Raw genomic sequence first — 49626 nt, forward strand, 5'->3', positions numbered from 1 at the left:
CTTCGAGCCCGCCCCGGCCGGCGTCGGCACCGGCCGCGCCTGAGCGCGGCACCCCCGGCACCCCGGACCCGGACGGGCGGGCCGGCGTCGTCACGACGTCGGCCCGCCCGTCCGCGCGAGGGGGGCTCAGTCGTCCTCGCGCCAGCGCGCGGCCAGCTCGCTGCGCGAGCGCACCCCGAGCTTCCGGTAGATGCGCGTGAGGTGGTACTGCACGGTCTTCTCCGCGAGGAACAGGGACCGGGCCACCTCCTTGTTCGTCGCGCCGCCGGCCACGAGCCCGGCCACGGCCTGCTCCTGGGCGGTCAGCTCCTCGTCCCGGGACCCGGTCCCGGCGGGGGCCACGTCCACCACGACGTCGCCCATCGGCTCCATGCCGGTGGCCTTCAGCTCCCGGTCGCACCGGTCCACGTAGGTGACGGCGCCGAGGGACACGTACAGCTCCCGGGCGGCCTGCAGCACGGTGAAGGCGAGCCGGCGCTTGCCCGCGCGGCGCATGGACTGCCCGAACGCGAAGTTGATCCGGGCGCGCAGGTAGGGCCGGTGCAGGCCCTGCAGCCGCTCCAGGGCGGTCTCGAAGCGCTCGCGGGCCCCGTCCACGTCCCCCCTGCGCGGCAAGCAGGCGGCCCCACGCCCAGTCCAGGCGGGCCTCGTCCGTGGCCACGGCGCGCTCCCGGGGCACGCCGGCCATCCCCTCGAGGAACTCCTGCGCCTGGTCGAGCCGGTTCGTCATGACCAGGGCGTTGACGTACGTGTCCTGCCACGGCCAGAAGGAGACGTGCTCGGCCGTCCAGGGGTCGATCTCGGTGAGCGGCTCGAGCGCCTCGAGGGCGCTCGCGTAGTCCCCCCGGGACTCGTGGAAGCGGGCGCGGGCGAGCTGCGCGGGCACCTGCATCACGCGGTAGGAGCTGCGGTGGGCGCCCGCGAGCGCGAGGTAGTGCCGGGCCCGGTCCAGGTCCCCGCGCAGGGACCACAACTCGGCGGCGGTCCAATACAGCAGCGGCCCGATCAGCGGCATCCCGGCCGAGTGCATGCGGGACTCGGCGCGGATCACGGTGGTCGCGGCGGCGTCCCACTCCCCCAGCACCAGCTGGGTGCGGGCGAGCCACGCCTCGGCCCATAGGGCGATGCGCAGGGACCCGCCGCGCGAGCCCAGGGGCGCCGCGGCCTCGAAGTTGACCAGGGCGTGCTCGACGTCGTCGAGGCGCAGGGCCAGCCAAGCCGATCCCATCAGCACGCGCTGCTTCTGCGGGCCCTCCTCGGCGCGCAGGAGGGCGCGGGCGTAGGACTCCTCGGCCTCCCGCCAGCGGCCCTGCGCGTAGAGCCCGAGGCCGCGGATGGCCGCCGCCTCGATCCGCGCGGGGGCGTCCCGCTCGGCCAGGTGCACCGCCGTGTCCGCCCACTGCACGAGGGCGGGGCCGTCCCATTCGGCGAGGCCGTGCAGCACGAGCCGCTGGGCCACGGTGGCGGTGCCGGCGGGGTCCTCGTCCGGGTCGCTGGCCTCCCACGCCGCGTCCAGCTGCATGGCGGCGCTCTGCTGCAGGCCGGCCGCCGTCGAGAGGTAGCCGAGCACGGAGGAGCGCAGCGCTGAGGGCGGCATGGCGTCCACGGCCGCCCGCCACGCCTGGGCGTGGGCGATGCTGCCGGCGCCCACGAGGGCGTCGACGGCGCGCAGCAGCCGGTCCGCCCGCTGCGCCGGGTGACGGGAGAGGCGGGAGGCCGAGAACAGCGCGGTGGCCACCTCGTTCCACGCCCCGAGGCCGGCCTGGCGGTCGGCGAAGGCCTCCATCTCGGCGGCGAGGTCCTCGTCCACCCCGATGGTGGCGGCCACCCGGTGCGCCAGCTGCGTGGCCTCGTCCGTGACGGCCTCGGCGGCCCGGCGGTGCAGCGCCTGCCGGCGGCTGGGCGGGATGAGGTCGTACACGGCGGTGCTCGCGCCCGGGTCCACGAAGCCCACGGTGGCCGGGGCGTCGGCGGCGCTGAGCCGCACGAGGCGCAGCCGGTGCCCCTCGTCCAGGGCGCCGAGGATGTGCGCGTCGGAGACGCCCTCGGCCTCGTCCCCGCCGAGCACCCGGCGGATGGTGTCCAGGCCGGCGGTCGGGCCCAGCACGGCCACGGCGTGCACGACGTCGGCCATCGCCTCCGAGCCCTCCCGCAGGCGCGCCTCCACGAGGGCGCGCATCCGCGCCGACGCCGGCAGCGAGGGGAACCAGTCCTCCCAGGTCTGCTCGGGCAGCTCGTCGAGCAGCTCGACGATGGGCAGCGGCAGGCCGCGGGTGTGCTCGACGACGCGCTGGGCCGCCGTCGCGGTGAGCTCGAGGTGCCGGCGCTGGCGCGCGAGCTCCTGCACCTGCCCGCCGTCGAGGGGGTCCAGGGTGAACCGCAGGACGCGGTGCCCGGCCAGCAGGCCGGTGGGCAGCGCGTGGGCGCGGGCCGGGTCCAGGGCGAGCACGAAGAGCACGCGCCGGTCCCGCAGTCGGCGCATCACGAACACGAGGATGCGCAGGGTGGCCTCGTCCAGGTCGTGCACGTCGTCCACCGCCACCACCACGGGGCCGGCGGTCTGGTGCGAGTCCAGGTGGACCATGAACGTGGCGGCGTGGTGCGCCGCCTGCGTGGGGGTCAGCGCCTCGAAGCCGGGGACGGCGGGCTCGGCCGCGGGGTCGTAGGCCTTCTGCGAGCGGATCGGGGCCGTCTGCATGAGCTGGGAGTAGCCGGCCAGCGGCAGCTGGCTCTCCCACGCGTCCCCCACCGCGCTGAAGAAGCGGGTCTCGGGGCGGGCGGCCGCGCAGCGGCGCAGGAACGTCTCGAGCACGGCCGTCTTGCCCGCGCCGGCGGGCCCCGAGAGGACCACGGTGCGCACGTGCCCCTCCGCCACGTGCTCGAAGGTCCGCTGCAGCTGCCGCAGCACCTCCTCGCGGCCGACGAGGTGGCGGTCCGGCGTCGGGGCGGTGTCCGGGCGGGCGGGGAGCATGGGCGGATCCTCTCATGCGGCGGATCCCCGCCGCCGTGCGGCGGCGGGGATCCGGTCGGCTCTGCCGGGGGCGGGGCGCTCAGCCCAGGTCGCCGCCGGCCACGGGCGTGATGCTGCCCGTCAGGTACGAGGCCTCCGGGGAGGCCAGGAACACGATGGGCGCGGCCTGCTCGTCGAGCGTGCCGTAGCGCTTGAGGAACGAGGAGTCCACGGTCTGGTCCACGATCGTCTGGTACCAGGCCTTCTCCTGCTCCGTCTCCGCGCCGGGCCCGCGCTGCACGCGCCGCGGCGGCGCCTCGGTGCCGCCCGGGGCGGTGGCCACCACGCGCACGCCGCGCCCGGCCACCTCCATGGCCAGCGACTGGGTCAGGGCGTTCACCCCGCCCTTGGCCGCCGCATACGGCACCCGGTGCATGCCGCGGGTGGCCACCGAGGAGACGTTGACGATCACCCCGGAGCCCGCCTCGAGCATGGCCGGCAGCACGGCCCGGCACATCCACAGCGTGGGGAACAGGGAGCGGCGGATCTCCTTCTCGATCCGCTCCTCGTCGTACTCCTCGTACGGCCGGGCCCAGATGGTCCCACCCACGTTGTTCACGAGCACGTCCACGCGGCCGTGGCGCTCGCGGGCGGCGGCCACCACGGACTCGGCCCCGGAGAAGGACTCCAGGTCCGCCGTCGTCGCCGACGCCGACCCGCCGGCGGCGCGCGCCGCGGCGTCGACCTCGGCGGCCACCTCGTGGACGAGGTCCGCGCGGTCCGCGAGGACCACCTGCCCGCCCTCGGCGGCGATCCGTTCGGCCACGCGCCGCCCGATCCCCTGGGCGGCGCCCGTCACCACGGCCACCTGCCCGTCGAACCGGCCCGGGGCGATCAGGCCGCCGGCGTACGCGGCCGGCATCAGACGCGCGCCTCGACGACCGCGATCGCCCCCGTCATGGTGGTCTTCGCGTCGGTGGCGTGGGCCATGATCACGTCGCGGGCGCGCTCGCGGTCCTTGTCCCGGAAGGCGGCGACGACGTCGAGGTGGTCCTGCGCCACGCGCGAGAAGATCTCGGTGCCCTTCTCGAAGGTGGCCTCCATCTGAGCGTGGATGTCCAGCCGGCGGTAGGACTCCAGCAGGGTGGGGTTGCCCGAGATGGTGAACAGGTACTCGTGGAACTCCTCGTTGGTGCGCACACACTCCTCCGCGTCCACCACGGCGGAGCCGTCCACGAGCGTCGCGGTGGCCTCGGCGAGGCGGCCGAACTGCGCCAGCTGCTCCTCGGAGAGCCGGCCCATCATCAGCTCGGTGATGGCCAGCTCCAGGCCCATGCGGGCGTCGAGGTGGGCGTGCGAGTCCTCGCGGCTGAAGTCCAGGCGGCCGGTCTCCAGGCTCGAGACGGACTCGGCGGCGGTGATCGTGTCGCCCTGCTCGGCGATGGTCTGCGCCGACGGCGGGGCGCCGGTCTCGGCGTCGCCGCCGGTCTTCTCCTTGGGCGCGAAGCGCTCGAAGTAGAAGTTGGCGGGCTCGACGCCCTCGGCGTCCAGCCACGACGCCACGGCGTTGACCATGGGCGGCGGGCCGCACAGGTAGACGTCCACGTCGCCGTCGTTGAGGTGCTTCGGCTCGATGATCTGGGTGACGTAGCCGGTGTGCGGCGCGGAGGTGCCCGGCTCCGAGGCGATCAGGTCCCACGTGAAGTCCGCCAGGCGCTCCTCGTAGGCGCGCAGCCAGTCCAGGCCCACGATGTCCGCCTCGCGGCTGACGCCGTAGATCAGGTGCACGGGCTGCGCGAAGCCGTCCGTGGCGAGCTTCTCGAGGATGGACATCAGCGGGGCCAGGCCGGTGCCGCCGGCCAGCAGCAGCAGCGGGCGCTTGGGCTCGCGCAGGAAGAAGGAGCCGAAGGGGCCGGAGAACTCGATGGCGTCCCCCACCTCGGCGCGGTCGCGCAGGTACTCGGACATCGCGCCCTGCGGGGTGATGCGCACCATGAACGAGTTCTCGGCGACCTCGGGGCCGGTGCTGAAGGAGTAGGAGCGCTCCACGTCCGTGCCGGGCACCTTCAGGTTCACGTACTGGCCGGGCAGGAACGTGAGGTCCTCGCGGCGGTCCGTGTCCAGGGTGAAGGAGATCGTGGACTCGGAGTGGCGGTCGATCTTCGAGATCGTGGACGTGAAGGTGGACGCGCCGGTCTTGGCGGACTCGGCCGTGGCCGGGACCTGGATGCTCATGTCCGACTCGGGCACGGCCTGGCACGTGAGCAGGTAGCCCTTCTCGAGCTCCTCCTCCGTCATCGCGTCGTCGATGAAGTCGCCCGGATCGAACGAGCCGGAGTCACAGAACGACTTGCACGTGCCGCACGCGCCGTCGCGGCAGTCCGAGGGCAGGTTGATGCGGGCCTTGTAGGCCGCGTCCATGATGGTCTCGAAGTCGCCGACCTTGACGACCTTCGTCACGCCGTCCTCGAAGTTCAGGGCTACCTGGTGTCCCATGGTTCCTCCTGGGGGTTCTGGGCGGGCCGCTGCGGGCCCGGGGGTGTGCTGCTGGGGGGACCCGTGCGGGTCAGATCATGTAGACGTCCACCACGTGGCGGATGTAGTCGTTCTTGAGCACGACCTTCTTGCGGCGGATCTGGGGGGTGCCGCCGGCGAGGTCGATCGTGTAGTGGCTGGTGCCGAAGTATGTGTCCGTCGTGTGGTAGCGGAAGTACAGGGTGAACCAGTTGAAGCGCACCTGGACGGTGTCCCCGTCGCGCTCGAGGATCTCCACGTCGGTGACGTTGTGGCCCGTGCGGGGGTCCGGCAGGGACGTGGCCGAGGAGCGGTCCGTCTTGATGCGGAACACGCGGTCCTCGAGGCCGCCGCGGTTGTCGTAGTAGATCAGGGAGATCTCGGACTGCGGGTCCTCGGTCAGCTCGTCGTTGTCGTCCCAGGCCGGCATCCAGAACTCGGCGTCCGGGTGGTAGCACTCGATCCACTCGTCGAAGCGGCGGTCGTCCAGCAGGCGGGCCTCGCGGTAGAGGAACGCGCGGACCTGTTCGAGCAGGAGGGCGTCCTCGGCGGTGGACACGGTGAAGGTCTCGGTCTCGGTCATGGTCATGGTCATCTCGGGGTCTCCTCGGAAGCGTCTCGGGCGGCGCGGCTCAGGAGCCGGCCAGGGCGGCCTGGCGGTCGGTCATGGCCTGCTCGACTTCGACGGCCTTCTCCATGACGTCGTGCCAGTAGCCGTGCTGGATTGGGTAGAGGCCCTCGTCCTCGGTGCGGACGCCGGAGGCGATCACGCCGTCCATGCCGAGCGCGGCGGCCTGCTCGTCCGGGCCCGCCACCTGGTGGGCGGCGCCGCGGGCCATGTCGTTCCACTTGGCGGTCTTGGCCCAGTAGGTCTTGTTGCAGGAGCGGAACTCCTCCAGGTCGTCCGGGGTGGCCATGCCGGTGGCGTTGAAGAAGTCCTCGTACTGGCGGATGCGCCTGGCGCGGTTCTCCGCGGACTCGCCCTTGGGGGCGATGCAGTAGATGGTGACCTCGGTCTTGTCCGCCGAGATCGGCCGGAAGTGGCGGATCTGGGAGGAGAACTGGTCCATGATGTAGACGTTCGGGTACAGGCACAGGTTGCGCGAGATGTTGATCATGAAGTTCGCCATCTCATCGCCGTACTTCTGGACGAGCTCCTCGCGGCGGTCCCACAGCGGGCGGTCCTCCGGGTTGGTCCACTCCTGCCACAGCAGCAGATGGCCGTGGGGGTAGGAGTAGAACCCGCCCTTGACCTTGCCCCACTTGCCGGCGTCCATGGCCTTGGTCTTGTTCGCCGAGTCGCCGGCGGTGCGGCGGGCGGTGGTGGCGGCGTAGTTCCAGTGCACCGAGGTGACGTGGTAGCCGTCGGCGCCGTTCTCAGCCTGCACCTTCCAGTTGCCGTCGTAGGTGTAGGTGGAGGCACCGCGCAGGACCTCGAGGCCCTCCGGGGACTGGTCCACGATCGAGTCGATGACCTTGGCGGCGTCGCCCAGGTGCTCCTCGAGGGGCAGCACGTCCGGGTTGAGGGAGCCGAAGAGGAAGCCGCGGTAGGACTCGAAGCGGGCCACCTTGGTGAGGTCGTGCGAGCCCTCGGTGTTGAAGCCCTCGGGGTAGCCGCCGTTGCGGCCGTCCTTGACCTTGAGCAGCTCGCCGGAGTTCTTGAACGTCCAGCCGTGGAACGGGCAGGTGAAGGTGGTGCGGTTGTCCGTCTTGCGGCGGCACAGCATGGCGCCGCGGTGCGAGCAGGCGTTGACGAGGCAGTGCAGCTGCTCCTCCTTGCCCCGGGTGAGGACCACGGGGGTGCGGCCGATGTAGGTGGTGAAGTAGTCGCCCACCTCGGGCAGCTGGGACTCGTGCGCCAGGTACACCCAGTTGCCCTCGAAAATGTGGCGCATCTCCAGCTCGAAGAGCTCCTCGTCGGTGAAGATCTCGCGCTTGGCGCGGATGACGCCCTGCTCGCGGTCGTCGATGATCGCGTCGTCCAGCACGTCGCGGACGTGGTCGAGGTTCAGGGTCATGGGGGCACTCCTTCTGGCGGTGACCCGGGTCCGGCGGCGGTGGCGGCCGGCCCGGTGAGTCGATACGCCTGCCAGTCTGCTGGCCGGTGACGGGGGTCACATCAGGGGATGCCCTAGGGCTGGCCCAGGGGGTGGGCAGGGGGTCAGGGGGTGGCCCCGCGCGGGGTGGTCAGACGGGCCACGGCCCAGCCGATCACGATCCCCCAGAAGGCCGCGTGGAGGTTCAGCAGGTCCAGCCCGGAGACCGTGACGATGAACGCCGTCAGCGCCCCCAGGGCGTGCGGGCCGGAGAACGCCGTGAGGAACGCCTGCAGCAGCGAGCGCAGCATGGCCAGCCCGCCCAGGGTGAGGATGAACGCCTCCGGGGTGGCGAGCATCGCGCGCACGATCGCCGGGGCCACGAGGGCGCACGCCAGGAAGAGCACCGCGTAGACCAGCGCCGCCGTGTACTGCCGGTGCCGCTCCCCCGAGGCGGTGAGCAGCGCGTTCGTGGGTCCGGTGACGCACGCCGAGACGGCGCCCACCGCGGCGTTGACCAGGGAGAACGCGCCGGATGCCACGGTGTAGGCGTTGATCGGCGGGCGGTGGCCGGCCGCCGTGAGCACCGCCTGGCCCTGGCCGTTCTGCACGAACAGCACGGTGATGGCCAGCGGAACCACGAGCTCGAGCTGGGCGGCCCACGTGAACTCGGGCGCCGTGAACACCGGTGCGGCCAGGGTGGGCCCGTCCGCGAGCGCGAAGCGGCCGGAGAGCGCGACGGCGGCGATCCCCACGAGCATCGCCCCGAGCACGGGTGGCATCCGCCGCCCGAGCGCCGGGACGGCGGTGAGCAGCAGGAACACGGCGATCATGGGGCCGGCCACGGGCAGGTCGGTGCGGGCGGAGTGCACGATGTCCGTGCCGAAGCGCAGGAACACGGCGGCGACCATGGCCATGACGATGGGCATGGGCAGCGCGGCCGTCACGCGCCGCATCACGCCCGTGAGCCCGAGGGCGAGCACGAGCACGCCGCAGCCGAAGAACGCGCCGACCACCTCGGCGAAGGAGAGGTGCTGCAGGGACGGCCCCACCAGGACCGTGCCGGGGATGGACCAGGCGAAGCCCAGGGGTTGCCGGTAGAGCACGGACATCACCAGGGTGGCCAGCCCGGCCGAGAGCAGCATGCCGAAGACCCAGGACGCCGTATGCGCCTGGCTGAGGCCGCCGGCGGCGCCCACGGCGAGGGTGACGGCGGCGGGGCCGGACACGGAGAAGACGACGCCGAGCAGCCCGTTCACCGCGTACTGCGGCCCCAGGTCCCGCAGGATCCGGCGCGGGCCGTACGGGCGCCGCGGGCGCTCCACGGGCGGCTCCGCGACCGGCGCCTCCCGGCGCTCCGCCGGATCCTCGACGACGGCCTGACCGGGCTGCTGCTGCGTGGTGAACATGGGTGCGCCTCGTCTCGGGGTCGTGCGGCGGGCGCGTCGGGGGTGCGCCCGACGCACGGTCGTGCGACCGCACTGCCAGTCCAGTAGAGCCCCGGCGCGGGCGGACCGGGGGTGACCCTGGGTTCGCGCCAGGGCCACCCCGGTGTCCCGCGTCACACCCGGCGGCCGTCGTCGAGCGCGGCGCCCGATCGCCCCGCCTCGCCCAGAGCCCCTACCCGAGCCCCCGTCCCGAGTCCCCGCCGCCTCGTCCTCAGAGCAGGGTGCCCTGCGCGGGCTCCTCGGCCTGGATCAGCTCGGGGCCGTCGTTGCGGACGTTCCCCACGGCTGTGCCCACGGGCCGCAGCACCCAGCCCGCCGCGACGTCGTAGGCTCCGGCGCACACCTGCCCCACGAGCGCGTCGGCCTCCTCGGCCGAGCCGAGCCGCCCCGGGGTCAGCCAGGCGTCCATGGTCTCCGCGTCCAGGGGCACCGGGAGGCGGTCGTGCAGGTCGCCGAGCGACCCCAGGACCTCGTCCTCGTCGTCCGCGTCCGGGGCGGCCATGGTGAGGATCGTCGTCGAGAGCACCCACGGGTCCCGCCCGGCCGCCTCGGCCTCAGGGTCCTGCCACCACTCGTAGAGCCCCGCGAACCAGATGACCGGCCCCTCGCCGTCGCCGGCGCCGACCGGGTGCACGTAATACGGCTGCTTCTTCGCGGCCTTCCCGTCCGGCCCCTTCGCGCCGGGCTCCGGAGCCTTCCACTCGTAGTACCCCTCGACGGGCACGGCGCAGCGACGCGCCTTGACGGCGGCACGGAAGGTCGGCTTGGACGCGACGGTCTCGGACCGGGCGTTGAACGCGCGCGAACCCACGGCCAGCTCCTTGGCCCACGGCGGGACGAGCCCCCAGCGGGCCACGTGAAGCTCCCGGCGCACGGCCCCGTCCGCCTCCCGCTCGAGCAGGATCGGTACGTCCGAGGTGGGCGCCACGTTCCAGCTGCGCCTCAGCTCCAGCCGCTCGTCCGGCAGCTCCCCGCCGCCGAGCGCCACCAGGTCCCCGGCCGCCCGGGCCATCACATACCGTCCGCACATGCACCCCAGTGTGCCCCCGGCGTCGCGCTCAGGACACGCCGTCGGCACCCGGGTCCGCACGGCGCGTCGTGAGCGCAGCGCCGTCGGCGTTGCGGCGGCGGCACGGCGGCCAGGGTGCGGCCCGGCGCCGCCCTGTGGTGGGATGGAGGCAAGTCACCCCATCGACCAGGAGGTCCCCCGTGCCCCAGAAGGTCCGCGGCATCGTCGCCATGGCGAAGGACGCCCCCGTCACCCTCGAGACCATCGTCATCCCCGACCCCGGGCCCGGTGAGGCCGTCGTGGACGTGAAGACGTGCGGCGTCTGCCACACGGATCTGCACTACGTCCAGGGCGGGATCGGCGACGAGTACCCCTACCTGCTCGGCCACGAGGCCACGGGTGTGGTCTCAGCGATCGGCGAGGGCGTCGACCACGTCAAGGTCGGCGACACCGTGATCCTCAACTGGCGCGCCGTGTGCGGCGAGTGCCGCGCATGCCGCAAGGGCGAGCCGAAGTACTGCTTCAACACCCACAACGCGACCCAGAAGATGACCCTCGAGGACGGCACGGAGCTGTCCCCGGCCCTGGGCATCGGGGCGTTCGCGGACAAGACGCTCGTCCACGCCAAGCAGTGCACCAAGGTCGATGGCGTCGACACTCCCGAGGAGCAGGCCGCGGTCGGCCTGCTCGGCTGCGGGATCATGGCCGGCATCGGCGCGGCCATCAACACCGGCGAGGTCAAGCGCGGCGAGTCCGTGGCCGTGATCGGCTGCGGCGGCGTCGGCGTGGCCACGATCGCCGGGGCGAAGCTCGCCGGCGCCACCACGATCATCGCGGTGGACATCGACGCCAAGAAGCTCGCCAAGGCTCAGGAGCTCGGCGCCACCCACACCGTGAACTCGAAGGACGAGGACCCCGTGGAGGCCATCCGCGCGGCGACCGGCGGCTTCGGCGCCGACGTGGTCATCGAGGCGGTCGGCCGCCCGGAGACCTACGAGCAGGCGTTCTACGCCCGGGACCTGGCCGGCCGCGTCGTCCTGGTGGGCGTGCCCATCCCCGGCATGGAGCTGAAGCTGCCCCTGCTGGAGGTCTTCGGCCGAGGCGGCGCGCTGAAGTCCTCGTGGTACGGCGACTGCCTGCCGGAGCGCGACTTCCCGATGCTCGTGGACCAGTACCGCCTGGGCCGCCTGCCGCTCGACGAGTTCGTCACGGAGACCATCGCCCTGGACGAGGTGAACGAGGCCTTCGAGACGATGAAGTCCGGCAACGTCCTGCGCTCGGTGGTGGTGCTCTGATGGCGCGCATCGACCACCTGGTCACCTCCGGCACGTTCTCCCTGGACGGGGAGACGTTCGACGTGGACAACAACGTGTGGATCGTGGGCGGCGCGGAGCAGTGCATCGTCATCGACCCGGCCCACGACGCCTCGGCAGTCTGGAAGAAGGTGAACGGCCGCCAGGTGCTGGCCATCGTCCTCACCCACGGCCACGACGACCACATCCGTCAGGTCCAGGAGTTCCGCCAGATGGTGGACGCCCCCGTGCTGCTCCATCCTGCGGACCGCATGCTCTGGGACGACGTGTTCCCGGACGAGGAGCCGGACGGCGCCCTCGCCGACGGCGACGTGCTGAAGGTGGCCGGCGTCGAGCTGCGGGTGCTGCACACCCCCGGTCACTCCCCCGGCTCGGTCTGCCTGTACGCCCCCGCCCTGGGCGAGGCCGGCGACGACGGCGACGACGGCGCCCCGACGGGCGTCGTGTTCTCCGGCGACACCCTGTTCCAGGGCGGGCCCGGCGCCACCGGCCGCTCGTACTCGGACTTCGACACGATCATCGAATCCATCCGCGAGCGCCTGTTCCCGCTGCCGGAGGCCACCGTGGTCCACACCGGCCACGGCGACTCCACCACGATCGGCACGGAGAAGCCGCACCTGCAGGAGTGGGTCGACCGCGGCCACTGAGGACGCGCCGAGGTGGGGAAGAATGGTCCCCCGTGACCATCCTCCCCGCCTCGCCCCCTCACTCCGTGATCCTGCTCGGCGGCGCGTCGGGCTCCGGCAAGTCCTACCTGGCCCGGCGGCACGGCCGGCCCCACCTCTCGCTCGATGCGTTCTACCGTCCGCAGTCCGACGACGGCGCCGCGGGTGGGCCCGGCCCCGTGTTCCCGCGCACCCCGTACGGCGAGATCGACTGGGACCACCCCGGAACGTGGGATGAGCAGGCGGCCGTGGACGCCGTCGTCGAATTGCTCGAAGAGGGCGCCACGCGCGTGCCCGACTACGACATCTCCACGTCCTCCGTCCGGGGGCACAGCACCGTCGCGCTCGAGCCGGGCGGGGTGATCGTGGCGGAGGGCATCTTCGCCGAGCGCATGCCCGCCGCCCTGGACCGGGCCGGGGTCGGCTACGCGGCCTGGTACATCGACCAGGCACGGACCACGACGGCGGCCCGCCGGTTCGTGCGCGACGTCGCCGAGCGTCGCAAGCCGGTGCCGTTCCTCGTGCAGCGGGGCTGGTCCCTGTATCGGACGGACGCGGCGCGCCGGGCGGCGGCCGTGGCGGCCGGCTTCACCCCGCGACGCAAGCGGGAGATCATCGCCGACCTCACGGCCTGACGGCCCGCCCGCAGCCGGGCCGCCCGTGCCCTCAGCCGGAGGTGCCCGCGCCGAGGACGGCGAGCTGCTCGTCCACGACCTCGAGACCGGCGGCGGCCGCCCACGCCGTGTACTCCTCCCGCAGGGCCGCGGCGAACGCGGGAACGCTCACCCCGGGGCGCACGTCCTCGGCCGCGCCCGCCGTGCGGGGGTCCATGTCCAGGCCGAGCTCCCGGTAGACGTCGACGAGCACGGCCCGCAGCGGGGCGGGGTCCGACACCACCACGTGGGTGGAGAACAGGAACGCCCCCTTCACCACGCGCTGCGCTGAGCCGGCCAGCTTCACCGGGTATGTCGGCGCAGGCCCCTGCACGGAGAACTCGCCCGGGCAGTACTCCCCCGGGATCTCGCCCACGGAGGCGGGCACGTCCATGCGCGCGAACGCCCGCACGAACAGGTCGGCGAACTCGGCGAACCGGGCCTGCTGCGTGAGTGCGGCGTCCTCCTGCTGGCTCAGGTGGTCCACCACCAGGCAGCCGTGGTGGTAGGCCGCCGCCCGTCCGCCGGCCCGGCGCACCGCCGGCTCGAAGCCGTGGGTCCGGGCCGCCGCGGCCGCGGCCTCGAAGCCAGGCAGCCGCGCGTCGCGCTGGCCGAACGCGACCGTCGGTTCGGGCACGTAGACGCGGATCAGATCGTCGAGGGCCCTCCCCTCGGCCGCCGCGGCGCGGAAGACGGCCAGCTCACCCATGGCCCAGTCGAGGTCGTGGGCGGCCCCGAGGGTCCGCTCCTGCACGGCCCAGCGCAGCCGGGGAGCTGCGCTCACAGGCCGCCCTCGACCGGCCAGGAGCGCAGGGTGAGGGTCTGCTCGACGTGGGCGAAGGGGCCGTCGTCGTCGTGGAGGACGGTGCTGGTCAGGCCCACGCCGTCCGGGCCCACCGTGACCTGCCCCGCGAGGCCGAGCCAGTGGCCGGTGGGCTCGCGGTACAGGTGGATCTGCAGGTCCACGTTGGGGAAGAACCATCCGCCCGGCTTCGCCGGCAGGGCCGGGGCGATCCCGTTGGCCGCATCGGTGAGGCTGATCAGGCGCACCAGGTCGCTCGTGCTCTCCCCCGCCACCATCTCGCGGTCCGTGGTGAGCCAGACCCGGCCGTGGCCCGGCCCGTGGCCGGGCAGGACGACGCCGTCGAGGGAGGCGATGTACCCGCCTGCCCATCCCTGGAGTGCGTTGTGCGCCTGCGCCTGCGAGCGCGGCGGGAGGGGCTCGTCCGGCAGCTGGGCGACGGCGGAGGTGTCCGAGGTGGACAGCAGCCAGGCGCGCAGGGTCAGCACGGTGCGGCCCCGGGCGTGGAGCACGGACTCGACGAGCTCGATGGTGCGGCCCGGACGCAGGGTGCGCGTGACCACCTCGAGCTCGCCCGACCAGAGCGTGCCCAGGATGTCGTAGGAGAGCCGTCCCACCCGCAGCCCGGGGGTGGTCTCGTGCGCGGTCACCTCGTGCAGCAGCAGGCCCGAGACGGCGGCCATGTGCATCTCCTCCTGCCGCCATGCGCCCTGGGCGTGCACGGTGGAGCGCACGCGGGAGGTGCGGACGCCGTCGGCGTCCACGGTGGGCTCGCCGAGGCGGACGTAGAAGGCCAGGGGATCGTCAGCGACGGAGGTCGCGGCGGTGGAGGTGATGTCGGTCATGGGCCGAAGTCTGCCAGAACGACGACGGCCGGTGACGTCCCCGCGGGGATGTCACCGGCCGCCACGGCGTGGGCCGAGCCGGGGTTCAGCGGCGCATGACCTTGCGGGCGATGCCGTTGCCGATCAGCTGCAGCGCCTGGACGAACACGATCACCACGATCACGGCCAGCCAGGTGACCTCCGGACGGAACCGGTTGTAGCCCTCCACGATGGCGAAGTTGCCGACGCCGCCGCCACCGATGATGCCCGCCATCGCGGACATGTCCACGAGCGCGATGATCACGAACGTGAAGCCGAGGATCAGCGGGCCGAGGGCCTCGGGCAGCACCACGGTGCGCACGATCCGCATGCGGGAGGCGCCCATCGCGCGGGCGGCCTCGATCACGCCGGGGTCCAGCGAGACGAGGTTCTGCTCCACGATGCGGGCGATGCCGAACGTGGATGCCCAGATCATGCAGAACACCACGGCGGTGTTGCCGATGCCGGTGCCGAGCGTCGCGATGGTCAGCGGCTGCAGGGCGGCGATGAGGATGACGAACGGGATGGGCCGGATGAGGTTCACGATGAAGTTCGTGACCAGGTAGACGGCGCGGTTGGCGAAGATGCCGCCCGGGCGCGTGGTGTAGAGGATGAGCCCGACCAGCAGGCCGAGGACGCCGCCGAGGACGAACGCCCAGCCGACCATGTAGAGGGTGTCCCCCACGGCGGTCAGGAGCTCGGGGCCGTAGTACCCCCAGTCGAGGTTCTGGAAACGGTCGATCACTGCTGCACCTCCTGCACGTCCCCGGCGCCGGCCAGGTCCGCGACGAACGCGTCCACCGCGGCGGCCTCGCCCGTGAGCGCCACGGTGAGCAGGCCGTACGCGGAGTCCTTGGTGGCGGACATGCCGCCGTGGGCGATCTCGAAGCCGACGCCGCGCGTCGACGCGGTGCCGAGCACGGCCGAGACCGCGGCGGAGTCCTTGAGCGAGACCATGATCAGCCGACCCTCGGTGCGCGCCCGGATGCGTGCCACCTCCTCGGCATTCGGCCGGTCCTTGAGCGCCGTGGCCACGAAGGACGCGGCGTCGGCGGAGTGGGCGGGCCGGGAGAAGAGGTCGTAGACCTTGCCGGACTCCACCACGCGGCCGGTGTCCATCACGGCGACGCGGTCGGCGATCGAGCGGATGACCTCCATCTCGTGGGTGATGGCCACGATCGTGACCCCGAGCTCCTCGTTGACGCGGCGCAGCACGGAGAGCACCTCGTGCGTCGTCGAGGGATCCAGGGCGCTGGTGGCCTCGTCCGCGAGCAGGATCTCCGGCTCGGCGGCCAGGGCGCGGGCGATGCCGACGCGCTGCTTCTGGCCGCCCGAGAGCTGCTCCGGGTAGTGCTTGGCCTTGTCCGCCAGGCCGACGAACTCGAGCAGCTCCGCCACGCGAGCGCGGCGCTTGGACCGCGGCCAGCCGGCTGTGTCCAGGGCGAACTCGATGTTCCCCGCCACGGTGCGGGAGGTCAGCAGGTTGAACTGCTGGAACACCATGCCGATGCGGGTGCGCAGCGGGCGCAGCTTCGCCTCGGACAGGTGCGAGACCTGCTGGCCCAGCACCGTGACGGTGCCCGACGTCGGCTTCTCGAGCCCGTTGATCATGCGGATGAGGGTGGACTTGCCGGCGCCGGAGAAGCCGATCACGCCGAAGACCTCACCGCGTCGCACGGTGAGCGAGACGTCGTCCACGGCCGTGACGCCGCGGCCCTTCTTGGCGGTGAAGACGCGGCTCACGTGGTCGAAGACGATCACCGGCTCCCCCGGGACGCCCTCAGAGTGGCGCCCCGGGGTGACCGCATCACGGTCGGACGTATGGGAACCTGCCATGGATCAGGCGTCCTGCTTCGCGATCGCGTCCTGGTACTGCTTCAGGGTCTCGTCGATCTGGGCGGCGTCGAGCTGCACCGGCACGCTCGTGTCGGAGGAGAGCTTCGCGGACTCGTCCAGCACAGCCTGCTCGTGGTACAGGGCCGCGACCTTCTTGTAGGTCTCGTTGTCGCGGTCCGCACGACGCACGGCGAAGCCGTTGACGAACGGCTTGGCGGAGTCGGCCTGGGGGTCGTCCTTGAACAGGGCGGTGTTCGTGTCGATGCCGGCGTCGGCCGAGAACGTGTTGTTGATGACCGAGCCCTGGACGGACTCGAGCGCGTTCACGGTCTGCTGCGCGGCCACGGGCTGCACCTTCACGGTGGAGGCGGCCTCGTCGATGTCGCGGACCTCGGGACGGATGGTGTCGTTGGACAGCGTCAACAGGCCGGCGGCGACGAGCACGTTGATGGCGCGGGCCTGGTTCACGGTGTCGTTCGGGATGGCGACGGTGTCGCCCTTCTGGAACTCGGAGACGTCCTTGTACTTCTTGGAGTACAGGGGCAGCGGGATGATCTCGGTGGTCCCGATCAGCGTCAGGTCCTTGCCGGAGGCCTGGTTGTAGTCGGCCAGGTAGGCGATGTGCTGGAACCAGTTCATGTCGATGTCGCCGTTGTCCAGCGCCGGGTTCGGCTGCGTGTACTCGGTGAAGTTGCGGATCTCGACGTCGATGCCGTGCTTCTCCTTGGCGAGCTTCACCAGGGCGCGGTGCGTCTCGTTCTCGGACACGACGCCGATGCGCACGGTCTGGGCGCCGTCGTCACTATTATCCTCGGCCTGCGAGTTGCAGGCGGTCAGGGCGAGCGCGCCGACCGCGGCCAGGGACAGGCCTGCGAAGGAGCGGCGGGAGATGTTCGAGGCGGTCATGGGGTTCTCCTTGGAGGACAGGGCGAGGCCGCCGGCGCGGGTGGGCACGGCGGGCGCGGAACGGTGCGGGGTGGGCCGTGCGGTGGGTGGTTCCCCGCGGGGCATAGCACGGCGGGCGGGGGCGAGAGACGCCCCGAGCCGGAGGCCGGGATCCTTTCGAACGCTGCTCTTGCCCGTCCCCCAGTCACCGCGGGCTCCCCTCGAGGGGTCTGCACGCAGCGGAGGCGGGCCGCTTCTCGGTCCGTTGCCACCCGTGAACATGGGGTTGGCGAGCGGCTCGTCATGGGACCACGTGGACCCGCCGAGGCGGGGTCCACAGCCGCTTCTCCTGAAGCTGGGCCCAAGCCTATCGCAGCGTGTGCGCTCCATCCGGCGTGATGGTGACGCGCAGCGTCATACTGCGGGGCCCGGGGCCGAGGTGTGATGCATCTCGCGAGACGACGACGGCCGGTCGCCTCCACGGGGAGGCGACCGGCCGTCGTCGGGACGGGGATCAGGCGGGCGAGGTCAGAAGTCCCAGTCCTCGTCCTCGGTGTTCTCGGCCTTGCCGATCACGTAGGAGGAGCCGGATCCGGAGAAGAAGTCGTGGTTCTCGTCCGAGTTCGGGGAGAGCGCGGAGAGGATGGCCGGGTTCACGTTGGTGGTCTCGGCCGGGAACATCGGCTCGTAGCCGAGGTTCATGAGCGCCTTGTTCGCGTTGTAGTGCAGGAACTTCTTGACGTCCTCGGACAGGCCGACGGCGTCGTAGAGGTCGTGGGTGTACTCGACCTCGTTCTCGTACAGCTCGAACAACAGCTCGAAGGTGAAGGCCTTGAGCTCCTCGCGCTTCTCCTCGGGCAGAGTCTCGATGTTCCGCTGGTACTTGTAGCCGATGTAGTAGCCGTGCACGGCCTCGTCGCGGATGATCAGGCGGATCAGGTCGGCGGTGTTGGTCAGGCGCGCGTGGGCGGAGAGGTACATGGGCCAGTAGAAGCCCGAGTAGAACAGGAACGACTCGAGCAGGGTCGAGGCGATCTTGCGCTTGTACGGGTCCTCGCCGTCGTAGCGCTCCACGATCAGGGAGGCCTTGCGCTGCAGGTTCTCGTTCTCCCGGGACCAGCGGAACGCCTCGTCGATCTCCTTGGTGGAGGCCAGCGTGGAGAAGATCGAGGAGTACGACTTCGCGTGCACCGACTCCATGAACGCGATGTTCGTGAGGACGGCCTCCTCATGCGGGGTGATGGCGTCCGGGATGAGGGAGACGGCGCCCACGGTGCCCTGGATCGTGTCCAGCAGCGTCAGGCCCGTGAACACGCGCATGGAGAGCAGCCGCTCCTCATCCGTGAGGTGGGACCAGGACTGGACGTCGTTGGACAGCGGCACCTTCTCCGGCAGCCAGAAGTTGTTGACGAGGCGGTTCCACACCTCCACGTCCTTCTCGTCCTGAATGCGGTTCCAGTTGATCGCCTCGACGAGGTGGTTCGTCTTCACGGTGTCGGTCACTTCGGTCATCGTTCCTTCGGGGATCGGGCGGGCGGGGGCGACGGCGGTGCTGGGGTCCGGCGGGGGGCGCCGGTCACAGCATGCAGGACACGCAGCCCTCCACCTCGGTGCCCTCGAGCGCGAGCTGGCGCAGGCGGATGTAGTAGATCGTCTTGATGCCCTTGCGCCACGCGTAGATCTGGGCGCGGTTCAGGTCGCGGGTGGTGGCCGTGTCCTTGAAGAACAGGGTCAGGGACAGGCCCTGGTCCACGTGCTGGGTGGCGGCGGCGTACGTGTCGATGATCTTCTCGTAGCCGATCTCGTACGCGTCCTCGTAGTACTCGAGGTTCTCGTTGGTGAGGTACGGCGCCGGGTAGTACACGCGGCCGAGCTTGCCCTCCTTGCGGATCTCGATCTTCGAGGCCACGGGGTGGATCGAGGAGGTCGAGTTGTTGATGTAGGAGATCGAGCCGGTCGGCGGTACGGCCTGGAGGTTGCGGTTGAAGATGCCGTGCTCCATGACGGACGCCTTGAGCTCGCGCCAGTCCTCCTGCGTGGGCAGGGTGATGCCGGCGTCGGAGAAGAGGCCCGCCACGCGCTCGGTGGCGGGCTTCCACTCCTGCTCGGTGTACTTGTCGAAGAACTCGCCGGAGGCGTACTTCGAGTCTTCGAAGCCGCCGAAGCGCTCGCCGGTCTCGATCGCGATCTTGTTCGAGGCGCGCAGCGCGTGGAACAGGACGGCGTAGAAGTACATGTTGGTGAAGTCCACGCCCTCCTCGGAGCCGTAGTGGACCCGCTCGCGGGCGAGGTAGCCGTGCAGGTTCATCTGCCCCAGGCCGATGGCGTGGGAGGCCGAGTTGCCCTTGGCGATGGACGGCACCGACTGGATGTCCGACATCACGGACACGGCGGTCAGGGCGCGGATCGCGGTCTCCACGGACTGCCCGAAGTCCGGGGAGTCCATGGTCTTGGCGATGTTCATGGAGCCGAGGTTGCAGGAGATGTCCTGGCCGATGTGGGAGTAGGTCAGGTCCTCGTTGTACTCGGACGCCTCGGAGACCTGGAGGATCTCGGAGCAGAGGTTGGACATGGTGATCCGGCCCTTGATCGGGTTGGCGCGGTTCACGGTGTCCTCGAACACGATGTACGGGTAGCCGGACTCGAACTGGATCTCGGCGAGGGTCTGGAAGAACTCGCGCGCGTTGATCTTGGTCTTCTTGATCCGCGCGTCGTCGACCATCTCGTAGTACTTCTCGGTCACGGAGATCTCGGAGAAGGGCACCCCGTAGACGCGCTGGACGTCGTAGGGCGAGAACAGGTACATGTCCTCGTTCTTCTTGGCCAGCTGGAAGGTGATGTCCGGGATCACGACGCCCAGGGAGAGGGTCTTGATGCGGATCTTCTCGTCCGCGTTCTCGCGCTTGGTGTCGAGGAAGCGATGGATGTCCGGGTGGTGCGCGTTGAGGTAGACGGCGCCGGCGCCCTGGCGCGCGCCGAGCTGGTTGGCGTAGGAGAAGGAGTCCTCGAGGAGCTTCATCACGGGGATGACGCCGGAGGACTGGTTCTCGATCTGCTTGATGGGGGCGCCGTGCTCGCGGATGTTGGTGAGCGAGAGGGCGACGCCGCCGCCGCGCTTGGACAGCTGCAGGGCGGAGTTGATGCCGCGGGCGATCGACTCCATGTTGTCCTCGATGCGCAGCAGGAAGCAGGAGACGAGCTCGCCGCGCTGCTTCTTGCCGGAGTTGAGGAACGTGGGGGTGGCCGGCTGGAAGCGGCCGGCGATCATCTCGTCCACGAGGTGGGTGGCGAGCTCCTGGTCGCCGCGGGCGAGGTGCAGGGCGACGACGGCGACCCGGTCCTCGTAGCGCTCGAGGTAGCGCTTGCCGTCGAAGGTCTTGAGCGCGTAGGAGGTGTAGAACTTGAACGCCCCGAGGAAGGTGGGGAACCGGAACTTGGCCTTGTAGGCGCGGTCGAAGAGCCCGCGGATGAACTCGAACGGGTACTGCTCGAACGTCTCGGTCTCGTAGTAGTCGTTCTTCTGCAGGTAGTCGAGCTTCTCCTCCAGGTCGTGGAAGAACACCGTGTTGGTGTTGACGTGCTGCAGGAAGTACTGGCGCGCGGCGGCGTGGTCGGCCTCGAACTGGATGCGGCCGTCCGCCCCGTAGAGGTTCAGCATGGCGTTGAGCTCGTGATAGCCGAGGTTCTGCCACTCGGCCGGCATGTTCTTGGCCTGGCGGATGAGGTCCGCCTCGGTGGGTGCGGTGAGGGTCATGTCCACAGTCCTTCCAGGCCGCCCCGGACGCTGTCCACGTCCTCGGGGGTGCCCATGAGTTCGAATTTGTACATGAGGGGCACCTGGCACTTGCGGGCGATGATGTAGCCGGCCAGGCAGTAGGCCTCATGGAAGTTGGTGTTCCCGGATGCGATCACGCCCCGGATCCAGGTGCGGTTACCGGGGACGTTGAGGAACTTGATCACCTGCTTGGGCACCGCCCCCGGTCCGTCACCGCCCCCGTAGGTGGGGGTGAGGAGGACGTAGGGGGCGGTGGCACCGAGCGTGGGCTCCCGGGTGATCAACGGCAGGCGAGCGACCCGGTCCTCGGGGAGCTCGAGCTTCTGCACGAAGCGGTGCGTGTAGTTGGAGGCGGAGGAGAAGTAGATCAGTCCCGCGTCCGTGGGGACCAGTCCCTGCGCCTCGGCCGAGCGGATGTGGCCCGGGTCCGCGGCGACGGTCACCGTCGCTCCGGTCAGGCCACCGACGCGGCGGCGGCCTCGGCGAGCTCGGCGATCTTGTCCGGGCGGAAGCCGGACCAGGAGTCGGTCTCGGTGACGACGACGGGCGCCTGCATGAAGCCGAGGCCGCGGACGCGCTCGAGGGCGGCCGGGTCCTGGGACATGTCGACGATCTCGTAGGCGATGCCCTTCTTGTCCAGTGCACGGTAGGTGGCGTTGCACTGCACGCAGGCCGGCTTGGTGTACACGGTGACGGTCATGGCGATCCCTGTTCCTTCGTGGTCTCTGGTGGTCTAAGGGTGTCGGCGCGGCGTCCGCGAGGTGAATCACGGGGCGTGCCGAACATCTGCGTCGATACTACATCTAGTGACGACCGACGTTGGCTGTCCCTACATGTAGTAGTGACACCCGTGTAGTTACGGATCCCCAGTCCCTCCCCACACTGTCCACATCCGGGCTCCGCGCGCGATCCGCACGGCCATGCGGGACACGCCGAGGCCGCCCCCGGATGTCCACAGTCGGTGGAGAACCCTCGTCCCCCGTTTCCGGTGCCGGAAGTCACGTGCGCCACCTCTTCTCGTCGGCGTGTCCCCCTCGCCCCGGACACTAGATGTGGATCCGGACGGGATAAGGGCCCGCCCCGCACACGCGACGACGGCGGCCACCGGACTCCGGTGACCGCCGTCGGGAGACGTGGACGCGGCCTCCCACCGCTCCCCCGCCGGGTTGTGCTCACGACTCGCCGTCCGCGCGATCTGCAGGCGGCGAGTCGTGCGCGCAACGAGGTGCGAGCAGCCGGGATCAGACCAGGCCGAGTCCCTTGCGGAAGCGGACCAGCACGCCCGCCGCGGCCGCGCCGAGGGCGGCGAGCCACCACGCGGCGCCGTCGCCGGTCTCCACGGTCTCGGGGACCTCGTGGGCGTCGTCGTCCGCGGCGTCGTCGTCACCGGGCGCCGGCGCGCCCGGGTCCTGGATGCCGGGCGAGACGGGCGGGGGCCCTGGCGGACGCCGTCCTCGTCGTCGCCGCCCAGGCCGTGGGCGCGCAGCAGGGCCCAGTCCGTGGGGCGCAGGGCGTCGCCGTCGAGCCCCGGCGCGGCGGAGCGGGCCCCGGAGGTGGCCTCGTACTGCTCCGGGCCCATGAAATCGAGCAGCGCGATGCGGGTGCGGACGGTCCCCTCCTTGTCCGGGCCCGTGTACGCGTGCCACATCCACGGCTCCGTGATGCCCGAAGACCAGATGTACTCCGTGTACCCACGGGCGCCGTCCATCAGAGCGAGCGTCGCCGGGAGCTCCTCCATGGACAGGAGCGGGCCCGTCTCCATGAGGGAGTTCGTCTCCCGCGTGGTCGTGGCGACGTCAAGCCAGTGCAGGGCCGACGGGTCCGCGGGGTCGGACACCGGGATGCAGTCCGCATCAGGCGAGGTCACCAGCACGCCCGTGCCGTCGGCATTGCCCGAGTCGTTGACGCGCAGCACGGCCGCGCCCCACGTGACCACGGGGGCCATCTCCTCGCCGTCCACCACGTCCGAGGCGCACGCGGTGCCGCCGACGGGCATCCAGGCCCGCGCCACGTCCAGGGCGCCGGCCACCTCCGCCACGCCATGGGCGCGGACGGAGATCTCCACGCGCTCCGGCGTGCCGATCGCCTCCTGGATGTCCCGACTGCTGACGGCGCCGACCGGGTCGGCCCCGCCACGGTGCGCCACGGTCGTCCAGGCGTCGCCGCCCTCCGGCCGCACCCGGACCTCGACGTCCTCGGCGGCGTGGGCGTCCGGCGTGGAGACGGCGTCCCGGAGCACGAACATCACGTCGAACCGGGTCCCGTCCGCGTCGCGGGCCTCCGACATGGAGCCGATGAGGCAGCCGTAGACCCCGTCCGAGCCGACGCCGGGCTGGGCCTGGGCGGGGCGGCGAACGAGGCGGCGAGCAGGCCGGCGCCGGCCACGGCGGCGGCGAGACGGACTCGGCGGGACGGGGCGGTGGGCGCGGCGGTCGAGGCCGTGATGGTCACGGTGATCTCCGCGGATGCTGAGTGACGGCGACGGGACGATCCGTCCCGTCCGCGGCCCGGCCGCAGCGGTCTCCCGCTGCGGCTCGGCCCGACGGCTACGAATGTAGGGCCGAGTCGTGGCACAGCGGAAGCACAGACCGATGACGAGTGCGACACCGCCCGGTCACGGCCGGCACGCAGCCCGCGCGGCGCGCCGTCGTCGCAGCGGGCCGCGCGCGGCTCCGCCCTCCCGTCCCGCCCCGCCAGGAACTACGGTGGACCCACGTTCCGCCGGATCGAAAGGAAGCGCCATGCCCTCCGTCCTGTTCGTCCTCTCCGCGTCCGACCACTGGACCCTGAAGGACGGCACCCGCCACGAGACCGGCTTCTGGGCCGAGGAGTTCGTGGTCCCGCACGACGTGTTCGCCGACGCCGGCTGGGACGTCGCCGTCGCCACCCCCGGCGGCGTGGCGCCCACCGTGGACCAGACCAGCCTGGGCCTGATGGGCGGCGCCCCCTGGAAGACCGACCGGCTGAAGAGGGACCTCGAGCGCCTCGCCCCGGTGCTGGACCGCCCCGTGGACCTCGCCGCCGTGGACGAGGCGGGGCACGACGTCGTCTTCTACCCCGGCGGCCACGGGCCGCTGGAGGACCTCTCCCGGGATCCCGTGTCCGGGGAGCTGCTGCGCTCGCGCATGGCCGGCGGCCGCCTCACCGCGCTCCTGTGCCACTCCCCCGCCGCGATGCTCGCCGTGCCCGGCGAGGGCGCGGACTGGCCCTTCGCGGGCTTCGCGATGACCGCGTTCTCCGACACCGAGGAGAAGCTCACCGGGCTGGCGGGCAAGGCGCCCTGGCTGCTCGAGGACGAGCTGAGGCGCCGCGGCGCGGACTACTCCTCCGCCACCCTCCCCTACCGGCCCCACGTGGTGGTGGACCGCCACCTCTACACCGGCCAGAACCCCCAGTCCTCCCGGCCGCTGGCCGAACGGATCCTCGCGGACGCGGAGGCCCGGCGATGACGGCGCGCGACGCCGCGGGCGGCCCCGCCGTCACGCGCAACGACGCCGAGTCCCGGTACGAGCTGCACGACGGCGGCACGCTGCTGGCGGTCCTGGACTATCGGGACAACTGCACCGCCGTGGCCCTCACCCGGGCCTTCACGATCCCCGTCCACCGCGGGCACGGGCACGCGGCCACGCTCACCGCGGGCGCGGTCGAGGACATCGAGGCGCGCGGTGGAGCCGCCGGAGGCCGGCAGATCGTCCCGCTGTGCTGGTACGTGGCGCAGTGGCTCGAGGAGCACCCGGAGAAGGTGCACCTGGTCGCGCCGCGCTGAGCGCCGTTCCGCTGACGTGGCGCCGCGCGCGCCCGTCAGCGGCCCGGTCCGCGCGTCAGCGGTTCGTGCCGCTCGGTGAGCCGGTGGTCGCGCTCGGCGAGGGGCTCGCCGCGGAGGACGGGCTCGGCGAGGGCCGGGCCGTGTCCGCCGGGGTCGGGGACGGACTGGCCGTGGCGGAGTCGCGGCCGCGGCGGTCCTCCGCGTCGCCCGGCGAGCTCGACGTCGGCAGCACCGGGCGCTGCGTCGCCCGGAAGGACTGCACCCGCTGCACGGGCTCGGGCACGAAGTCGGACGGGACGGGGCCGCCGTCGGCGCCCGTGCCCTCGATCTTGATGGGGCCGGTGTAGCCCGAGGGGCGGGCGGTGTGCGAGGCGTCCGCGCCGATCGCCCCCATGTCCGCGAGCACCTCCACCATGCGCTGCATGTCCTCCTGGTGGTCCGCCACCACGGAGGCGGCCAACGCCTTGGCCTCCTCGTCGGTGCCCGACTCCGCCTCGGTGGCGGAGATCGTGAGCGCCCCCTGGTACACGCGGTGCATCTGCAGCAGGTAGATGCGGCCGGCGTCCTCCGCGTCCGCGGCGGCCAGCACGTTCTTCTCGCGCTCCGAGAGCAGCCCGGCGCGCAGTTCGTCCCCGGTGACCGGCACGGGGTCCCCGCCCTCCGAGGGCTGGGCCTCGGGGGTGGGAGTGGCCTCGGCGCCGACGCCGCGCAGGTCCTCCGTGGACACGCCCCAGCCCTCGAGCATGGCCTCCAGGCGTCCGGCGCGCTCCTCGTGCTGCGACTGGGCGCGCTCGGCCATCGAGCGGATCTCGCGGTCCACGCCGTCCGTGGCGAGCAGCTCCTCGGACTGGCCGATCACGTCGCGGTGGTTGCGCAGCAGCAGCCCCGCGAACTGGATGTCGCCGGCGAGCGGGTCCGCGGAGGTCTGGCTGGGCGTGGCCAGCACGCCGTCCAGGTAGGTGTTCCCCGCCTCGGTGCCGCTCGACTGCGCGGGCTCGTCGGCCACGCTGCAGCCGCTGACGGCGAGCGTCAGGGTCAGGAGCGCACCGCCGACGGCCACGCTCCAGCGGCGGGAGCGCGCGCAGGCGGGGGCGATGTCGGCTCGGATCATGGGCACAGGTCCTCTCGGCGGTCGTCTCCCGGTCAACGGGGTCGGGGTCCACCGACGCGGTCGGCGCGTCCCCGGCCTCCCCAGGGTACCCCTCCGGCCCGGGACGACCGGGGGTCCGGGCGGGCCCGTCAGGCCACGCGCGTGGTCTGGACGACCCAGTTGTTGAACGCGTTCCCCGCCATGCCGGTGCCGGGCACGAGGTCGCACGTGATGAGGGTGAGCCTGGCGTCGTCGCCGCCCGGCTCCCACGCCCACCGGTTCGCCGGGTCCTGCGTGAGCGCCTCCTTCTCCACGGACACGGCGTCCGCGTCCGCCTCGAAGACGGCCTGGCTGCCGTCGTCGTAGGTGAGGACGACGACGTCGCCCGCCCGCACCGCGTCGAGGTTCCAGAACACGTCCTTCACCCCGTAGTAGACGACGTGCCCGGCCAGGATGCCGGCGTACGGGGAGCGCTCCCCCGGGTCCGTGCCCCACTGCGGCGCGCCGTACCAGCCCACGGTCTGCGGGTCGGGGTCGAGCTCGCCGGCCTCGTTCATCTGCGTGTGCTCCACCGAGGCGCCCACGATCCGCTCCCCGTCCTGGTGCACCTCCACGTGCACGGGGGCGGCGTCGATCGACTCCCACGGGGCGGCCGGGCCGGTCATCAGGCCCTGCCACGCCGGCGCGTCGGCCTCCGCCGGCTCCGTGCTCGGCGCCTCGGCCTCGGCGGGCTCCGTGCTCGGCGCCTCGGCCTCGGCGGGCTCCTGCGACGGCGCCGCCTCGTCGGAGGGCTCGGCGGCAGGCTCGGACTCCTCGGCCGGCGCCTGGCCCGAGGCGGCGGCCGACGCCGTCGCGGAGGTCGAGGGGGCCACCGTCGGCGCGGCGCTCTCGGGGGCGGGCGTGCCGCTCGCGGATGCGGCCGGGGACGGGGCGGCGCTGATGGGCGCCCGCCCGATCGCCAGGGTGCCGCTCAGCGCGAGCCAGACCAGGCCGGCGCAGGCCAGCAGCAGGACGGCCCAGAGGGCGCGCTTGGCGGTGGTGCTCATCGGACATCTCCCCCGGTCGGGCACCGGCGCGCGGGGCGGCGGCGTGGTGGACGGCTGGATCGTGTCACTGCGAGGACGCGGCGGACAAGGGGGACGCGCGGGTCGTCATCGGAATGTCATCTGCGGGTCCCGGCTGCGGGTAGCGGGTGCGCACGAAGTCCTGCAGCGAGGCGGCGATCCGCGCGAGCGTCGCGGCGGCGAAGTGGTCCGCGCGCCAGGCGGCGTGCAGCCCCACGGACAGGGCGCGCCCGTCGAGCAGCACGCGCAACGGGACGAGGCCGAAGGCCGGGTCCTCGGTCACCACGGCCACGCCCGCGCCGGTGGCCACGAGGGCCTGGGCCACGCGGCCGGAGTTGGCCTCGCTCAGCTCGGGGGCGATCAGGCCCGCCACGGCCACGGCGCCGTCCAGCACGCGGCGGGCCATGAAGGACCGCGACGGCGCCACCACGCGCACTCCCACCAGCTCTTCGAGCGCCACGTCCGCGCGGCCGGCCCAGGGGTGGCCCGGGGCGACGTACGCCCACACGGGCAGGTCGATCAGGTGCAGGGCCTGCACGGTGGGCCCCGGGGCCATGGGCATCACCACGAGGTCGTGCCGGGCCACGGCGTCCTGCAGGGAGTCGTCCAGCTGGGTCTCGGCGACGCGCGGGCGGGGGTCGCCCTCGTCCAGCGTGGCGATGAAGGGCAGGACCACGTCGATCAGCGTGGTGCCCGGCGCGGCGATCGCGACCTCGGCGAGGCTGCCGGAGGCCAGGGTGCGGGCCGCCTGCTCGGCCTGGCGGTGCGCGGCGAGCACCCGGCGGGCCACCGGCAGGAACGCCTCCCCCGCGGTGGTGAGCTCGAGGCGGCTGCCCACCCGGGCGAACAGCGGCAGGCGCAGCTCGCGCTGCAGCCGCTGCAGCTGCCGGCTCAGGGCCGACTGGACCAGGTCCAGGCGCTGGGCGGCCGCCGAGACCGTCCCGGCCTCGGCCACGGTCACGAACGCCCGCAGCAGTCTCTCCTCCATGACGGCCGAGCATAGCCCCCATGCCGGATCATCACTGGACGGCATGGCCCATTGGCCCCACCATGGGAGCAGATCCATCCGCCGCTCCCCCGCGAGCCGACCCCAGGAGGCCCCTCCGTGTCCTCGACCCCCGACCTCGAGCAGAGCCGTCACCTCGCCACCGCGCTGCCCGGCCCCCGCTCCCAGGCCCTCGCCGAGCGCCAGAAGGCGGCCGTGCCCGCCGGCGTCGCCACCACCATGCCCGTCTACGCCGCGCGCGCCGCCGGGGGCATCCTCGAGGACGTGGACGGCAACCGCCTGATCGACCTGGCCTCCGGCATCGCCGTCACCTCCGTGGGCGCCTCCCACCCGCGCGTCGTGGCCGCCGTCCAGGAGCAGGTCGCGCAGTTCACCCACACCTCCTTCATGATCACCCCCTACGAGGGCTACGTGGCCGTGGCCGAGCAGCTGGACCGCACCGCGCCGATCTCCGGGCAGACCCGCACCGCCCTGTTCAACTCCGGGGCCGAGGCCGTGGAGAACGCCGTCAAGGTGGCCCGCTCCTACACCGGCAAGCAGGCCGTGGCCGCCTTCGACCACGCCTACCACGGCCGCACCACCCTCACGATGGCGCTGACCGCCAAGAACATGCCGTACAAGCACCACTTCGGCCCGTTCGCCCCCGAGATCTACCGTGTGCCCGGCTCCTACCCGCTGCGCGACGGCCTGTCCGGGGCCGAGGCGGCCCGCCGCGCAATCGGCGCCCTCGAGAAGCAGATCGGCGCGGAGAACCTGGCCGCCGTCATCATGGAGCCCATCCAGGGCGAGGGCGGGTTCATCGTCCCCGCCGAGGGCTTCCTGCCCGCCGTCGTCGAGTGGTGCCGGGCCAACGACGTCCTGTTCATCGCGGACGAGGTCCAGTCCGGCGTCGCCCGCACCGGCTCCTGGTTCGCGTGCGAGGCCGAGGGCGTGGAGCCGGACCTGATGACCACCGCCAAGGGCATCGCCGGCGGCATGCCGCTCTCCGGTGTCACCGGCCGCGCCGAGATCATGGACTCCGTCCATCCCGGCGGACTCGGCGGCACCTACGGCGGCAACCCCGTGGCCGCCGCGGCCGCCCTCGCCGTGTTCGAGGCGATCGAGGACGAGGACCTGCTGGCCAAGGCCACCCGCATCGAGGAGGTCATCCGGGAGCACTTCGCCGCGCACGCGGACGAGCGCATCGGCGAGGTCCGCGGCCGCGGCGCCATGATGGCGATCGAGCTCGTGGAGCCCGGCACCGGCGAGCCGGACGCGGCGCTGACCGCCGCCGTCGCCGCAGCCGTGCGCGCCACCGGCGTCATCCTGCTCACCTGCGGCACCTACGGCAACGTGATCCGCTTCCTACCGCCGCTGACCATCGGTGAGGACCTCCTCAAGGAGGGCCTGAGCGAGGTCACGAAGGCGCTGCAGGCCGCCTGAGCCCCCGCCACCGGCGAACCGACGACGACGGCCCCGCATCCCTGCCCGGGATGCGGGGCCGTCCGCCTGTCGGCAGAAGACTCAGATGTCGTCCTCGTACGCGGGGCCGCCTTCGTTCTCCAGGGCCTCGAGGCGCCGGGACTTCTCGGAGGTGAAGATCCGGCGGACCCCCGTGCCGCCGAACTCGTCCTCCGGGACCAGCCCGACGCCGTACTTCCGCAGGGCCTTCTCCAGACGCAGACGCTCGTCCACCCGCAGGTCGGCCAACCCCTTCTCGAAGCGGCGCAGCTGCTCCTTCTCGAGGCCGGCCGCGGTGGCCAGGGTGCGGACACTGACCTGGGCGAGAGCGCGGCCGGCGCGCGCCACGTCGAAGGTCATCGGGGTGGGGTACATCAGACATTCTCGATTCTGCAGTTCTCGACGGGGATCCGGTCCATGATGGTCACGCCCCGGAGGAAGGGACAAGGGCGCGCCAGCCTAGAACCCGCTATGTGACAGGCTCGTCGCTGACGGAGACGAACCTGGCCGACGATCGGGGAGAATAGGGCGGTCATCACTTCCCCACCCCCGAGAAAGGGGGCTCCATGAGCCACGTGACCTCCTCCCCGCCCGCGACAGGGCCGGGTCTCAAGAAGACCCTCTCATCGCTCGACGCCTACGCCATGGGCTTCGGCGCCATGATCGGCTTCGGCTGGGTCGTCCTCGTGGGCGGCTGGCTCAAGGACGCCGGCACCTTGGGCTCGATCATCGCGATCGTCTCCGGCGGCCTGATCATGACCGTCGTCGCACTGGTGTACGCCGAGCTCGTCGCAGCGATCCCGAAGGCCGGAGGCGAGCATCACTACCTGCTGCGTGGCATGGGCGCGCGATGGAGCTTCCTCGGCTCGTGGGGCATCACGGGCGGATACATCTCGATCGTCGCGTTCGAGGCCGTCGCCCTCCCCCGCACCGCCGCATACATCTGGCCCGAGATCGAGTCGATCCCGCTGTGGAACGCCTTCGGCTCGGACGTCTACCTCGTCTGGGCGCTGGTCGGCGCCGGGGCCGCCGTGGTCATCACCTGGATCAACTACATCGGCGTCAAACTGGCCGGCATCGTGCAGACGATCGTCGTCGCCACGCTGCTCGTCATCGGCGCTCTCCTGGTGTTCGGGGCCGGAACGGGTGGCTCCGTCGCGAACTTCGAGCCGCTCTTCACGGACGCCCGGGGCCTCTTCACGGTGATGGTCGTCGTGCCGTTCCTCTTCGTGGGCTTCGATGTCATCCCTCAGTCGGCCGAGGAGCTCAACATGCCCCCTCGCCGCATGGGCGTGATGATCATCGTCTCGGTGGCCGCCGCGACCCTCTGGTACATCATGGTGATCCTGACGAACGCGTCCTCAATGCCCCGTGAGCAGCTCGTGAACGCCGACCTCGTGACGGCTGACGCCATGGCGGCCCTGTTCCACAGCCCGGCCATGGCCAACGTGCTGCTCGTGGGCGGCATGGCCGGCATCCTCACCTCCTGGATCGCCCTGCTCATGGGCGCGGCTCGCCTGCTCTACGCGATGGGCGTCTCTGGCATGCTGCCCCGCTGGTTCGGACACATCCACCCGAAGTACCGGACCCCGTCGAACGCGGTGCTGTTCATCGGCGTGCTCTCCATCGCGGCGCCGTTCTTCGGTGCGGGCGCCCTGGGCTGGTTCGTGGACTCCGGCTCCCCGTCCATCGTGTTCACCTACATGATGGTCTGCATCGTGTTCCTGCTCCTGCGCCGCCGCGAGCCGGGAATGGACCGCCCCTTCCGCGCGGGCGGCGCGACCACCGGGCGAGTGCTGGGCGTGACCGGTGTGATCCTCACAGCGGGGCTGCTCAGCCTCTACATCCCGGGGATGCCCGCCTCCATCGCCCCGATGGCCTATGCCTTCTTCGGCCTGTGGTGGCTGCTCGGCCTCGTCTTCCTCTTCCGCATCCCGCGCGGGATCACCCCGGGCGAGGACGCAGAGGAGCGTCTGCTGGAACGTCTGGCGCGTCGCTGACCCATCGCTCCCGCCACGCCGGCGGGACGCGGACGGGCCCGCCTCCGGTCACCGGAGGCGGGCCCGTCGTCGTCGTGGGGCGTCAGTCCTGGACGAAGTACATCTGCTTGTTGACGAACTCGTCCATGCCGAGCGGGCCGAGCTCGCGGCCGAAGCCGGAGCGCTTGACGCCGCCGAACGCCAGGCCCGGGCGCTGACCGAGTCAGTGCACTACCGGACAGCTATACAGCTTGCCCTCAGCATCGACATCCCAGCCGCCGCCGTCAATGTCATTGAAGTGCACTCGCACTATGACGGGATCGCCCATGTCTTCATCCCACAACACCGCGACGGGTTCCTCCCCACCTGGCGGTATGGGCGCAACATCCACAATCTTCTTGCCTAAGCGGTCGAAGACATACACGTTCGAGATCGCTGCTCCAGTTTGGTTTCTCGCTAGAGCCTTGTACGAGAAGGGGTCACTGGCTGGCTTTCCCTCGCTGTTCTGGAGGTGGTACTTCGTTAGGGTTTGGTCACCCGATACTCCGGCCACGCGGCGACGCTGCTGCTCCACCTCGCGCTGTTCCTCGAGCTTACGTTGGTTGACACCCTGGACGAGCGCGTACCGCACTGCGGCGACAGTGCCAAACCCGGCGACCCAGTCTGGGACTGAACCCCAGTCCTGATTCCAAAGCGATTCAGACTCCCCCGCCTGCGCCGCCAGCCATACGCTCATAGGGCGCAGCATAGACGCCCCTGACCGGGTCAGGGGCCTCCTCCTCCCTCTCCGTCTCTCTCCCGCGAGCGCGGGCCCCAGGTGCGCCCGCGTCCCCTTCGATGCGGAACGTCCCCGAGAAGCGGGGAGAGGGACGGAGAGGGAGTGTTAGGCAGCTGTGACCATCTGCTCGGCCTGGGCCAGCACGCGGTCGATGGTGGAGGAGCGCCACACGCCCCCGCCTCGGGCCGTCGGCATGCCCTCCTCGGTTAGGGTGCGGGCGATGTGGGAGACGCGGACGCCCTCAGCACGCATGCGGAGGATACGCTCGCGGACCTCGTCCGGGATCTCGTTGGGGCGGCCGAACCGGACGCCCTCGGCCTTCCGCTGGGCCATGCCCTCCCGGATGCTCTGACTGATCAGCTCCCGCTCATACTGCGCGGCGGACGCAAGCACGTGCGCCGTGAAGCGGCCCGCCGGGTCAGCGGTGTCGATGTTTGGTGAGAGGAGGACCAGCGCCCCCAGCCTCGGCGCTGGCAGCGGTCGAGTAGCCCGGCGAAGTCGGCGACCGAGCGGCTGACCCGGTCGAGCCTGACGGCAAGCAGGACGTCCGTCTCCCCTCGGTCGAGGCGGGTCAGGGCGGATTGGGGGCCGGGACGTTTCAGGGACTTGCCGGACTGGCCCTCATCCGCCACCACCTCGACGTCCCAGCCTCGGCGGTCGGCCTCGGCCGCGAGCGCGGCGCGCTGGGCGTTGAGGAAGGCTCCATGCTCGGCCTGGTCCTCGGTCGAGACGCGGACGTATGCGAGGGCCAGGGGGCGGGTGCGGGGGGCAGCTTGGCGGTGGTGAGGTCGCGGCGGCGCTCAGCGAGAACGGCCGGGGAAGCCTTGGCGCGGGCGGCGCGCGCCACGTCGAAGGTCATCGGGGTGGGGTACATGGGTCCTCGATTCGCGATGAGTGCGAGGGTGTCCGGTTCATGGTGGGCGCGGGACGCCCCCGACGCAACCGTGGGGCGGCCCGCCCCGGGGCCGTCGACGTCGAGTCCGGCGACTGCCCTCAGGCGCGGCCCGCGACGGCCTCCTTCATGGCCTCGTAGGCGTCCAGGGCCTCCCGCCGAGACACCGTCAGGTCCACCACCGGCGCAGGTGGGTACTCGCTGAGCGGCTGCACGGCCTCGGGCAGCCACTGAGCCACGTAGCGGCCCTCCGGATCGAATTTCGCGGCCTGAGTGTCCGGATTGAAAATCCGGAAGAACGGGGACGCGTCCGCCCCCGAGCCGGCCACCCACTGCCACGACACCGGGTTGTTCGCCTCGTCCGCGTCCACCAGCGTGTCCCAGAACCACGCCTCGCCTTCCCACCAGGGCTGCAAGAGGTTCTTGCAGAACAGGGAGGCCGCGACCATCCGCACCCGGTTGTGCATCCAGCCGCTCTCCCAGAGCTGGCGCATGCCGGCGTCCACGAGCCGGATGCCGGTGCGGCCGCGCCGCCACGCCTCGGCGAGCTCCTCATCCTGTCGGTAGGGGAACATGGCGAACTGCGGCCGCAGCGGCCGCTCATGCAGGTCGGTGTGGTGGAAGGTGAGGTGCCAGGAGAACTCCCGCCAGTGCAGCTGGCGGATCCAGGCCCGAGCGTCCTCGGCCGACACCTGCCCATCCACGGCCGCGCGGCGGACGGCATGCCAGGCGGTGCGCACGGACAGCTCCCCGCTGCGCAGCCGCGGGGAGAGACCGGTCGTGGAGTCCGCGTCCGCGGGGACGTCCCGGGTCGCGCCATAGTGGGCCACGCCCTGCGCCATCCGGGCCAGCCCGTCCAGGGCCGCGCGCTCCCCCGGATCCCAGTGCCGTGCCACGGTCTCTTTCCACCAGCGGGGGCGTTCGTCCAGCAGGCCCAGAGCCGGCAATCGGAGCAGCAGACCCTCCTCGTGCAGCCGGTCCAGCGCATCTCGGACGGCAGGCCCGGGCGGGTCCACGGGCTCGGGCACCTCCAACTCCGGTGCGATCTCCACCTCGGAGAGGGTGCGGTGGAAGGGGGTGAACACCCCGTACGGGCCGCCGACCTTCGTGGTGACCTCCCAGGGCTCCGCCAGCAGCGCCCCGGGGTGGCTGTGCGCCGCCACGCCGGCGTCCACCAGCATGGACTTGATGCGGGCGTCCAGGGCGCGGGACCGTGGCGCATAGCGGCGACTCCACCGCACCACGTCGGCCCCGAGCCCCGCGGCCACCGCCGGCACCACCGCCGCGGCGTCCCCCCGGGCGAACACCAGCGGCACCCCGAGGGCCTCGAGCCGGGGGCCCAGGGCCTCCAGGCTGCGGTGGTTCCACCAGCGGGCGGCCGCACCGAGGGGGCGGGCACCCAGGCGGCCGCCGTCCGCGTCCACTTCCGCCTCCTCCCGAATCCACAGCCCCACCACGGCGCCGCCGGAGTCACGGCCCTCCTCGCACGCGGCGGTGAGGGCCTCATGGTCGAGGGTGCGCAGGTCATCGCGCAGCCACAAGAGCGTCGTCATCGCTCCGGCACCTCCGCCCGCTGCCCCTCTTCCCGCCGGATGGCCTCACCGATCACGGCCGCCCCATGGCGTTGACGTGGACGGCTCCTGTCGGCGTCCCCCCACCGCACCGCCCCGTCGCCGCCGGCGCAGCGGTCCGGGAGGCGGCGGGGTCTGCCGCGAGGCGTGGGTGGGGCGGGCATGCGTGTACCCCACCATGCCCGCGGCCGCTTTTCCAGCCTTCAACGTCCGACGCCAGGGACACGGTCCGGCGACGGGTGCGGGCATGCGCTCACTGCAACGAGCTCATGGCCCCACGTCAGTCCTGGACGAAGTACATCTGCTTGTTGACGAACTCGTCCATGCCGAGCGGGCCGAGCTCGCGGCCGAAGCCGGAGCGCTTGACGCCGCCGAACGGGATCTCCGCCCCCTCGCCCGCCGGCGTGTTCACGTTCGCCATGCCGACCTCGAGCTGCCGGGCGACCCGCTCGGCCTGGGCCTCGTCCTGGGAGAACACGGCGCCGCCCAGGCCGTACTGGGAGTCGTTGGCGAGGGCGAGCGCCTCGTCCGCGGACTCCACCTTGTAGACGACGGCGACGGGGCCGAAGAGCTCCTCGCGGTAGGCGTCCATCTCGGAGGTGACGCCCGTGATCACGGCGGGGGCGAAGCGGGCGCCCGCCTCGTCCGTGACGGTCCCGCCGACGTGGACGGTCGCCCCCTGCTGCCGGGCCCGCTCCACCTGCTCGGCCAGGCCCTCGGCGGCACCGCGCGAGGACAGCGGGGTGAAGACCGTCGGGTCCTCGTCGACGGCCTCCCCGGGCTTCATGGCCTCCGCCAGGGACACCAGCTCGGCCACGAAGGCGTCATGGATGTCCGCCGAGACGATCATGCGCTTGTTGGAGTTGCAGGCCTGGCCCATGTTGTACATGCGGGTCGCCCACGCGGTGCGGGCGGCCTCCGCCGGATCCTCGGCGTCGAGCACGATGTAGGGGTCCGAGCCGCCGAGCTCGAGGACGGCCTTCTTGAGGTGCTGGCCCGCGAGCGCGCCGATCACGGCGCCGGCCCGCTCGGAGCCGGTCAGGGAGACGCCGGCCACGCGCGGGTCGGCGATGAACTCGGCGATCTGGTCGTGCGTGGCGAACACGTTGGTGTACACGCCGGCCGGCACGCCGGCGTCGTCCATGATCTGCTGCACGGCCAGGGCCGAGCGCGGGCAGATCTCGGCGTGCTTGAGCACGATCGCGTTGCCGAGCATGAGGTTCGGCGCGGCGAAACGGGCGATCTGGTAGTACGGGAAGTTCCAGGGCATGACGCCCAGCAGCACACCCAGGGGCAGGTGGCGGATCATGGCGCGGCCGCCCTGGAAGGTCTCGATGGGGCGGTCCGCGGCGAGGGTGGGGCCCTTGTCCGCGAAGTAGCCGAAGATGGCCGAGCTGAACTCCGCCTCCTCGACGCCCTCGGTCACGCGCTTGCCCATCTCGGTGGCGATGATCTGCGCGAGCTCGTCCTTGCGCTCCTCGAAGAGGTCCGCGACCTTCTGCACGATGGTGGCGCGTTCCTCGATGGGGCGGGCGGCCCACGCACGCTGGGCGGTCTCGGCGGCGGCCAGCACCTGGTCGACCTCACCGTCGGCGAGGGCGGGGAAGGTCTCCACGACCTGGTCGGTGCTGGGGTCCTGCACGCGATAGCCGGTGGGGGTGCTCATGAGTGGGTCCTCTCGTTCGGGTCCCGGACCACGGCAGTGCCGTCGTCGTCCGGACGGATGATCGGGATGGGTCGGGTCGAGTCCGTCTGCGGCAGGGTCTCGCCACGGAAGTAGGCCGGGTGGCGCAGCCGCGTCCACATCATCAGTACCACGCCGATCGCCAGCACGCCCATGCCCAGGACGAACACGGTGCCGACGCCGAACACGGAGGAGCCGGAGCCGTAGTCGGGGTCGGTGGAGTCCAGCGCGGTCACGCAGAACATCACCAGCAGCACGAGGCCGCCGATCAGCGGGAACAGGAAGGTGGTGAGGGCGTTGCCCACCGAGGTGAACCACTCGCGGCGGAAGTACCAGACGCAGGCCAGGGCGGTGATGCCGTAGTAGAAGCAGATCATCAGGCCCAGGGCGGTGATGGTGTCCCACAGGGCGTTCTCGGAGAGCAGCCGCGTGACGACGTAGAAGAGGCCGGCGAAGCCCGCGCACACCCAGGTCGCGAAGGCCGGGCTGTTGAACCGTGGGCTCAGCTCGGCGAAGCGCGCGGGCACGGCCCGGTAGAAGCCCATCGCCAGCAGGGTGCGGGCCGGGGAGACCATGGTGGACTGCAGGGAGGCCAGGGAGCTGACGAGGATCGCGCTGGACATGATGACGGCGAAGGGGCCCAGGATCGGGCCGGCGAGGACCGCGAAGATCGACTCCTGGTTGTCCGGGTTGCCCGCGCCCAGGCCCTCGGAGCCGATGCCCGCCCAGGAGATCACGGCCAGGGCGGACAGGATGTAGACGGCGATGATGACGAGCACGGTGACGGCGGCGGCCCGGCCGGGGGTGCGCTCGGGGTCCTTGGTCTCCTCGTTCATCGTGAGGGTCACGTCCCAGCCCCAGAACAGGAAGATGGACAGGGAGACGCCGGCCGCGACCACACTGAAGTCGCCCGCGGTGAACGGGTTGAACCAGTCCAGCTGCACCGGAGTGGGGTCGAAGCCCGCACCACGGGAGGACTGCGTCAGGGCGGCGACGGCGAATGCGCCGAGGGCCAGGATCTGGAAGGCCACCAGGATGTACTGCAGGTGCTTGGTGGTCTCCATGCCCCGGTGCGAGATCCATCCGGCCAGGGCCAGGTACACCAGGGTCAGGGGGATGTTGACCCACAGGTTGCCGGCCAGGTCCGCGATGGCCTGGCTCCCGGTGATCTGGGCGAGCAGCAGGAATGTGAAGTCGACGGCGACGGCCGCCAGGTTGGACAGCACGATCACGGAGGCGGCGATGAGACCCCAGCCGCCCATCCACCCGACATACGGCCCGAAGGCGTGCGTGGCCCAGGTGAAGGACGTGCCGGAGTCCGGCACCCGCGTGTTCAGCGCCCGGTAGCCGAGGGCCACCAGGAGCATCGGGATGAAGCCGAGCAGCAGGATCGCGGGCACGTGGGTGCCGACGGTGCTGATGGTCGGTCCGAGGCCCGAGGTCAACGTGTAGGCGGGGGCGACGACGGAGACGCCGATCACCACCGCCCCGAGCAGGCCGACCTTGCCGGCCTGGAGCCCCTTGTTGCTCACCCCGCCCGGGTTGAGGAGGTTGACCTGCTCGATGGCGGAGGTGGTCGGGTACACGTGCTCGTGTCCCTCGCTGTCGACGACGCGGCGTCGTGGAGTGGATGCGCTCATGAGGATGTCCTTGTCCGTCGGGCCGGTCAGCCGGTGGGCTGCCCCGCGTCGGTGGCTTCCCGCTCGGCGATGGCCAGGGCGGCGGCCTCGCCCATGCGGATCGCGCCGTCCACGTGCTGGTAGCCCTCGGCGGCGATGTCCGAGCACGCGTAGTGGATGGGGCCGGTCGGGCGGTTCTGGAGGTGGCCCCAGCGGGAGAGCCCGCCGAGGTCGTAGCTGGTGGCGTAGGCGCCTCGGGTCCACTCCTCGGCGGCCATGTCCGAGAGGAAGAACGCGATCGGCTCGAGAGTCCGGGGGCCGAGGTACTCGGCCATGGCGCCGAGGATCGCGGCCTTGCGCTCCTCCTCCGGCAGCGCCCACATCTGCTCCGCGTACACGTCGGAGACGAAGCCGACGAGGGTGCCGTGCGGGTCCTCCTCGCCCGGGGCGCCGCCGGCCAGATTCTCGCCGCGGTTGGTGTTGTCGTAGATCTCCTGGACGAGACGGCCGCCGCCGAAGCACGTGCCGGACAGGCCCTCCTCGCGCCAGAACGGGGTCTCGTACACGGCGTGCACCTTGATGACCAGGCCCATGGAGATGTGCTGGTGCGCGATCTGCTGCTCGCGCGGCATCGGCGGCTCGAAGGAGATGCGGCTGTAGAGGTTCGGCGGGACGGCCAGGACCGCGTAGCGGGCGTGCACCTCGTAGTCGTCGGTGAGCGCCACGACGTCGCCGGCGTCGCCGTCGTGCGCCACGCCGTTGCGCACGTCCGCGGCCACCCCGTTCTTCTCGTCCGCGGTGGTCGGGTCCGGCTCGGCCCAGCGCAGGGTGCGCACCGGCTGGCCCAGGACGACGTCGTCGCCCAGCTCGGCGGCCATGGCCAAGGACACGGACTGCATGCCGCCCTCGACGCGCTGGTCCAGGATGAAGTCCTCGTCCACCAGGTTGCGGAACGACCCCGCCGAGGCGGCCATGAGCAGCGCCTGGAGCAGGGAGAAGGTGTGGGAGGGCTTGGTCAGCATGCCGGAGGCGATGTAGATGGAGACGTTGTCGATGGCCTCCGGGTCGTCCGACTCCTGCTCCAGCCAGTGGCGGAAGGAGATCTTGTCCAGCTCGGCGGCCCGCGGGTGCTCCCACGGGGCGGCGGCGTCGATCTCGGCGGTCAGTTCGTCGATCTTGGCGATCAGGCGATCCATCTCCCGGTCCGTCTTCTCGGCCACCGGGAAGTCCAGGCCGTCGTAGACGTGGCGCTCTCCGCGCGGGTCCACATAGACGTTGCGACCGTCACGGAAGCGGGAGAACGTCGGCAGGCCGAGCTCCTCCACCAGGGAGATGAGGCGGGTCTGGTCCGGGGAGATCCACTGGCCGCCGATCTCGATGAAGTGGTCCTTGCCGTCGGCGCCCTCGACCAGGCCGTTCCAGGTGCGGCCACCGACGCGCCGACGCGCCTCCAGGACGGTGACGGACAGGCCCTGGGCCTTCGCGGTGCGGGCGGCCATGAGGCCTGCCGGGCCGGCGCCGATCACGACGACGTCGCTCGTCCGGCGCTCGCGGCCGGCGGTGGCGGGGGCGGTGGTCATGGGGTGCTCCTCTGGCGGGGACGGGGCATCGGGCGGGGCCCGGGTGAATGCCGTTCATTTAGAGTGTCGGCGCTCACTGTACGGGCCGCGCGCCGGGAAGGGAAGGCCGATCCGTGGCCGGCCTGACACCTCCTGCCCGTCCGACGGGTCAGAATGGCCGGATGGACGAGACCCCCGAACCGCCCCGGACGCGCCGCCGCCGCGGACGACCGCTCTCCCCCGCTCTGAGCCGCGAAGCGATCGCGGACGCGGCGCGCGCGGTCGCCCGCGCCGAGGGATACGAAGGGCTCACCATGGCGGCGGTCGGCCGTCGCCTGGGCGTGGCGCCGAGCGCGCTCTACAACCACATCAGCGGCAAGCATGAGCTGCTCGTCCTGCTGCAGGACGCCGTGATGGGCGAGGTCTCGCTCGTCGAGCTGGAGGCCGCGATCCGGGGCGAGGTGCCCGTCGACGCGGCCCTGCGGGCGTGGGCGCGCTCCTACCGGGACGTCTTCGCGGCCCATCCGCCGCTGATCCCGCTCATCGCCACCCTGCCGATCGAGGGTGCCCCGTCGACGCAGCGGGTCTATGAGACGGTGTGCGCGGTGCTGGCCCGGACCGGTCTGGCGCCGGAGCAGGTGCTGGCCCGGGTGATCGCGCTCGAGTCGTTCATCTACGGGTCTGCGTACGACGTCGACGCTCCGGCCGACATCTTCGAGGTGGCGGGGGCGCAGGAGCGGCTGCCCGCGCTCGGCGCGGCCGCCGAGGCGTTCCGGGCGGGTGGGGGCACGCGCGCGACGGGGGCGCGGAACCCCTACGCGGACGCACCCTTCGAAGAGGGACTGGACCTGCTGCTCGCGGGCCTCGGCGACTGACCCGCGGACTGCCGGCCACGTGTCAGGCCGGCACGGACGCGCCGCCCCTGCGTGTGAGAGGGGCGGCGCGTCGACGGACCTGTGCGCGGCGGGCTGTCAGTCGGTCAGACCCAGACGACGGCGGGCCGCGACCAGCACCCCCGCGGCGGCGGCGCCGAGGCCGGCCAGCCACCAGCCGGTGGACTGCCCCGTCTCGACGGTGTCCGGGGTCGTGTGCTGCTCGTCGGCGTCGCCCTCGACCGGAGCGGGCTGTTCGTCCTCATCCTCCGGAGCCGGGGCGGCCTCGTCGCCCCGGAACGCGGCGAGCGCCGCAGCGGTGTCCGGGTCGGTCAGGTCGAGCGGCTTCCCGTTGAGGACGCCGTCCTCGGCGTCGAGGAAGCCGTCGTACGCGGCGGGGATCTCCTCGCCGACCTGCACGGTGACGGTCTGGACGTGGGCGACGTGGTCGCTGTGGAAGTCGACGGCGAAGGTGTCCGTGCCGACGAAGCCCTCCTCGGGGATGTACCAGGCACGGAGCTCGGAGTGCTCCGAGTCACGGAACGCGAAGACCTCACCGTGGGCCGGCTCGGCCACGACCGCCGCGTAGGTGTTCTCCATCGTCGGCGCGGCGACCAGGTGGACGATTTCGGCGCCCTCCACCCCGGGTGCCAGCTGCATGGCCGAGTCCCAGACCAGGGGCCGGTCCCCGAGGTGGGTCATCTGCGGGCCGTCGACCGAGTGCACGGCCGTCCCCTGATCGTCGGCGAGGTCGGCGTCCGCCTGGAGCGTGATGCCCATGTTCAGCATCTGCCCGTCGGCCACGACGTCGTACCGCACGAGGCCTTCACCGGCCGCGCCGAGCGCGCGGCGGGTCTCCAGGACGTCCACCGCGCCGCCGTCGATGACGTCCAGGGCGGTGAACTCCACCTCCTGGCCGGCCTCCAGGCGGGTGCCGTCCTCGGCCACCGGGGTGAGCGTGAGCGTGAGGTCCTCCGGGTCGTAGCCGTCGTAGGTCTGGAAGAAGGCGGCGGTGACGTTCTCGTGGTCGACGGCCTGGAAGGAGCCGGCCTGGGGACCATGGGCGTCGTCCCAGGCGGCGGCGGGGCCGGCGAGGGCGACGGTGGTGATGAGGCCGGCGGCGGCGACGGCGGCGGGCAAGTGACGGCGAGAGGGACGACGGGTACGGATGACGGACATGGCAGCTCCTCACTGAGTCGGCCGGACAGGGCCGGCGGTCCCCGCCTCTGCAGCACCGGCGTTCCGGGCTCGATGGGTGGGGACGCCTCGAGTCTGTCCGCCGAGAGCCCGCCGTGAAAGGGCTGTGCGACGTCGATGCATGATCGACACGGGACCGCAACCCGGCCGTGACCGGCGGGTCTCGACGGCGAACCGGCTGCCACGACGACGAAGGCCCGGTCCATATGGACCGGGCCTTCTGACGGGTGGAGGTAAGGGGATTCGAACCCCTGACCTTCTGCATGCCATGCAGACGCGCTACCAACTGCGCCATACCCCCAGGTGGGTGGTGACTCCGTTTCCGGTGGACCGGCCGGAGCACCTGAATAGAATACCGGGCCTGCAGCCACCGTGCAAACCGGCCGGGCAGCGTCGATGGACCGCCGCGGCCCCACGGCCTAGCGTGCAGGGGATACCCCCATGCCCACCGCCAGACCAGGAGGTCCTGCATGCCCCCCACCGACGCACCGACCCGCACCGCGCTGATCGGCTATGGGTTCGCCGGGAAGACGTTCCACGTCCCCCTGCTCCACGCCACGGAGGGACTCGCGCTCACCCATGTCGTCTCGAGTCGCCCGGACGCGGTGCACGCGGACCTGCCGGACGTCGTCGTGGTGCCCGACATGGAGGCGCTCCTGGCCCGCCACGACGTGGACCTCGTGGTGATCGCCGCCCCGAACGACCAGCACACGCCGCTCGCGTGCACGGCCCTGAGGGCGGGCAAGCACGTGGTGGTGGACAAGCCGTTCACGCTGAGTCTCGCCGAGGCGCGGGAGCTGCGCGACCTCGCGGCCGCGACGGGGCGGGTGCTGCGGGTGTTCCAGAACCGCCGCTTCGACAGCGACTTCCTGGGCATCGCCGAGCTGGTCCGCTCCGGCCGGCTCGGGGACGTCGTCCACCTCGAGTCCCGGATCGACCGCTTCCGCCCGACCGTCCGGGACCGCTGGCGGGAAGCCGCGGTGCCCGGGGGCGGCATCTGGTTCGACCTCGGACCGCACCTGGTCGACCAGGCGCTCCTGCTCTTCGGCGTCCCCGATCGCGTGGACGCCGACCTCGCGGCCCTGCGCCCGGGCGCCCCGGTCGAGGACTGGACGCACTGCGTGCTGCAGTACCCGGGCCGGCGCGTGGTCCTGCAGGCGTCGATGCTCGTGGCCGGCGGCAGCCCGCGCTTCGCGGTCCACGGCACGCGCGGCACCGCGGTGAAGGAACTGCCGGATCGGCAGGAGGCTCAACTGAGCGCGGGTCTGCTCCCCGACGCCGAGGGCTGGGGCGTCGACCCCGACCCGATCCTCCTGCACGACGGGGAGGGGAACATCGAGCGCATCCCCGCGCCGACCGGAGCCCAGCAGCGGTCCTACGCGGGCGTGCGCGACGCGATCCTCGGCCGCCCGAACGGCGACGCCGCCACCCCCGACCAGGCCGTCGCCGTGATGGCGGTGCTCGAGGCCGCCGTCGCCTCGGCGCGGGAGGGTCGTGCGGTGGAACCCGCGCTCACGGCGGTGGAGCGCGCCGCGTTCCCGGGTGTGTCCCCCGCACCGACCGCGGCGGAGCGACATCACCGCAGTGCTGCAACGCGGTGATGTCGCAGGGCGGCGGTCGCCTTCCTGGGCCGTACAGGAGCCCGACGACGACGAAGGCCCGGTCCGTGTGGACCGGGCCTTCTGACTGGTGGAGGTAAGGGGATTCGAACCCCTGACCTTCTGCATGCCATGCAGACGCGCTACCAACTGCGCCATACCCCCAGATGTGGGCGTCACCCGCGATGTTCACGCGCCGTTTCCGACCCGTTCGCCTCGTTGGCAACTCGACCAGCGTACACGGTCCCCGCGCGGGCGCCAAATCGGCGTCCGGGCCGAGGCGCCCTCAGATGTTGTAGCCCTCGAGGGTCCAGTCGCCCCAGCCCTCGGCTCCGGTGTCGGCAGTGAACGCGCCCTGCAGCACGGCGGCGCGGGCGTTGTCGATCCGCTCCAGCGCCGCGAACGCCTCGCCTTCGTGGCGCAGCAGCAGCCCCACGGCCGCGCGGATCACGCCGCCGTGCGCCACGGCGAGCAGGGTGCGGGCACCCTGCCGGCCGTCGTCGTGAGGGTCGCCCGCCGTGCCGGCGCCGGCGCCGGCCGCCCAGTGCTGCGGCACGCGGCCGCGCAGCGCACCGAGCGCCCGCTCGCCGGCCGCGCGCAGAGTCTCCCCGCCCACGGGTCCGGCGTCGAGCGCCGGGACGGCGCGCCAGCTGCGGTGCTCCTCGGGCCACCGCTGCGCGATCGCCGTCAGCTCCAGCCCCTCCCAGTCCCCGCCGTGCAGCTCCATGAGCTGCTCGTCCAGGGCCAGGTCGGCCGCGCCCACGCGCGCCTCGAGGAGGATCTCGGCGGTGCGGCGGGCCCGCGCCAGCGGGGAGGCGACGGCCACCAGCTCGGCGGCCTCCTCGAGGAGGTCGCCCACGGGCCCGACCGCGGCGCGGCGGGCCTGGCGCTCCCCCACGGCGTTGAGCTCCACGTCCGTGCGGCCCTGGTAGCGGTCGCCCGCATTCCAGTCCGTCTCGCCGTGGCGCAGCAGGATCAGTCGCACTCCGTGCCCCGGGCCGCTCAGGAGGCGTGCGGGGCGGCGTCGTCCGCGGCGCCCTCGCCAGCGGCGTCCGGCCGCGTGTGCTCCTCGGCGAGGCCGAGGTCGATGGCCGGGGTGTCCTTCCACAGGCGGTCCAGCGCGTAGAACTCGCGGTCCTCGCGGTGCTGGACGTGGACCACGAAGTGGCCGTAGTCGAGCAGCACCCAGTGGCCGTCCGAGCGGCCCTCACGGCGCAGGGGCTTGAGCTGCTCCTCCTTGAGCAGGGCCTCCTCCACGCCGTCGACGATGGCATTGACCTGGCGCTCGGAGGCGCCGGAGGCGATCAGGAAGGCGTCCGTGAGGCCGAGTCGCTCGGCGACGTCGAACGCCACGATGTGGGTGCCCAGCTTGTCGGCCGCGGCGGCCGCGGCGACGGTGAGGGCGTCCAGGGTGGTCTGGGGAACGGTCAAGGGGTCTCCTCATCCGAGACGTAGAGATGATGCTTGGCGATGTACTGGACCACGCCGTCCGGCACGAGGTACCAGACGGGCCGGCCCCGGGCGACGCGCTCCCGGCAGTCCGTGGAGGAGATCGCCATGGCGGGGATCTCCATGAGGGACACGTCGTCCTTCAGGCCCATGTCCGTGAGGTCGTGGCCCGGGCGGGTGACGCCCACGAAGTGCGCCAGGTCCCAGAGCTCGTCCACGTCCTTCCACGTGAGGATCTGGCCCATGGCGTCGGCGCCGGTGATGAAGAACAGCTCGGCGTCCGGGTGCAGGCGGCGCAGGTCCCGCAGGGTGTCCACGGTGTAGGTCATGCCGGGGCGGTCGATGTCCACGCGGGAGACGGTGAACCGGGGGTTGGAGGCGGTGGCCACCACGGTCATCAGGTAGCGGTCCTCGGCAGGGGAGACCTGTCGGTCCGACTTCTGCCACGGCTGGCCCGTGGGGACGAAGATCACCTCGTCCAGCTCGAACTCGGCGGCCACCTCGGAGGCGGCCACGAGGTGCCCGTGGTGGATCGGGTCGAAGGTGCCGCCCATGATGCCGAGGCGACGACGACGGGCGCCTCCGGCGGTGGGCTCGGAGGCGGTGGTGCGGGAGGCGACGGCCATGCGCTCAGGCGGAGTCCGCAGGACGCCGCGCCGCCCCGGGGGTCCGGGACGGCGCGGCGGTCCGATGCGGAGTCAGTGGCCAGGGGTGTGCGAGCCGTGGCCGGTGCCGTGGTGCTGCACGGCGGTGGTGGGCTCGGGCAGGCGCAGGGCGCGCGAGCGCATGGACATGGTGGCCAGCAGCGCGGCCATGAGCAGCGCGAAGACGATGATGCCGTACCAGACGGTGGGGATCGGCAGCTCGTTCACGACGTGGTGGCCCTCGGCGGCGGCCAGGACGAGAGAGGTGTTCAGCATGGGTGCTCCTCGGTGCAACGGGTCAGACGGCCGGGCCGAGGCCGGGCCGCAGGGGTCCTGTGGTCCATCCTAGCGCCGGTCAGCGACGGACCTGGCCGTCGCCGCGCAGGATCCACTTCGTGGTGGTCAGCTCCTCCAGGCCCATGGGCCCGCGGGCGTGCATCTTCTGGGTGGAGATTCCGACCTCGGCCCCGAGGCCGAGCTCGCCGCCGTCGGTGAAGCGGGTGGAGGCGTTGACGATCACGGCCGCCGCATCCACCTCGGTGATGAACTGCTCGGCCGCCGCGAGATCGTTGGTGACGATGGCCTCGGTGTGGCCCGTGGACCAGCGGCCGATGTGCTCGATCGCCTGGTCCAGCGAGTCGACGATCCGCACGGCCATGTCCATGTCCAGGTACTCGGTGCCCCAGTCCTCCTCGGTGGCGTCCACCGCGTCCCGGGCGTGGTCGCCGCGGTCCGTGGGGCCGGGCAGCCAGGCCTTCGCGGCCTCGTCCACGTGCAGCAGGACGCCGCCGCGCATGAGGGCGCGCAGCACCTCGCGGCCGGTCTCCTCCGCCTCGCGGTGGATCAGCAGGGTCTCGGCGGCGTTGCACACGGAGGTGCGGTGCGTCTTGGCGTTGAGGGCGATCTCCACGGCCATGTCCTTCGGGGCGGAGGCGTCCAGGTACAGGTGGACGTTGCCCTCCCCCGTCTCGATCACGGGCACGCGGGCCTCGCGGACCACGCGCTGGATGAGCTCGCGGCCGCCGCGCGGCACGAGCACGTCCACCGCGCCGCGGGTGGCCATGAGGGCGGCCACGCCGGGGCGGCCGAGGTCGTCGATGCCCTGGACCACGTTGGGGTCGAAGCCTTGGTCCGCCAGGGCCTCGCGCAGCACCTGGATCAGCACGGCGTTGGTGCTCTGGGCGGCCGAGCCGCCGCGCAGGATCACGCCGTTGCCGGACTTCAGGGCGATGCCCGCGATGTCCACGGTCACGTTGGGGCGCGCCTCGTACACAGCGCCCACCACGCCCAGGGGCACGCGGGTCTGGGTCATCCGCACGCCGTTGGGCAGGGTCCCGCCCCGCACGACGGCGCCGACGGGGTCCGGCAGGGCGGCGAGGGCCTCGAGGCCGAGCGCCAGTGCCTCGACGCGCGGCTCGTCCAGCTTCAGGCGGTCCAGCAGGGCGGCGGAGGTGCCGGCCTCGGCGCCGCGGGCGCGGTCCTCCTGGTTGGCCGTGATGATCGCGGCCGCGTTGGAGCGCAGCGACTCGGCCATGTGGCGCAGGACGGCGTCCTTGCGGGTGCGGCCCGCGGTGGCCAGCTCCGGGACGGCCAGGCGGGCCCACTCCGCGCGCTGGCGGATCGCGTCCACGACCTCCTGCGAGGGGGCCTCGGCCTCCTGGCCGGCGGACTGGTCCTGGGGTGCGGTGCTCTCCTGGTTCTCCATGCCGCCCACCCTACCGAGATGACCGGACCCGGAACGAGGCCGCGGCGTCGTGCGACGCGCGGCGCCGTCGGGCCGCCCGCGCCCCGGGACCGGGGTCAGCGGCGCGGCGGGGCCAGGCGCACCCAGTCGTCCGCGTGCACCACCACGCCGTCGTAGCCGGCGCCGAGGTCCTCCTTGAGGTCGGACGTGGAGCGCCCGAGCATCCGGGGCAGCTGGGACGAGGAGTACTGCACGAGCCCGCGTGCCAGCACGCGGCCGGTCGCGTCGAGGATCTCGACGACGTCGCCCGGCGTGAACCGGCCGCTGAGGCCGGTGATGCCCGCGGCGAGCAGGGAGCGGCCGCGGTCGATCGCGCCGGCCACCGCGCCGTCGTCGATCACGAGCTGGCCGCGCACCTCCGCGGTCAGGCCCAGCCAGGCCGCGCGGGCCGACCGGCGGCGGCCGGTGGCCTCGAACCACGTGCCCACGTCCTCCCCCGCGAACGCCGAGCCAGCGTTCGGGGCCGAGGTGAGCAGGGTGGGGATGCCGGTGGTCGCCGCGATGCCCGCCGCGTCAACCTTGGTGACCATGCCGCCCGTGCCCACGCCGGCCGAGCCGGGCACGTGCACGTCCACGCCCTCGAGGTCCGCGTCCGTGGCGACCACGGGGATGCGGCGCGAGTCCGGAAGCGAGGGGTGGCCCGTGTAGAGCGCGTCCACATCCGAGAGCAGCACGAGCAGGTCCGCCTTGACGAGGTTGGCGGTGAGCGCGGCGAGGCGGTCGTTGTCGCCGAACCGGATCTCGCGCGTGGCCACGGCGTCGTTCTCGTTGACGATCGGCATGACGTCGAGGGTGAGCAGCCGCGCCAGCGCGCGGTGCGCGTTGGTGTACTGCGTGCGGCGCATGAGCTCCTCGGCGGTGAGCAGCACCTGCGCGACCTCCGTCTCGTGGCGCCCGAAGCTGTGCGTGTAGTGCGCCAGGAGCCGGCCCTGGCCCACCGCGGCGGCCGCCTGCTGAGTGGCGGTGTCCTTGGGGCGGCGGTCCAGGCCGAGGTGCGGGAAGCCGGCGGCGATCGCGCCCGAGGAGACCAGCACCACCTGGGTGCCCCGCCCGCGCAGCTCCGCGATGACGTCCACGAGGCGGTCGATGGCCGCCACGTCCAGGCCGGTCGCGGTGGTGAGCGAGGACGAGCCGATCTTGATCACGACCCGGCGCGCCGCGGCCATCGTGTCCCGCGTGGTGACGGGGTTGGCCCGCGGATCCTCCGCGCCACGGGTGGCGGGGGTGGGGTAGCGGGTGACGACGGTGCGGCGTGCGCTCATGCGATCAGTCCTCTCGGTCGTACGTCTCGGTCCAGAGGCCGGAGCGGCGCTCGGCCTCCATCTCGGCGCGTGTGGCGGCGCGGGCGGCGCGGCGCTGGTCCTGCTCCGCCCGCTTCTCCGCGCGGGTGGCGCGCGTGCGCTCGTCCAGGCGCAGGTCGGTGCCGCGCGGGCCGGCCAGCAGCTCGGCGCCGGCGGACAGGGTGGGCTCCCAGTCGAAGAGCACGCCCGAGGCGTCGTCGCCGATCACGACGGCGTCGCCCGGGGTGGCGCCGGCCTTGAACAGGGCGTCCTCCACGCCCACGCGCTGCAAGCGGTCGGCCAGGTAGCCGACGGCCTCGTCGTTCTGGAAGTCGGTCTGGGCGACCCAGCGCTCCGGCTTCTCGCCGCGGATGCGGAACAGCGGCTCGAGGTTGCGCTCCTCGCGGCGGACGGTGAACTCGGCGTGCTCGCCCTTGCGGCGGTGCCGGCGGGGCACCTCCACGGGGGCGGCCGGCTCGGGCTCGGGGACCCGCTCGCGGGCCTCGGTGACGAGCCCGGCCATGGCGTACTTGAGCGCCTCCAGGCCGTCGCGGGCCAGCGCGGAGATGTCGAACACGCGCAGGCCGCGGCCCTCGAGCTCGGCGCGGACCATCTCGGCCATCGCGGCGCCGTCGGGCAGGTCGGTCTTGTTCAGGGCCACCAGGCGCGGGCGCTCGTTCAGGGGCACCACGCCCTCGCCGCCCTGGGAGAACACGGGCTCCACGGCGTACGCCTCGAGCTCGGCCTCGATGGCCTCGAAGTCGGCGATCGGGTCCCGGTCCGACTCGAGGGTGCCGCAGTCCAGGACGTGCACGAGGGCCGCGCAGCGCTCCACGTGGCGAAGGAACTCCAGGCCGAGGCCGCGCCCCTCGGAGGCGCCGGGGATCAGCCCGGGCACGTCCGCCACGGTGAAGCGGACCTCGCCGGCCTGGACCACGCCGAGGTTGGGCACGAGCGTGGTGAACGGGTAGTCGGCGATCTTCGGGCGCGCCGCGGAGATCGCCGCGATGAGCGAGGACTTCCCAGCCGAGGGGAAGCCCACGAGGGCGACGTCGGCGACCGTCTTGATCTCCAGGGTGAGGTCGCGGCTCTCCCCCGGCAGGCCCAGCAGGGCGAATCCGGGGGCCTTGCGCTTGACCGAGGACAGCGCGGCGTTGCCGAGGCCTCCCTGGCCGCCGGCCGCCGCGGTGTAGGACGCGCCCTCGCCCACGAGGTCGGCCACGATGTTGCCCTGCTCATCCTTGACCACCGTGCCGTCCGGCACCGGGATCACGAGGGACTCGCCGTGCTTGCCGGCGCGGTGGTCGCCCATGCCCGGCTGCCCGTTCTCCGCCGAGCGGTGCGGGGCGTGGTGGTAGTCGAGCAGGGTGGTGGTCTGGGAGTCCACCACCAGGGTGATGTCGCCGCCGTTGCCGCCGTTGCCGCCGTCGGGACCGCCCAGGGGCTTGAACTTCTCGCGGTGCACGGAGACGCACCCGTGCCCGCCGTTGCCGGCGGTGAGGTGGAGGACCACGCGGTCCACGAAGGCTGCCATGGGAGTGCTCCTTGAGCTGGAGGGGGGTCGGACGGGCGGCCACGGAGGCCGGGGACGCGCACGGCGGGGGGGGGGGGTGGGGGGGGGGGGGGGGGGGGGGGGGGGGGGGGG

45 protein-coding genes, 2 tRNA genes and 1 pseudogene are annotated in these 49626 nt (G+C 72.3%); 9 read left to right on the forward strand and 39 right to left on the reverse strand.

What is annotated here, in order from left to right; all coding sequences use genetic code 11:
- Nucleotides 1–126: 126 nt before the first annotated feature.
- The 8 genes and pseudogenes from NWP10_RS12415 to NWP10_RS00575 form a co-directional block, all read right to left on the reverse strand.
- Nucleotides 127–495, reverse strand: coding sequence for a helix-turn-helix transcriptional regulator (locus NWP10_RS12415; RefSeq protein WP_309137681.1), 369 nt, complete (start codon nucleotides 493–495; stop codon nucleotides 127–129).
- Between the two features lie 2011 nt (nucleotides 496–2506).
- Nucleotides 2507–2971: pseudogene (locus NWP10_RS00545) on the reverse strand (ATP-binding protein); the annotation flags it as partial.
- Between the two features lie 79 nt (nucleotides 2972–3050).
- Nucleotides 3051–3872 carry a 1,6-dihydroxycyclohexa-2,4-diene-1-carboxylate dehydrogenase gene (locus NWP10_RS00550; RefSeq protein ID WP_309137680.1) on the reverse strand — a complete coding sequence of 274 codons (822 nt, stop codon included), beginning with the start codon at nucleotides 3870–3872 and terminating at the stop codon, nucleotides 3051–3053.
- Nucleotides 3872–5446, reverse strand: a complete 1575-nt coding sequence (benC, locus tag NWP10_RS00555) for a benzoate 1,2-dioxygenase electron transfer component BenC (RefSeq protein WP_258299500.1) — start codon at nucleotides 5444–5446, stop codon at nucleotides 3872–3874. The genes NWP10_RS00550 and benC overlap by 1 nt, the downstream gene beginning before the upstream one ends.
- 70 nt (nucleotides 5447–5516) lie before the next feature.
- Nucleotides 5517–6053, reverse strand: coding sequence for a benzoate 1,2-dioxygenase small subunit (benB, locus tag NWP10_RS00560; protein ID WP_258299527.1), 537 nt, complete (start codon nucleotides 6051–6053; stop codon nucleotides 5517–5519).
- Between the two features lie 43 nt (nucleotides 6054–6096).
- Complete coding sequence (gene benA / locus NWP10_RS00565; RefSeq protein WP_258299501.1) at nucleotides 6097–7482, reverse strand: benzoate 1,2-dioxygenase large subunit; 1386 nt, start codon at nucleotides 7480–7482, stop codon at nucleotides 6097–6099.
- Nucleotides 7483–7625: 143 nt separating this feature from the next.
- Nucleotides 7626–8909, reverse strand: coding sequence for a benzoate/H(+) symporter BenE family transporter (locus NWP10_RS00570; protein WP_258299502.1), 1284 nt, complete (start codon nucleotides 8907–8909; stop codon nucleotides 7626–7628).
- A 250-nt stretch (nucleotides 8910–9159) separates the two neighbouring features.
- On the reverse strand, nucleotides 9160–9978 hold the full coding sequence (locus NWP10_RS00575; RefSeq protein ID WP_017487887.1) for an SOS response-associated peptidase: 819 nt from the start codon (nucleotides 9976–9978) through the stop codon (nucleotides 9160–9162).
- A gap of 179 nt (nucleotides 9979–10157) precedes the next feature.
- Between NWP10_RS00575 and NWP10_RS00580 the strand changes: the two genes are divergently transcribed.
- Genes NWP10_RS00580 through NWP10_RS00590 form a run of 3 tightly spaced genes read left to right on the forward strand, consistent with a single transcriptional unit; the run spans nucleotide 10158 to nucleotide 12570 of the window.
- The gene (locus tag NWP10_RS00580) at nucleotides 10158–11252 is read left to right on the forward strand and encodes an S-(hydroxymethyl)mycothiol dehydrogenase (protein ID WP_258299503.1); all 1095 of its coding nucleotides are present in this window, start codon (nucleotides 10158–10160) and stop codon (nucleotides 11250–11252) included.
- A complete protein-coding gene (locus tag NWP10_RS00585) occupies nucleotides 11252–11917 on the forward strand; it encodes an MBL fold metallo-hydrolase (RefSeq protein WP_258299505.1) in 666 nt (221 codons plus the stop codon). Before NWP10_RS00580 ends, NWP10_RS00585 begins: the two co-directional genes overlap by 1 nt.
- Before the next feature lie 32 nt (nucleotides 11918–11949).
- Nucleotides 11950–12570: a uridine kinase gene (locus NWP10_RS00590; protein ID WP_258299506.1), complete on the forward strand. Its 621-nt coding sequence runs from the start codon at nucleotides 11950–11952 to the stop codon at nucleotides 12568–12570.
- A gap of 31 nt (nucleotides 12571–12601) precedes the next feature.
- Here NWP10_RS00590 and NWP10_RS00595 read toward each other — a convergent pair whose 3' ends face one another.
- From NWP10_RS00595 to NWP10_RS00640, 10 genes are all read right to left on the reverse strand, one after another.
- Complete coding sequence (locus NWP10_RS00595) at nucleotides 12602–13372, reverse strand: lipoate--protein ligase family protein (protein ID WP_258299507.1); 771 nt, start codon at nucleotides 13370–13372, stop codon at nucleotides 12602–12604.
- Complete coding sequence (locus NWP10_RS00600) at nucleotides 13369–14235, reverse strand: thioesterase family protein (RefSeq protein WP_258299508.1); 867 nt, start codon at nucleotides 14233–14235, stop codon at nucleotides 13369–13371. The genes NWP10_RS00595 and NWP10_RS00600 overlap by 4 nt, the downstream gene beginning before the upstream one ends.
- Before the next feature lie 85 nt (nucleotides 14236–14320).
- Nucleotides 14321–14998 carry a methionine ABC transporter permease gene (locus tag NWP10_RS00605; protein WP_017487881.1) on the reverse strand — a complete coding sequence of 226 codons (678 nt, stop codon included), beginning with the start codon at nucleotides 14996–14998 and terminating at the stop codon, nucleotides 14321–14323.
- Nucleotides 14995–16089, reverse strand: coding sequence for a methionine ABC transporter ATP-binding protein (locus NWP10_RS00610; RefSeq protein ID WP_258299509.1), 1095 nt, complete (start codon nucleotides 16087–16089; stop codon nucleotides 14995–14997). Before NWP10_RS00610 ends, NWP10_RS00605 begins: the two co-directional genes overlap by 4 nt.
- A 3-nt stretch (nucleotides 16090–16092) precedes the next feature.
- On the reverse strand, nucleotides 16093–17043 hold the full coding sequence (locus tag NWP10_RS00615; protein WP_258299511.1) for a MetQ/NlpA family ABC transporter substrate-binding protein: 951 nt from the start codon (nucleotides 17041–17043) through the stop codon (nucleotides 16093–16095).
- Nucleotides 17044–17502: 459 nt separating this feature from the next.
- Nucleotides 17503–18486 carry a class 1b ribonucleoside-diphosphate reductase subunit beta gene (gene nrdF, locus NWP10_RS00620; protein ID WP_375162453.1) on the reverse strand — a complete coding sequence of 328 codons (984 nt, stop codon included), beginning with the start codon at nucleotides 18484–18486 and terminating at the stop codon, nucleotides 17503–17505.
- A 64-nt stretch (nucleotides 18487–18550) separates the two neighbouring features.
- Entirely contained in the window at nucleotides 18551–20728 is a 2178-nt protein-coding gene (nrdE, locus tag NWP10_RS00625; RefSeq protein WP_017487877.1) for a class 1b ribonucleoside-diphosphate reductase subunit alpha, read from the reverse strand.
- A complete protein-coding gene (nrdI, locus tag NWP10_RS00630) occupies nucleotides 20725–21192 on the reverse strand; it encodes a class Ib ribonucleoside-diphosphate reductase assembly flavoprotein NrdI (RefSeq protein ID WP_017487876.1) in 468 nt (155 codons plus the stop codon). Before nrdI ends, nrdE begins: the two co-directional genes overlap by 4 nt.
- Nucleotides 21193–21203: 11 nt before the next feature.
- Nucleotides 21204–21449 carry a glutaredoxin-like protein NrdH gene (gene nrdH, locus NWP10_RS00635; RefSeq protein ID WP_017487875.1) on the reverse strand — a complete coding sequence of 82 codons (246 nt, stop codon included), beginning with the start codon at nucleotides 21447–21449 and terminating at the stop codon, nucleotides 21204–21206.
- 156 nt (nucleotides 21450–21605) lie between these two features.
- Entirely contained in the window at nucleotides 21606–23036 is a 1431-nt protein-coding gene (locus NWP10_RS00640; protein ID WP_258299512.1) for a hypothetical protein, read from the reverse strand.
- A gap of 454 nt (nucleotides 23037–23490) precedes the next feature.
- Here NWP10_RS00640 and NWP10_RS00645 point away from each other — a divergent pair, with 454 nt between their 5' ends.
- Both NWP10_RS00645 and NWP10_RS00650 read left to right on the forward strand, forming a co-directional pair.
- Complete coding sequence (locus NWP10_RS00645; RefSeq protein WP_017487873.1) at nucleotides 23491–24198, forward strand: type 1 glutamine amidotransferase domain-containing protein; 708 nt, start codon at nucleotides 23491–23493, stop codon at nucleotides 24196–24198.
- A complete protein-coding gene (locus tag NWP10_RS00650; protein ID WP_258299514.1) occupies nucleotides 24195–24515 on the forward strand; it encodes a GNAT family N-acetyltransferase in 321 nt (106 codons plus the stop codon). Before NWP10_RS00645 ends, NWP10_RS00650 begins: the two co-directional genes overlap by 4 nt.
- Before the next feature lie 55 nt (nucleotides 24516–24570).
- Here the strand turns inward: NWP10_RS00650 and NWP10_RS00655 are convergent, their stop codons facing one another.
- The 3 genes from NWP10_RS00655 to NWP10_RS00665 all read right to left on the reverse strand — a co-directional run bounded on the left by NWP10_RS00655 (nucleotide 24571) and on the right by NWP10_RS00665 (nucleotide 27657).
- A complete protein-coding gene (locus NWP10_RS00655) occupies nucleotides 24571–25626 on the reverse strand; it encodes a DUF305 domain-containing protein (RefSeq protein ID WP_258299515.1) in 1056 nt (351 codons plus the stop codon).
- A 128-nt stretch (nucleotides 25627–25754) separates the two neighbouring features.
- Entirely contained in the window at nucleotides 25755–26651 is an 897-nt protein-coding gene (locus tag NWP10_RS00660) for a class F sortase (RefSeq protein ID WP_258299516.1), read from the reverse strand.
- A gap of 64 nt (nucleotides 26652–26715) precedes the next feature.
- The gene (locus NWP10_RS00665; protein ID WP_258299517.1) at nucleotides 26716–27657 is read right to left on the reverse strand and encodes a LysR family transcriptional regulator; all 942 of its coding nucleotides are present in this window, start codon (nucleotides 27655–27657) and stop codon (nucleotides 26716–26718) included.
- 117 nt (nucleotides 27658–27774) lie between these two features.
- On the opposite strand from NWP10_RS00665, the gene gabT reads away from it, so the two are divergent.
- Nucleotides 27775–29097 (forward strand): 4-aminobutyrate--2-oxoglutarate transaminase, encoded by a 1323-nt coding sequence (gene gabT / locus NWP10_RS00670; RefSeq protein ID WP_258299518.1) that lies wholly within the window; start codon nucleotides 27775–27777, stop codon nucleotides 29095–29097.
- A gap of 81 nt (nucleotides 29098–29178) precedes the next feature.
- Here the strand turns inward: gabT and NWP10_RS00675 are convergent, their stop codons facing one another.
- Nucleotides 29179–29490 (reverse strand): hypothetical protein, encoded by a 312-nt coding sequence (locus tag NWP10_RS00675; protein ID WP_126860250.1) that lies wholly within the window; start codon nucleotides 29488–29490, stop codon nucleotides 29179–29181.
- Between the two features lie 191 nt (nucleotides 29491–29681).
- On the opposite strand from NWP10_RS00675, the gene NWP10_RS00680 reads away from it, so the two are divergent.
- Nucleotides 29682–31115: an APC family permease gene (locus NWP10_RS00680; protein WP_258299519.1), complete on the forward strand. Its 1434-nt coding sequence runs from the start codon at nucleotides 29682–29684 to the stop codon at nucleotides 31113–31115.
- Between the two features lie 202 nt (nucleotides 31116–31317).
- Here the strand turns inward: NWP10_RS00680 and NWP10_RS00685 are convergent, their stop codons facing one another.
- The 7 genes from NWP10_RS00685 to NWP10_RS00710 all read right to left on the reverse strand — a co-directional run bounded on the left by NWP10_RS00685 (nucleotide 31318) and on the right by NWP10_RS00710 (nucleotide 39218).
- Entirely contained in the window at nucleotides 31318–31830 is a 513-nt protein-coding gene (locus NWP10_RS00685; protein WP_258299520.1) for a hypothetical protein, read from the reverse strand.
- Between the two features lie 147 nt (nucleotides 31831–31977).
- The gene (locus NWP10_RS00690; protein ID WP_375162454.1) at nucleotides 31978–32334 is read right to left on the reverse strand and encodes a recombinase family protein; all 357 of its coding nucleotides are present in this window, start codon (nucleotides 32332–32334) and stop codon (nucleotides 31978–31980) included.
- Nucleotides 32229–32624, reverse strand: a complete 396-nt coding sequence (locus NWP10_RS12465) for a recombinase family protein (protein WP_158508123.1) — start codon at nucleotides 32622–32624, stop codon at nucleotides 32229–32231. The genes NWP10_RS00690 and NWP10_RS12465 overlap by 106 nt, the downstream gene beginning before the upstream one ends.
- 241 nt (nucleotides 32625–32865) lie before the next feature.
- The gene (locus NWP10_RS00695; RefSeq protein WP_017487862.1) at nucleotides 32866–34317 is read right to left on the reverse strand and encodes a deoxyribodipyrimidine photo-lyase; all 1452 of its coding nucleotides are present in this window, start codon (nucleotides 34315–34317) and stop codon (nucleotides 32866–32868) included.
- Between the two features lie 298 nt (nucleotides 34318–34615).
- On the reverse strand, nucleotides 34616–36001 hold the full coding sequence (locus NWP10_RS00700; RefSeq protein ID WP_017487861.1) for an NAD-dependent succinate-semialdehyde dehydrogenase: 1386 nt from the start codon (nucleotides 35999–36001) through the stop codon (nucleotides 34616–34618).
- Nucleotides 35998–37659, reverse strand: coding sequence for an APC family permease (locus NWP10_RS00705; protein WP_017487860.1), 1662 nt, complete (start codon nucleotides 37657–37659; stop codon nucleotides 35998–36000). Before NWP10_RS00705 ends, NWP10_RS00700 begins: the two co-directional genes overlap by 4 nt.
- A gap of 26 nt (nucleotides 37660–37685) precedes the next feature.
- Nucleotides 37686–39218 carry a flavin monoamine oxidase family protein gene (locus NWP10_RS00710; RefSeq protein ID WP_258299521.1) on the reverse strand — a complete coding sequence of 511 codons (1533 nt, stop codon included), beginning with the start codon at nucleotides 39216–39218 and terminating at the stop codon, nucleotides 37686–37688.
- 161 nt (nucleotides 39219–39379) lie between these two features.
- Between NWP10_RS00710 and NWP10_RS00715 the strand changes: the two genes are divergently transcribed.
- A complete protein-coding gene (locus tag NWP10_RS00715) occupies nucleotides 39380–40072 on the forward strand; it encodes a TetR/AcrR family transcriptional regulator (RefSeq protein ID WP_017487858.1) in 693 nt (230 codons plus the stop codon).
- A 96-nt stretch (nucleotides 40073–40168) separates the two neighbouring features.
- Here NWP10_RS00715 and NWP10_RS00720 read toward each other — a convergent pair whose 3' ends face one another.
- On the reverse strand, nucleotides 40169–41248 hold the full coding sequence (locus NWP10_RS00720; RefSeq protein ID WP_258299522.1) for a hypothetical protein: 1080 nt from the start codon (nucleotides 41246–41248) through the stop codon (nucleotides 40169–40171).
- A 246-nt stretch (nucleotides 41249–41494) separates the two neighbouring features.
- A tRNA-Ala gene (locus tag NWP10_RS00725) sits at nucleotides 41495–41567 on the reverse strand.
- A gap of 169 nt (nucleotides 41568–41736) precedes the next feature.
- Here NWP10_RS00725 and NWP10_RS00730 point away from each other — a divergent pair.
- The gene (locus NWP10_RS00730; RefSeq protein WP_017487856.1) at nucleotides 41737–42867 is read left to right on the forward strand and encodes an oxidoreductase; all 1131 of its coding nucleotides are present in this window, start codon (nucleotides 41737–41739) and stop codon (nucleotides 42865–42867) included.
- 86 nt (nucleotides 42868–42953) lie between these two features.
- Here the strand turns inward: NWP10_RS00730 and NWP10_RS00735 are convergent.
- The 8 genes from NWP10_RS00735 to obgE all read right to left on the reverse strand — a co-directional run bounded on the left by NWP10_RS00735 (nucleotide 42954) and on the right by obgE (nucleotide 49515).
- Nucleotides 42954–43029, reverse strand: a tRNA-Ala gene (locus NWP10_RS00735).
- A gap of 121 nt (nucleotides 43030–43150) precedes the next feature.
- Nucleotides 43151–43849 carry a histidine phosphatase family protein gene (locus tag NWP10_RS00740; RefSeq protein ID WP_258299523.1) on the reverse strand — a complete coding sequence of 233 codons (699 nt, stop codon included), beginning with the start codon at nucleotides 43847–43849 and terminating at the stop codon, nucleotides 43151–43153.
- Nucleotides 43850–43866: 17 nt separating this feature from the next.
- Nucleotides 43867–44295: a ribosome silencing factor gene (rsfS, locus tag NWP10_RS00745; RefSeq protein ID WP_017489127.1), complete on the reverse strand. Its 429-nt coding sequence runs from the start codon at nucleotides 44293–44295 to the stop codon at nucleotides 43867–43869.
- Nucleotides 44292–44939, reverse strand: coding sequence for a nicotinate-nucleotide adenylyltransferase (nadD, locus tag NWP10_RS00750; RefSeq protein WP_258299524.1), 648 nt, complete (start codon nucleotides 44937–44939; stop codon nucleotides 44292–44294). The genes rsfS and nadD overlap by 4 nt, the downstream gene beginning before the upstream one ends.
- Nucleotides 44940–45011: 72 nt before the next feature.
- The gene (locus NWP10_RS00755) at nucleotides 45012–45233 is read right to left on the reverse strand and encodes a hypothetical protein (RefSeq protein ID WP_017489126.1); all 222 of its coding nucleotides are present in this window, start codon (nucleotides 45231–45233) and stop codon (nucleotides 45012–45014) included.
- Nucleotides 45234–45312: 79 nt separating this feature from the next.
- On the reverse strand, nucleotides 45313–46662 hold the full coding sequence (locus NWP10_RS00760) for a glutamate-5-semialdehyde dehydrogenase (RefSeq protein ID WP_017489125.1): 1350 nt from the start codon (nucleotides 46660–46662) through the stop codon (nucleotides 45313–45315).
- Between the two features lie 95 nt (nucleotides 46663–46757).
- Nucleotides 46758–47963, reverse strand: coding sequence for a glutamate 5-kinase (gene proB / locus NWP10_RS00765; RefSeq protein WP_017489124.1), 1206 nt, complete (start codon nucleotides 47961–47963; stop codon nucleotides 46758–46760).
- A gap of 4 nt (nucleotides 47964–47967) precedes the next feature.
- The gene (gene obgE / locus NWP10_RS00770) at nucleotides 47968–49515 is read right to left on the reverse strand and encodes a GTPase ObgE (RefSeq protein ID WP_158494687.1); all 1548 of its coding nucleotides are present in this window, start codon (nucleotides 49513–49515) and stop codon (nucleotides 47968–47970) included.
- Nucleotides 49516–49626: the final 111 nt, after the last annotated feature.

Origin of the sequence: Micrococcus sp. HG099 (genome assembly GCF_024723355.1) — a bacterium.
GTDB classification, from domain to species: Bacteria; Actinomycetota; Actinomycetes; order Actinomycetales; family Micrococcaceae; genus Micrococcus; species Micrococcus endophyticus.

Coding starts and splice junctions, on each gene's coding strand:
- NWP10_RS12415 (WP_309137681.1), bottom strand. CDS start 495: ATGCGCCGCGCGGGCAAGCGCCGGCTCGCCTTCACCGTGCTGCAGGCC.
- NWP10_RS00550 (WP_309137680.1), bottom strand. CDS start 3,872: ATGCCGGCCGCGTACGCCGGCGGCCTGATCGCCCCGGGCCGGTTCGAC.
- benC (WP_258299500.1), bottom strand. CDS start 5,446: ATGGGACACCAGGTAGCCCTGAACTTCGAGGACGGCGTGACGAAGGTC.
- benB (WP_258299527.1), bottom strand. CDS start 6,053: ATGACCATGACCGAGACCGAGACCTTCACCGTGTCCACCGCCGAGGAC.
- benA (WP_258299501.1), bottom strand. CDS start 7,482: ATGACCCTGAACCTCGACCACGTCCGCGACGTGCTGGACGACGCGATC.
- NWP10_RS00570 (WP_258299502.1), bottom strand. CDS start 8,909: ATGTTCACCACGCAGCAGCAGCCCGGTCAGGCCGTCGTCGAGGATCCG.
- NWP10_RS00575 (WP_017487887.1), bottom strand. CDS start 9,978: ATGTGCGGACGGTATGTGATGGCCCGGGCGGCCGGGGACCTGGTGGCG.
- NWP10_RS00585 (WP_258299505.1), top strand. CDS start 11,252: ATGGCGCGCATCGACCACCTGGTCACCTCCGGCACGTTCTCCCTGGAC.
- NWP10_RS00600 (WP_258299508.1), bottom strand. CDS start 14,235: ATGACCGACATCACCTCCACCGCCGCGACCTCCGTCGCTGACGATCCC.
- NWP10_RS00610 (WP_258299509.1), bottom strand. CDS start 16,089: ATGGCAGGTTCCCATACGTCCGACCGTGATGCGGTCACCCCGGGGCGC.
- nrdF (WP_375162453.1), bottom strand. CDS start 18,486: ATGACCGAAGTGACCGACACCGTGAAGACGAACCACCTCGTCGAGGCG.
- nrdE (WP_017487877.1), bottom strand. CDS start 20,728: ATGACCCTCACCGCACCCACCGAGGCGGACCTCATCCGCCAGGCCAAG.
- nrdH (WP_017487875.1), bottom strand. CDS start 21,449: ATGACCGTCACCGTGTACACCAAGCCGGCCTGCGTGCAGTGCAACGCC.
- NWP10_RS00640 (WP_258299512.1), bottom strand. CDS start 23,036: ATGTCGGAGGCCCGCGACGCGGACGGGACCCGGTTCGACGTGATGTTC.
- NWP10_RS00645 (WP_017487873.1), top strand. CDS start 23,491: ATGCCCTCCGTCCTGTTCGTCCTCTCCGCGTCCGACCACTGGACCCTG.
- NWP10_RS00650 (WP_258299514.1), top strand. CDS start 24,195: ATGACGGCGCGCGACGCCGCGGGCGGCCCCGCCGTCACGCGCAACGAC.
- NWP10_RS00655 (WP_258299515.1), bottom strand. CDS start 25,626: ATGATCCGAGCCGACATCGCCCCCGCCTGCGCGCGCTCCCGCCGCTGG.
- NWP10_RS00660 (WP_258299516.1), bottom strand. CDS start 26,651: ATGAGCACCACCGCCAAGCGCGCCCTCTGGGCCGTCCTGCTGCTGGCC.
- NWP10_RS00665 (WP_258299517.1), bottom strand. CDS start 27,657: ATGGAGGAGAGACTGCTGCGGGCGTTCGTGACCGTGGCCGAGGCCGGG.
- NWP10_RS00675 (WP_126860250.1), bottom strand. CDS start 29,490: ATGTACCCCACCCCGATGACCTTCGACGTGGCGCGCGCCGGCCGCGCT.
- NWP10_RS00680 (WP_258299519.1), top strand. CDS start 29,682: ATGAGCCACGTGACCTCCTCCCCGCCCGCGACAGGGCCGGGTCTCAAG.
- NWP10_RS00685 (WP_258299520.1), bottom strand. CDS start 31,830: ATGAGCGTATGGCTGGCGGCGCAGGCGGGGGAGTCTGAATCGCTTTGG.
- NWP10_RS00695 (WP_017487862.1), bottom strand. CDS start 34,317: ATGACGACGCTCTTGTGGCTGCGCGATGACCTGCGCACCCTCGACCAT.
- NWP10_RS00700 (WP_017487861.1), bottom strand. CDS start 36,001: ATGAGCACCCCCACCGGCTATCGCGTGCAGGACCCCAGCACCGACCAG.
- NWP10_RS00705 (WP_017487860.1), bottom strand. CDS start 37,659: ATGAGCGCATCCACTCCACGACGCCGCGTCGTCGACAGCGAGGGACAC.
- NWP10_RS00710 (WP_258299521.1), bottom strand. CDS start 39,218: ATGACCACCGCCCCCGCCACCGCCGGCCGCGAGCGCCGGACGAGCGAC.
- NWP10_RS00715 (WP_017487858.1), top strand. CDS start 39,380: ATGGACGAGACCCCCGAACCGCCCCGGACGCGCCGCCGCCGCGGACGA.
- NWP10_RS00720 (WP_258299522.1), bottom strand. CDS start 41,248: ATGTCCGTCATCCGTACCCGTCGTCCCTCTCGCCGTCACTTGCCCGCC.
- NWP10_RS00730 (WP_017487856.1), top strand. CDS start 41,737: ATGCCCCCCACCGACGCACCGACCCGCACCGCGCTGATCGGCTATGGG.
- nadD (WP_258299524.1), bottom strand. CDS start 44,939: ATGGCCGTCGCCTCCCGCACCACCGCCTCCGAGCCCACCGCCGGAGGC.
- NWP10_RS00755 (WP_017489126.1), bottom strand. CDS start 45,233: ATGCTGAACACCTCTCTCGTCCTGGCCGCCGCCGAGGGCCACCACGTC.
- NWP10_RS00760 (WP_017489125.1), bottom strand. CDS start 46,662: ATGGAGAACCAGGAGAGCACCGCACCCCAGGACCAGTCCGCCGGCCAG.
- proB (WP_017489124.1), bottom strand. CDS start 47,963: ATGAGCGCACGCCGCACCGTCGTCACCCGCTACCCCACCCCCGCCACC.
- obgE (WP_158494687.1), bottom strand. CDS start 49,515: ATGGCAGCCTTCGTGGACCGCGTGGTCCTCCACCTCACCGCCGGCAAC.